The organism is Bacillus norwichensis (assembly GCF_014836955.1).
In the GTDB taxonomy this organism is placed as follows: Bacteria; Bacillota; Bacilli; order Bacillales; family Bacillaceae_C; genus Siminovitchia; species Siminovitchia norwichensis.
On the sequence record NZ_JACSPV010000023.1, the window covers coordinates 1 to 57671 of the forward strand.

53 protein-coding genes, 3 pseudogenes and 1 riboswitch (1 of these 57 running past the window's edge) are annotated in these 57671 nt (G+C 41.3%); of the genes and pseudogenes, 41 read left to right on the forward strand and 15 right to left on the reverse strand.

Going from position 1 to position 57671, the window contains the following annotated elements:
- Positions 1 to 140 precede the first annotated feature (140 nt).
- The 12 genes and pseudogenes from H9631_RS13280 to H9631_RS13330 form a co-directional block, all read left to right on the forward strand.
- Positions 141 to 299, forward strand: a pseudogene (locus H9631_RS13280) (pre-toxin TG domain-containing protein); the annotation flags it as partial.
- Positions 279 to 965: a polymorphic toxin type 17 domain-containing protein gene (locus H9631_RS22870; protein ID WP_404801744.1), complete on the forward strand. Its 687-nt coding sequence runs from the start codon at positions 279 to 281 to the stop codon at positions 963 to 965. The pseudogene H9631_RS13280 and the gene H9631_RS22870, both read left to right, overlap by 21 nt.
- Positions 966 to 975: 10 nt before the next feature.
- Complete coding sequence (locus H9631_RS13290) at positions 976 to 1308, forward strand: hypothetical protein (protein WP_191813559.1); 333 nt, start codon at positions 976 to 978, stop codon at positions 1306 to 1308.
- 166 nt (positions 1309 to 1474) lie between these two features.
- Positions 1475 to 1759: pseudogene (locus H9631_RS13295) on the forward strand (transposase); the annotation flags it as partial.
- A 148-nt stretch (positions 1760 to 1907) separates the two neighbouring features.
- Positions 1908 to 2333, forward strand: coding sequence for a polymorphic toxin type 50 domain-containing protein (locus H9631_RS13300; RefSeq protein ID WP_191813563.1), 426 nt, complete (start codon positions 1908 to 1910; stop codon positions 2331 to 2333).
- A 14-nt stretch (positions 2334 to 2347) separates the two neighbouring features.
- A complete protein-coding gene (locus H9631_RS13305; RefSeq protein WP_191813565.1) occupies positions 2348 to 2647 on the forward strand; it encodes a hypothetical protein in 300 nt (99 codons plus the stop codon).
- 257 nt (positions 2648 to 2904) lie between these two features.
- Positions 2905 to 3246 (forward strand): annotated as a pseudogene (locus H9631_RS22975) (IS5/IS1182 family transposase); the annotation flags it as partial.
- A gap of 325 nt (positions 3247 to 3571) precedes the next feature.
- The gene (locus H9631_RS13310; RefSeq protein WP_191813567.1) at positions 3572 to 4633 is read left to right on the forward strand and encodes a pre-toxin TG domain-containing protein; all 1062 of its coding nucleotides are present in this window, start codon (positions 3572 to 3574) and stop codon (positions 4631 to 4633) included.
- Positions 4634 to 4661: 28 nt separating this feature from the next.
- Positions 4662 to 5306, forward strand: a complete 645-nt coding sequence (locus tag H9631_RS13315) for a DUF3885 domain-containing protein (RefSeq protein ID WP_191813569.1) — start codon at positions 4662 to 4664, stop codon at positions 5304 to 5306.
- A gap of 98 nt (positions 5307 to 5404) precedes the next feature.
- Positions 5405 to 6352: an LPXTG cell wall anchor domain-containing protein gene (locus tag H9631_RS13320; RefSeq protein WP_191813570.1), complete on the forward strand. Its 948-nt coding sequence runs from the start codon at positions 5405 to 5407 to the stop codon at positions 6350 to 6352.
- Positions 6345 to 7928: a pre-toxin TG domain-containing protein gene (locus tag H9631_RS13325; protein WP_191813572.1), complete on the forward strand. Its 1584-nt coding sequence runs from the start codon at positions 6345 to 6347 to the stop codon at positions 7926 to 7928. The genes H9631_RS13320 and H9631_RS13325 overlap by 8 nt, the downstream gene beginning before the upstream one ends.
- An 8-nt stretch (positions 7929 to 7936) precedes the next feature.
- The gene (locus H9631_RS13330; protein ID WP_191813574.1) at positions 7937 to 8242 is read left to right on the forward strand and encodes a hypothetical protein; all 306 of its coding nucleotides are present in this window, start codon (positions 7937 to 7939) and stop codon (positions 8240 to 8242) included.
- A gap of 181 nt (positions 8243 to 8423) precedes the next feature.
- Here the strand turns inward: H9631_RS13330 and H9631_RS13335 are convergent, their stop codons facing one another.
- The 3 genes from H9631_RS13335 to H9631_RS13345 form a co-directional block, all read right to left on the reverse strand.
- Positions 8424 to 8966, reverse strand: a complete 543-nt coding sequence (locus tag H9631_RS13335; RefSeq protein ID WP_191813641.1) for a chromate transporter — start codon at positions 8964 to 8966, stop codon at positions 8424 to 8426.
- The gene (locus H9631_RS13340; RefSeq protein WP_191813576.1) at positions 8966 to 9577 is read right to left on the reverse strand and encodes a chromate transporter; all 612 of its coding nucleotides are present in this window, start codon (positions 9575 to 9577) and stop codon (positions 8966 to 8968) included. The genes H9631_RS13335 and H9631_RS13340 overlap by 1 nt, the downstream gene beginning before the upstream one ends.
- A 95-nt stretch (positions 9578 to 9672) precedes the next feature.
- Positions 9673 to 10164, reverse strand: coding sequence for an Lrp/AsnC family transcriptional regulator (locus tag H9631_RS13345; RefSeq protein ID WP_191813578.1), 492 nt, complete (start codon positions 10162 to 10164; stop codon positions 9673 to 9675).
- 437 nt (positions 10165 to 10601) lie between these two features.
- On the opposite strand from H9631_RS13345, the gene H9631_RS13350 reads away from it, so the two are divergent.
- Both H9631_RS13350 and H9631_RS22725 read left to right on the forward strand, forming a co-directional pair.
- Positions 10602 to 12155, forward strand: coding sequence for a gamma-glutamyltransferase family protein (locus H9631_RS13350; protein WP_191813643.1), 1554 nt, complete (start codon positions 10602 to 10604; stop codon positions 12153 to 12155).
- A gap of 380 nt (positions 12156 to 12535) precedes the next feature.
- Positions 12536 to 12832: a phosphatase PAP2 family protein gene (locus H9631_RS22725; protein WP_318246809.1), complete on the forward strand. Its 297-nt coding sequence runs from the start codon at positions 12536 to 12538 to the stop codon at positions 12830 to 12832.
- An 88-nt stretch (positions 12833 to 12920) separates the two neighbouring features.
- On the opposite strand, the gene H9631_RS13360 is transcribed toward H9631_RS22725, so the two are convergent.
- Positions 12921 to 13937 carry an LLM class flavin-dependent oxidoreductase gene (locus H9631_RS13360; RefSeq protein WP_191813580.1) on the reverse strand — a complete coding sequence of 339 codons (1017 nt, stop codon included), beginning with the start codon at positions 13935 to 13937 and terminating at the stop codon, positions 12921 to 12923.
- A gap of 338 nt (positions 13938 to 14275) precedes the next feature.
- Positions 14276 to 14384: riboswitch (TPP riboswitch) on the forward strand.
- Between the two features lie 78 nt (positions 14385 to 14462).
- Between H9631_RS13360 and H9631_RS13365 the strand changes: the two genes are divergently transcribed.
- The 5 genes from H9631_RS13365 (at position 14463) to H9631_RS13385 (ending at position 19354) form a co-directional block, all read left to right on the forward strand.
- A complete protein-coding gene (locus tag H9631_RS13365; RefSeq protein WP_191813582.1) occupies positions 14463 to 15080 on the forward strand; it encodes a thiamine phosphate synthase in 618 nt (205 codons plus the stop codon).
- A 5-nt stretch (positions 15081 to 15085) separates the two neighbouring features.
- Complete coding sequence (thiS, locus tag H9631_RS13370) at positions 15086 to 15286, forward strand: sulfur carrier protein ThiS (RefSeq protein ID WP_191813584.1); 201 nt, start codon at positions 15086 to 15088, stop codon at positions 15284 to 15286.
- Positions 15287 to 15289: 3 nt separating this feature from the next.
- Positions 15290 to 16057: a thiazole synthase gene (locus tag H9631_RS13375; RefSeq protein ID WP_191813586.1), complete on the forward strand. Its 768-nt coding sequence runs from the start codon at positions 15290 to 15292 to the stop codon at positions 16055 to 16057.
- Positions 16054 to 17067: a ThiF family adenylyltransferase gene (locus tag H9631_RS13380; RefSeq protein WP_191813588.1), complete on the forward strand. Its 1014-nt coding sequence runs from the start codon at positions 16054 to 16056 to the stop codon at positions 17065 to 17067. The genes H9631_RS13375 and H9631_RS13380 overlap by 4 nt, the downstream gene beginning before the upstream one ends.
- Before the next feature lie 664 nt (positions 17068 to 17731).
- Positions 17732 to 19354: a Na/Pi cotransporter family protein gene (locus tag H9631_RS13385; protein ID WP_160709278.1), complete on the forward strand. Its 1623-nt coding sequence runs from the start codon at positions 17732 to 17734 to the stop codon at positions 19352 to 19354.
- Positions 19355 to 19600: 246 nt separating this feature from the next.
- Here H9631_RS13385 and H9631_RS13390 read toward each other — a convergent pair whose 3' ends face one another.
- Together H9631_RS13390 and H9631_RS13395 are read right to left on the reverse strand one after the other, a co-directional pair.
- On the reverse strand, positions 19601 to 19771 hold the full coding sequence (locus H9631_RS13390; RefSeq protein ID WP_160709280.1) for a hypothetical protein: 171 nt from the start codon (positions 19769 to 19771) through the stop codon (positions 19601 to 19603).
- A gap of 47 nt (positions 19772 to 19818) precedes the next feature.
- Positions 19819 to 20442, reverse strand: coding sequence for a flavin reductase family protein (locus tag H9631_RS13395; RefSeq protein ID WP_160709282.1), 624 nt, complete (start codon positions 20440 to 20442; stop codon positions 19819 to 19821).
- Between the two features lie 153 nt (positions 20443 to 20595).
- Here H9631_RS13395 and H9631_RS13400 point away from each other — a divergent pair, with 153 nt between their 5' ends.
- Entirely contained in the window at positions 20596 to 21891 is a 1296-nt protein-coding gene (locus H9631_RS13400) for a Zn-dependent hydrolase (RefSeq protein ID WP_160709292.1), read from the forward strand.
- A 68-nt stretch (positions 21892 to 21959) separates the two neighbouring features.
- Here H9631_RS13400 and ytxJ read toward each other — a convergent pair whose 3' ends face one another.
- Positions 21960 to 22298, reverse strand: coding sequence for a bacillithiol system redox-active protein YtxJ (gene ytxJ, locus H9631_RS13405; protein ID WP_160709284.1), 339 nt, complete (start codon positions 22296 to 22298; stop codon positions 21960 to 21962).
- 293 nt (positions 22299 to 22591) lie between these two features.
- On the opposite strand from ytxJ, the gene H9631_RS13410 reads away from it, so the two are divergent.
- Complete coding sequence (locus tag H9631_RS13410; RefSeq protein ID WP_225221030.1) at positions 22592 to 25768, forward strand: DEAD/DEAH box helicase; 3177 nt, start codon at positions 22592 to 22594, stop codon at positions 25766 to 25768.
- A gap of 57 nt (positions 25769 to 25825) precedes the next feature.
- Here H9631_RS13410 and H9631_RS13415 read toward each other — a convergent pair whose 3' ends face one another.
- The gene (locus H9631_RS13415) at positions 25826 to 25987 is read right to left on the reverse strand and encodes a hypothetical protein (RefSeq protein ID WP_160709288.1); all 162 of its coding nucleotides are present in this window, start codon (positions 25985 to 25987) and stop codon (positions 25826 to 25828) included.
- A 246-nt stretch (positions 25988 to 26233) separates the two neighbouring features.
- Between H9631_RS13415 and katA the strand changes: the two genes are divergently transcribed.
- The 3 genes from katA (at position 26234) to H9631_RS13430 (ending at position 30544) form a co-directional block, all read left to right on the forward strand.
- Positions 26234 to 27700: a catalase KatA gene (katA, locus tag H9631_RS13420; RefSeq protein ID WP_404801743.1), complete on the forward strand. Its 1467-nt coding sequence runs from the start codon at positions 26234 to 26236 to the stop codon at positions 27698 to 27700.
- Positions 27701 to 28069: 369 nt separating this feature from the next.
- The gene (locus H9631_RS13425; RefSeq protein WP_191813590.1) at positions 28070 to 29299 is read left to right on the forward strand and encodes a threonine synthase; all 1230 of its coding nucleotides are present in this window, start codon (positions 28070 to 28072) and stop codon (positions 29297 to 29299) included.
- Positions 29300 to 29338: 39 nt separating this feature from the next.
- A complete protein-coding gene (locus H9631_RS13430; protein WP_160709367.1) occupies positions 29339 to 30544 on the forward strand; it encodes a dicarboxylate/amino acid:cation symporter in 1206 nt (401 codons plus the stop codon).
- A gap of 55 nt (positions 30545 to 30599) precedes the next feature.
- Here H9631_RS13430 and uraA read toward each other — a convergent pair whose 3' ends face one another.
- The 3 genes from uraA to H9631_RS13445 form a co-directional block, all read right to left on the reverse strand.
- Positions 30600 to 31880: a uracil permease gene (gene uraA, locus H9631_RS13435; RefSeq protein ID WP_160709369.1), complete on the reverse strand. Its 1281-nt coding sequence runs from the start codon at positions 31878 to 31880 to the stop codon at positions 30600 to 30602.
- 244 nt (positions 31881 to 32124) lie between these two features.
- Positions 32125 to 33369 carry a peptidase T gene (pepT, locus tag H9631_RS13440; RefSeq protein ID WP_191813592.1) on the reverse strand — a complete coding sequence of 415 codons (1245 nt, stop codon included), beginning with the start codon at positions 33367 to 33369 and terminating at the stop codon, positions 32125 to 32127.
- A 94-nt stretch (positions 33370 to 33463) separates the two neighbouring features.
- Entirely contained in the window at positions 33464 to 33781 is a 318-nt protein-coding gene (locus tag H9631_RS13445; protein ID WP_191813594.1) for a winged helix-turn-helix transcriptional regulator, read from the reverse strand.
- A 116-nt stretch (positions 33782 to 33897) separates the two neighbouring features.
- On the opposite strand from H9631_RS13445, the gene H9631_RS13450 reads away from it, so the two are divergent.
- The 7 genes from H9631_RS13450 (at position 33898) to H9631_RS13480 (ending at position 41048) form a co-directional block, all read left to right on the forward strand.
- Positions 33898 to 34743, forward strand: coding sequence for a VOC family protein (locus tag H9631_RS13450; RefSeq protein WP_318246810.1), 846 nt, complete (start codon positions 33898 to 33900; stop codon positions 34741 to 34743).
- 19 nt (positions 34744 to 34762) lie between these two features.
- Positions 34763 to 35371, forward strand: coding sequence for a nitroreductase family protein (locus tag H9631_RS13455; RefSeq protein WP_191813598.1), 609 nt, complete (start codon positions 34763 to 34765; stop codon positions 35369 to 35371).
- Between the two features lie 988 nt (positions 35372 to 36359).
- Positions 36360 to 36950, forward strand: coding sequence for a biotin transporter BioY (locus tag H9631_RS13460; protein WP_191813600.1), 591 nt, complete (start codon positions 36360 to 36362; stop codon positions 36948 to 36950).
- Between the two features lie 14 nt (positions 36951 to 36964).
- Positions 36965 to 37975: a biotin synthase BioB gene (bioB, locus tag H9631_RS13465; RefSeq protein ID WP_191813602.1), complete on the forward strand. Its 1011-nt coding sequence runs from the start codon at positions 36965 to 36967 to the stop codon at positions 37973 to 37975.
- Positions 37976 to 38384: 409 nt separating this feature from the next.
- Positions 38385 to 39146: a membrane protein insertase YidC gene (gene yidC / locus H9631_RS13470; protein ID WP_191813604.1), complete on the forward strand. Its 762-nt coding sequence runs from the start codon at positions 38385 to 38387 to the stop codon at positions 39144 to 39146.
- A gap of 80 nt (positions 39147 to 39226) precedes the next feature.
- On the forward strand, positions 39227 to 39427 hold the full coding sequence (locus tag H9631_RS22365) for a hypothetical protein (RefSeq protein ID WP_225221031.1): 201 nt from the start codon (positions 39227 to 39229) through the stop codon (positions 39425 to 39427).
- Between the two features lie 253 nt (positions 39428 to 39680).
- Positions 39681 to 41048 carry an FAD-binding oxidoreductase gene (locus H9631_RS13480; protein WP_191813606.1) on the forward strand — a complete coding sequence of 456 codons (1368 nt, stop codon included), beginning with the start codon at positions 39681 to 39683 and terminating at the stop codon, positions 41046 to 41048.
- A 58-nt stretch (positions 41049 to 41106) separates the two neighbouring features.
- On the opposite strand, the gene gdhA is transcribed toward H9631_RS13480, so the two are convergent.
- Positions 41107 to 42483 (reverse strand): NADP-specific glutamate dehydrogenase, encoded by a 1377-nt coding sequence (gdhA, locus tag H9631_RS13485; protein ID WP_404801745.1) that lies wholly within the window; start codon positions 42481 to 42483, stop codon positions 41107 to 41109.
- 327 nt (positions 42484 to 42810) lie between these two features.
- Between gdhA and H9631_RS13490 the strand changes: the two genes are divergently transcribed.
- The 6 genes from H9631_RS13490 to H9631_RS13515 all read left to right on the forward strand — a co-directional run bounded on the left by H9631_RS13490 (position 42811) and on the right by H9631_RS13515 (position 49705).
- Positions 42811 to 43713: a LysR family transcriptional regulator gene (locus H9631_RS13490; protein ID WP_191813610.1), complete on the forward strand. Its 903-nt coding sequence runs from the start codon at positions 42811 to 42813 to the stop codon at positions 43711 to 43713.
- A gap of 124 nt (positions 43714 to 43837) precedes the next feature.
- On the forward strand, positions 43838 to 44524 hold the full coding sequence (locus tag H9631_RS13495) for a phosphoribosylaminoimidazolesuccinocarboxamide synthase (RefSeq protein ID WP_191813612.1): 687 nt from the start codon (positions 43838 to 43840) through the stop codon (positions 44522 to 44524).
- A 756-nt stretch (positions 44525 to 45280) separates the two neighbouring features.
- Complete coding sequence (locus tag H9631_RS13500; protein WP_191813613.1) at positions 45281 to 46060, forward strand: cobalamin-binding protein; 780 nt, start codon at positions 45281 to 45283, stop codon at positions 46058 to 46060.
- Positions 46061 to 46333: 273 nt separating this feature from the next.
- Complete coding sequence (locus tag H9631_RS13505; RefSeq protein WP_191813615.1) at positions 46334 to 47371, forward strand: SepM family pheromone-processing serine protease; 1038 nt, start codon at positions 46334 to 46336, stop codon at positions 47369 to 47371.
- 13 nt (positions 47372 to 47384) lie between these two features.
- Entirely contained in the window at positions 47385 to 48290 is a 906-nt protein-coding gene (locus H9631_RS13510) for a DUF1002 domain-containing protein (RefSeq protein ID WP_191813617.1), read from the forward strand.
- Between the two features lie 32 nt (positions 48291 to 48322).
- Positions 48323 to 49705: a leucyl aminopeptidase family protein gene (locus H9631_RS13515; protein WP_225221032.1), complete on the forward strand. Its 1383-nt coding sequence runs from the start codon at positions 48323 to 48325 to the stop codon at positions 49703 to 49705.
- A gap of 35 nt (positions 49706 to 49740) precedes the next feature.
- Here H9631_RS13515 and H9631_RS13520 read toward each other — a convergent pair whose 3' ends face one another.
- Both H9631_RS13520 and H9631_RS13525 read right to left on the reverse strand, forming a co-directional pair.
- On the reverse strand, positions 49741 to 50760 hold the full coding sequence (locus H9631_RS13520) for a DUF1646 family protein (protein ID WP_191813619.1): 1020 nt from the start codon (positions 50758 to 50760) through the stop codon (positions 49741 to 49743).
- A gap of 649 nt (positions 50761 to 51409) precedes the next feature.
- Positions 51410 to 52165 carry an AAA family ATPase gene (locus tag H9631_RS13525; RefSeq protein WP_191813621.1) on the reverse strand — a complete coding sequence of 252 codons (756 nt, stop codon included), beginning with the start codon at positions 52163 to 52165 and terminating at the stop codon, positions 51410 to 51412.
- A gap of 162 nt (positions 52166 to 52327) precedes the next feature.
- Between H9631_RS13525 and H9631_RS13530 the strand changes: the two genes are divergently transcribed.
- Positions 52328 to 53263 (forward strand): S66 peptidase family protein, encoded by a 936-nt coding sequence (locus tag H9631_RS13530; RefSeq protein WP_191813623.1) that lies wholly within the window; start codon positions 52328 to 52330, stop codon positions 53261 to 53263.
- 95 nt (positions 53264 to 53358) lie between these two features.
- Entirely contained in the window at positions 53359 to 54948 is a 1590-nt protein-coding gene (locus H9631_RS13535) for a bifunctional metallophosphatase/5'-nucleotidase (RefSeq protein ID WP_191813625.1), read from the forward strand.
- Here H9631_RS13535 and H9631_RS13540 read toward each other — a convergent pair.
- The gene (locus H9631_RS13540; RefSeq protein ID WP_225221033.1) at positions 54929 to 55732 is read right to left on the reverse strand and encodes a YihY/virulence factor BrkB family protein; all 804 of its coding nucleotides are present in this window, start codon (positions 55730 to 55732) and stop codon (positions 54929 to 54931) included. The genes H9631_RS13535 and H9631_RS13540 overlap by 20 nt on opposite strands.
- 431 nt (positions 55733 to 56163) lie before the next feature.
- Between H9631_RS13540 and H9631_RS13545 the strand changes: the two genes are divergently transcribed.
- Both H9631_RS13545 and H9631_RS13550 read left to right on the forward strand, forming a co-directional pair.
- Positions 56164 to 57387, forward strand: coding sequence for a CynX/NimT family MFS transporter (locus tag H9631_RS13545; protein WP_191813629.1), 1224 nt, complete (start codon positions 56164 to 56166; stop codon positions 57385 to 57387).
- Between the two features lie 109 nt (positions 57388 to 57496).
- On the forward strand, positions 57497 to 57671 hold the 5' portion of the coding sequence (locus H9631_RS13550; RefSeq protein WP_191813631.1) for an SE1832 family protein. Its footprint extends 8 nt past the window's final position; only the first 175 of its 183 coding nucleotides appear in the window; its start codon is at positions 57497 to 57499; the stop codon falls past the right edge of the window.

Below are 57671 nucleotides of genomic sequence, written 5' to 3' on the forward strand. Positions count from 1 at the left end.
AGTACCAAGAAAAGCACATCTAAAAAGAAATCCACTGTGAAAAAGAAAAGTGCGAAGAAAGAGAAAAAAAGTAAGAAAGCAACAAGTAAAGGGAAGAAAAAAGGGCCAAGAAAAAGAAAGATTCAAAGTGGAAAAAAGGTGCGGTAGCGGTTGGCGATTTTGTTGGTGTGAACGATCTTTACACCGTGGCAACAGGAAAGGATATTGCGACAGGGAAAAAAGCTTCTCGAGCAAAAGCAGCAGGTTGGTTTGCGGCCGGATTGACGCCTGTTGGAAAAGTGGCAAAGGTTGCCAAAGGAGTAAAAGCTGTTTCGAAAGCGACAAAAAACGGGACGAAAGCAGGAAAATCGGTCAAATCGAAAGTAAAGCAAGCTAATCCTAAGAAGAAGTCCAAGAAAAAAGCCAAAAGCAGTTCCAAAAAAACCACTTCTAAAAAGAGCACAGCGAAGAAAACAACGAGCAAGAAAACCGCTAAGAAAGCCAAAGCGAAGACACCAGCCAAGAAAACTGCCAGTCCAGTTAAGGCAGGAAGCAAAGCTGGAAAACAAGTTAAGATGCTAAGATTGGATTTACAATTTTTTGCAAGCAGCCAAAAGAAATCAGCGAGCAAGAAAGCTGTCAGTCCAGTTAAAGCAGGAAGCAAAGCTGGAAAACAAGCTAAGGGTACGGGTAAATCTATACCAAGTATAAAATCAGTCTTAAAAGACGCTCAACTACCTAATAGTGGAAAGATAAGATATGTCCCACCAAGTAATTGGACACCATCTCAACCTTTACCTAAAATAAATGGTGGTTATAAAGATAAATTCGGAAATGTTTGGACTAAAGGACCATCTAGGACTAAAGGTCAATCTTTTGAATGGGATGTTCAACTTTCAAAAACAGGAAAAAATCAATTAGGACATCTTAGTAGGGATGGGTCACATTTAAATGTGTCATTAGATGGTAAAATAACTCATAAATAGGTGACTGGAAATGTTTATTAGGTTATATGTAAATGCAAAGAGTGAACCAGAAGCATGTTTAGTATTAGAAAAAGTTATTAAAATATTTCAACCTGTATTAAAGAGCAAAGAAATTCAAAAGGTAGAACCATATTGGAAGATAGATGGAGTATATGTTGTAGAAATTACAATGTTAATTTCGGAAGGTAAAACTGAGGCAGAAATAAATGAGATTTTGGAAAGCATTGCAGACAAGTGGACTAGATTTGGAAGTCCTATAACTGAGCTTTTAGCCTCTGATACAACTGAAAATTGTAATTTTTTATTAGATGGACTTAAAATGATAAATATTCATTTTGAGTAATGAAGAAGCCTTAGGAGATAATTCTCTTAAGGCTTTATATATAGCAGGGAAGGGAGTGCCGAATAAACGAGAATGTAAAAAGTTTTGTGTAATTCGTTAAACTTACCAATTAAGGAGATGATCAATTATGCAAAACAAACGATTTAGCGAAGGAATTAGCTAAGGATTGGAAGATATCCAGGAAAAATTTAAGGACACCATCCAGCAGGTCTTTGAAGCTGAGATCGATGAACATTTAGGTTATATAAAACATGATAATAACGGTGACCGTTCTGGAAACAGCTGCAATGGGTACAGTAAAAAGACAATGAAAACAAAGTTTGGCAAGGCTAAATTGAGAATTCCTAGGGATCGAAAAGGAGAATATGAGCCTCAAATTATCAAGAAATATGAAACAACTTCCAACGGATTGGAAGATCAAATTATCGGTCTTTTCTCCAAAGGAATGTCAAAAGCAAGAAAATGGGGAAATTGTGCCGATTCAAGATGGGAAACTCCCAGCTTTAGGTGAACGGTCTTAAGCGAAGACAACAGCCAAGAAGACTGTCAGTCCAGTTAAAGCAGGAGACAAAGCTGGAAAACAAGTTACGATGCTAAGATTGGATTTACAATTCTTTGCAAGCAGCCAAAAGAAATCAACGAGCAAGAAAGCTAAAGCGAAGACAACAGCTAAGAAAACTGTCAGTCCAGTTAAAGCAGGAACTAAAGCTGGAAAACAAGCTAAGGGTACGGGTAAAACAATAAATGGTTTTGAAGCTAAAGTTCATCCAGGAAAACAAGGAAAACATATCCCGGGTCATTCGAATTATCAAGAAGGTAAAAGTATTTTCACTGGTAATGCACAAAAATTGTTAGATAAATATGCTGGGAAAGGTGAGTGGATAGGTCAAAATAAAGAGAGGGTAGACTTTAAACAGGTTATAGGAAAATGGGTTGACCCAACTACCGGAAAAGCTTACGAGACTACCAAAGGTATTATTCATTACTCGAAAAACGGTGCACATATTGTACCTGCAAGACCTTAGAAGGAGGTGTAGCAATGGATGATTTTATTTCTGCATTAAATAGATATCCAAATGGAACAAGAGTTGTAGTTGCTTGGGGGAACAATTTAAAGGTTAAAGCAGAATTAGATACAATATATGAAACAGATAATGGATTAGAAATAGAAGAAGAAGGATATGAAGAATATTTTGCATGTACCTTAAAAATATTATCGATAGAAAAAAATGTTTCTAAGAAAATTGTCAGAGAAGGAGAGTTACTAGAACTCTCTAAACTAAACAAGCCTAGCAATATTTTCTTGGAGAATGGTGAACTTATTTGGAAGTGTAGTTAGACATTTTTCTCCCTGGGGTTTAATGCCACAGGGAGAATTTTTATATAGGACGGGTGCCGAATAAACCGTTTTTTATCAGAAACTAGAGATAGGGCTTGTAAGTTCAATACAATTTTTAATTGAAGTGCGTGAATGAACTTCGTAAATTTTAGCCCTAGAGCCTCAAGGTCTTTGAAGCACAGAAAAAGGAGTACCTCCCGAAATCTCGAATTAGTTAAGTACGACCAAAACTTAACGAGAATGGTGGTGACTCCTTTATGTCTATTATACGACAAGGAAGTTTTTTTGCCTGCAAGATTTATATGATTTAGATCTACCTGACGATTTGATGCCATCTTTTCAGCTATTGATATTGAACCAACCCTTGCCTTAGTACGAAGAAATCACGTGTAGGAAGAACCGTTGAATTTAACTATGCGGCCATGATTGACTCTCTGGTTGCGAGAATCTCGGAACGGATTCTTTTCATTAAAGTTCTAGTGAAAAGGCTAAATAACTATATGATTTTCCGCCTGGACTGGAGTTTTTTGGTATCTGACCATGTGCCTTCGGAAGCTGCTTTTTCCATATTGATTACCATCATCAGTGAATCCAATCTTCGAAGAAGAAGAAATCAAACGCTAAGCCAAAAAAGAAAGCCTCGTCGAAAGCGAAGAAGAAAGGCACCAAGAAAAAGAAGGCATCATCAAAGAAATCCACTGTGAAAAAGAAAAGTGCGAAGAAAGAGAAAAAAGTAAGAAAGCAACAAGTAAAGGGAAGAAAAAAGGGGCCAAGAAAAAGAAAGCTTCAAATTGGAAAAAAGGTGCGGTAGCGGTTGGCGATTTTGTTGGTGTGAACGATCTTTACACCGTGGCAACGTGAAAGGATATTACGCCAGGGAAAAAAGCTTCTCGAGCAAAAGCAGCAGGTTGGTTTGCCGCAGGATTGACGCCTGTTGGAAAAGTGGCAAAGGTAGCCAAAGGAGTAAAAGCAGTTTCGAAAGCGACAAAAAACGGGACGAAAGCAGGAAAATCGGTTAAATCAAAGGTTTCAAAGGCAAAGCCGAAAAAGAAAGCTTCATTGAAGAAATCCACTGTGAAAAAGAAAAGTGTGAAGAAAGAGAAAAAAAGTAAGAAAGCAACAAGTAAAGGGAAGAAAAAAGGGGCCAAGAAAAAGAAAGATCCAAAGTGGAAAAAAGGTGCGGTAGCAGTTGGCGATTTTGTTGGTGTGAACGATCTTTACACCGTGGCAACGGGAAAGGATATTGCGACAGGGAAAAAAGCTTCTCGAGCAAAAGCAGCAGGTTGGTTTGCGGTCGGATTGACGCCTGTTGGAAAAGTGGCAAAGGTTGCCAAAGGAGTAAAAGCAGTTTCGAAAGCGACAAAAAACGGGACGAAAGCTGGAAAAGCGGTCAAATCAAAGGTTTCAAAGGCAAAGCCGAAAAAGAAATCTACGAAGAAGTCCAAGAAAAAAGCCAAAAGCAGTTCCAAAAAAACCACTTCTAAAAAGAGCGCAGCGAAGAAAACAACGAGCAAGAAAACCGTTAAGAAAGCCAAAGCGAAGACAACAGCCAAGAAAACTGCCAGTCCAATTAAAGCAGGAAGCAAAGCTGGAAAACAAGTTAAGATGCTAAGATTGGATTTACAATTTTTTGCAAGCAGCGAAAGGAAAACTGCCAGTCCAGTAAAAGCAGGAACCAAAGCTGGAAAACAAGCTAAGGGTACGGGTAAAAGTACTAAAAACACTACAACTTTATGGGATATTAAGAAATTTTCTAAAGGTAAAATCTCATATAATTTTAATGGACAAAAAGTAACTGCTTATCAAGACGCTACTAAAAAAGGTTATTGGTGGGCTAAAGATACAACAGGTCATGGAGGCTCTGCGTTTAAAGTATTTGAAAAACGAGGAAACGAACTTCATTGGGTAGCGGACGCTGACAAATATGGTAATTTTATAACAGGAAAGCACAAAAGTAATACTGGAACTATAATAAAATTAAAATAATCTGAAGTTTAAAGAAGGATTGAGTTTTGTGGATAATATAGATAATTATATGAAAAAGCAATTTCCGAATATAGAGTTAAAAAGTCCGCTTTTTTATAACTCACCAATTGCAATCAGGTTTGATTTAGGGGGGGACTTTTTTCTTGAAAAAGAAAAAGTTGAGAAAGTACTGTATAGGTCATTGACACTATTCAATACTTTAAACAATAATATGGATGATATTTATGTTGTCACTTTTGTAGATTGCTGGGATGAAAATCCAATTTCATCTGTTGAGGAGGGGCTGATTAAAGCAATAAATAAAGTCATTAAAACTGATACCGAATATAAAATCAATAAAAAGGAACAAGAATATCGTTATAAAGATGACGATGACGATGAAGAAACAGTTACTTTTTGTTACTGGACTAAAATTAAAGTGATAAATTTAGATGTAGAAGAGCTTTTAAGAAGAAAAGTTTATAGTGCCATTAGTGAAGAAGAATATAAATCAATTGGAGATTTATTTATTATTAATTCTTCTAACAATACAATATATCACCTTTATGATGAGCGTGGCTTAGACATTGTTTCTCAAAAGAAGGAAACTATCATGAACTTGTATAAGAAATTTAATAAGTGGATTTTGGAATATGATAGAAAACGTATAAATGAAATTTTTAAAAACAATTGACCTTGAGGAAATTCCTCAAGGTTTTTTCTATATGTATCGAGTGGCGATTAAAATTCCCATTTATAATTAATTAAGTTCCTGTCACGAAAGACGATACTATGACGGTCGAAGTTAGTGGGATAGGTCAGGCCCTTATCACACGCAAAACTCCAACATACACCATGACCACCCAGATTCAACAAGGGAATTTTGACAATACGACGCACATTTATGCGGGGAACCAAGTTATTGAAGAACAACAGTATAGAGCCAATGGAGTGACAGGTATCATCCTTCACCAAGCCATTAAACAGTGGATCGATGGCAAATACCAAGTTGTGGCACAGAAAGTGGTGGATGAAGAAAAAGCGTTAACTGCTAATACAGCTAGTATAGACGCTCCTGCGACAGAATACCTGACTTTGTTAGATGGCGCCGAGGAAACGCAAGAAACCGAAGAACCAAAAGAAACAACAGCGAAGGTGACTTCAAAGCCCAAAAGTTTATGGCAGGATTTGTTTACCATCCCTATCGCTTATGCTGAAGAAGAACCGAACGTTACAGAGAATCTATCCGAAGATATAGATCAAGAAGATGTTATGGTGGAAAATGATGCGACCTTTTCGACAACCATCCTTGGTTCCGCGAGCCTTCCTCCGAACGAAGCTGCGGTTTTTGACGAACAGGATTCTGCGGGAGATTTAGAAGATGAAACTCATACCTATCAAGGTCTACTCAATGAATATGATGTTTCGGTATATGAAGATACAAATCTTCTTCAACAAGCTCGTATTCCAGAAGATGATATGTTAATGGTAGAACTTCCTGCGGCAGAAGAACGAGAAGAGCCTGTGACTTTAGCAGTTCAGCCACAAGCTGAAAACTTACAAACCGGACAAAAGAAAAAAGATGGGGAAATTGTGCCGATTCAAGATGGGAAACTCCCAGCTTTAGGTAAACGATCTTCTGTTCTTTATGTGGGAATTGGCTTGCTTTGCTTAGGCAGTGCACTGTTTTTCTTCATAAGAAGACGAAAGCAACGCCAAGGAGGAAAGCCGAATGCGTAAGCGATTAGCGGTACTCCTGCATGTTCTTGTCATTATCGCTTTATGTCTGAGTCTTGTGGAGATCCCTTCTGCCGAAGCAAAATCGAAAAAGTCACGCAGTAAAAGTGCGGGAACAGTGCATACTTATGGCTATAAGACGAAGAAAGCAAAAAGTAAGCAGTCGGCGAAAAAATCGAGTCAAAAGAGTGGAAAGAAATTTTCGAAGGCGAAGAAGAAATCAAACGTAAAACCGAAAAAGAAAACCTCGCCGAAAGCGAAGAAAAAAAGCACCAAGAAAAAGAAGGCATCATCGAAGAAATCCATCAAGGGTAAGTCAAAAGGAGCGGAAAAAAAGAAAAAGAGCAGTTTGAAGGCAAAAGAGAAAAAGAAATCTTCGAAGAAGAAATCAAACGCTAAGCCGAAAAAGAAAGCCTCGCCGAAAGCGAAGAAGAAAGATACTAAGAAAAAGAAGGCATCATCGAAGAAATCCACCAAGAGCAAGTCAAAAGGGTCGGAAAAGAAGAAAAAGAGCAGTTCGAAGGCAAAAGAGAAAAAGAAATCTTCGAAGAAGAAATCAAACGCTAAGCCGAAAAAGAAAGCCTCGTCGAAAGCGAAGAAGAAAGATACCAAGAAAAAGAAGGCATCATCAACGAAATCCACTGTGAAAAAGAAAAGTGCGAAGAAAGAGAAAAAAAGTAAGAAGGCAACAAGTAAAGGGAAGAAAAAAGGGGCCAAGAAAAAGAAAGATTCAAAGTGGAAAAAAGGTGCGGTAGTGGTTGGCGATATTGTTGGTGTGAACGACCTATACACCGTGGCAACGGGAAAGGATATTGCGACAGGGAAAAAAGCTTCTCGAGCAAAAGCAGCAGGGTGGTTTGTGGCCGGATTAACGCCAGTTGGAAAAGTGGCAAAGGTTGCTAAAGGAGTTAAAGCTGTTTCGAAAGCGACAAAAAACGGGACGAAAGCAGGAAAAGCGGTCAAATCAAAGGTTTCAAAGGCAAAGCCGAAAAAGAAATCTACGAAGAAGTCCAAGAAAAAAGCCAAAAGCAGTTCCAAAAAAAGCACTTCTAAAAAGAGCGCAGCGAAGAAAACAACGAGCAAGAAAACCGCTAAGAAAGCCAAAGCGAAGACACCAGCCAAGAAAATTGCCAAGAAAACTGCCAGTCCAGTTAAGGCAGGAAGCAAAGCTGGAAAACAAGCTAAGCCGAAGAAAACTCAAACAAGCACCCAAAAGAAAGCCAGTGGGGCTAAAGGTGATAAGGGTACGGGTGATGTTAATTACAAACATAGCTCGTATGATGGAAAACATATAGCTTCTAAAAATGTCCCATGGAAAAAGGTCGTAGAGTCTACCAAAAGTGGTCCTGCAAAATACAAACATGGTACAGATATAGTTGAACTTGAGAAAAAAGCTCTTAATAACGGTGTAGACGCAAATAATGGTAAACCATGGAAACTATATAAAGCTGATGAAACTGTTGGGGCAAAATCTGGGGTTGAAACTCCGTATATAAGAGTAGAAATTAGCCCAGATGGTACAATTCATAGTCACTCCATTACACCTCAAGAATATAAAAAACTAACCAAAAGAAAGTAGTGAGCCTTATGTTCGATAAAATAGATTTTTCACCTGGACAAATTACATTCAATGATTTTAACATTGACATATATAAACCTCTTGATTTAGACGATGATAATTTAAAAGAGGATATGTTTAAAGTATCTTATCCTAACAATTATATATTAGATATTGGATGGTATTCTGGAGTAGAGAAATTTATTGTTTTCATAATTAAAGATAGCAATTGGGATAACCCTATTAAAAAAGTTTTATGTAGTGACCTATTAGAATTAAATAATAGTGTAGAAATGTGTGCAGATTATCTAAGACAGAAATTAATAAAAGAATAGTAGACTGAACTAACCTTGATTGGCTTATGCCTTTCAAGGTTTTTATTTATGCAAATTTATGGTTAAAACAAACTATATAATAAGTTCCAGGGGTTTTTAGTTCTCCATATAATAGATAAGAATGAAAGAGGATGAAAAGCTGAATAACACAAATAGGGGCATTCATTGCCCCTATCGGTATTTAAGCCATTATTAACGGCAGTACAACTCCTCCATACACAAAAGCAGCCACGATCATGATGGCAGGGTGGATTTTCCACCAGACAATAGCGACCAACGAAATGACGCCGATAAAAATGGATTGCCATATGCCGATGGAGTCGAAGGAGACGGAACTGAATTGCCAAGTGAGTTGGATCATCATAACGGCAATCACAGGCTGCACTAGCATCGTCATTCCTTTTACAACAGATGATTGTTTAAAGTGATTCAATATCTTCAATAATATAATAATAGCAATAGCAGATGGGGCTACCGTGCCGATTGTTGCGACAATGAGTCCAAGCCAGCCAGCTTCCTGATAGCCGGCAAATGCAGCAATTTTTGTTGCTATGGGACCGGGAAGGGCATTGGCAACGGCTAACATATCAACGAACTCCGTATTAGTCATCCAACCGTAATGATCCACTACCTGCTGCTGCGTTAACGGTATGGTTGCGGGCCCGCCGCCGTAACCTAAAATATTGGCGACAAAAAAAGCCCAGAATAAATCCCAATAAATCATCATGATGATATTCCCCCGCTTTTTTCCCTCATACTATCCTTCTTGCCCCATTTCTTGTTAGCCCAATTGAATACTTTGATGTGGACAGTGCCATATGCGAGAAAGGCAATGATGACGATGGCCGGATGAACGTCTAATATGCCAAGAAGCAAGAAAGCAAAGATTCCAAAGCCCACACCGATTACTTTTCCAAGTCCTCCCCAAGTTTTTGCGCAAAATTCATAAGCGGTAATTCCGAGAAGGACAGCGATGACCGGTCTGACAGCTGCAATCATTCCTGCGACAATCACTGATTCTTTCATAGCATATAGGGCACCTAGTAAAGCGACCATCGCAATAGTTGTGGGTAAAATGTGGGCTAGGATGGCAACAACGGCTCCGACCGTTCCTTTTTGTTGGTAGCCGAGCTGTGCCGCTAGTTTTGTGGCGATCGGCCCCGGCAAAGCATTGGCGAATGCCAACAGTTCGCCAAATTCTTGATCTGTCATCCATTTATAGCGGGTTACGGCTTCATGGCGGAACAGAGGAATGACAGAGGGTCCCCCTCCATAACCGAATATTCCAGCCCGCAACATGGCGCCTGAGATTGCGGTGTATCCTTTGAGATCCATTTAATCCCTCCTGTTATTTCGTCTTAATTTTTCAGAGGTGCATTGACTCTATTCAACACAACAGCGTCTGCCTTTCTAGTTACAGACTGCTTTTCTTATAGTTTAAGCCCCATTCTGCTCTTATAGCGTTTTAAAAGCATCTGGGTATCTACGCGCATAATTCCCTTTGTGGAATATAACGTTTCAAGTAAAAATTCTTCCATTTCCTTCATGTTTTTAAAGACCCCATGCATATGCAGCGTGCTGGGTCCTGTCATATGGTAAAGACTCGTGACTGCTGGATGCAAAGCAAGTTTTTCGGCAATTTCATCCAGATATTTCGGTTCGACATCCACATTGAAAAAAGCTGAAACTTGAATCCCTACTTTAATCGGATTCACCACAGCCGTAAAACGCTCAATGACCCCGGCTTCAATCAGCGATTGGATACGGGACTGAACAGCCACTCTGGACAATCCGATTTCTTTGGCAAGGTCAGTGTATGAAATCCGGGCATTATCCAACAATATTTCAATAATCTTTTTATCTGTTTCGTTCAGTTTCATGGCGGGCATATTGTTTGCATCAAAATCATTATTCTTTTTCATTGACCACATTCCTTTTTCTAATGTAGGATTTACCTTCGAATAGTTGGTATTTCTGAAGAATATCTTTCGATATGACTAACTATAATCTATTTAACATTCAAAATCAATGTATAATGAATGTAGTGGTTTCGTAATAATTATAGTGATTGCTTTCGCAGACGTATTGAATTTTAACATGTTCTTACAACTAACGAAATGAAAGTATAAAAGATGATTTTTTTATTTAATGAAGGGATCAGAAGGTTATCATTTTCGATTTGTTTATCTCCGTATTGACAATATTTTTAAAATTACATAGAATAAAGTGGAATTTGGACTTTTTTGATAGTGCTTTAAAGATAGGAATCTTTTACATTTTATATAGAGGAGAGAGTCTATTGATCACATTCAATCATTTATCGCATCCTTATCCCATTACAAGGAACTCGGCTTATGCTATGAATGGCGTTGTTGCTACATCACAGCCGCTTGCGGCACAAGCAGGACTGGACATTTTACAGAAAGGTGGAAATGCCATTGATGCGGCGATTGCCACAGCTGCTTGTTTGACAGTTTGCGAGCCTACCTCAAATGGAATCGGCGGGGATGCTTTTGCTTTAGTGTGGACAAAAGGAAAGCTGCATGGTTTAAATGCCAGCGGACGGGCGCCAAAAAACATTTCGATTGATAAAGTGAAAGAACTGGGCCATGATGAGATGCCAAAATATGGATGGATTCCCGTCACAGTACCGGGTGCTCCTGGTGCATGGGCAGAATTGTCTAAGAGATTTGGGAAGTTGCCATTAAAAGAAGTACTGAAGCAAGCTATTACATATGCAGAAGAGGGTTATCCCGTTTCGCCTACTTTAAGCAGATATTGGCGCAAGGCGTTCTTGCAATTTTCCGATGAGCTGAAGGGTGGCGAGTTTAAGCACTGGTTTGAAATCTTTGCTCCAAATGGTTATGCTCCTTCTGTGGGAGAGGTCTGGAAATCCCAGGGACATGCTGATACATTACGATCAATTGCGGAGACAGACGGTGAATCTTTTTACCGAGGAGAAATTGCTGAAAAGATCGCAGCATTTGCGCGCGAGACCGGAGGCTTTATTACAGAAGCAGATTTAGCTGCGTATAAAGCAGAGTGGGTGGATCCGATCAGCGTCAATTACCGAGGGTATGATGTGTGGGAAATTCCTCCGAATGGGCAGGGGATTGTGGCTCTTCAGGCTTTGAACATCTTAAAAGGTTTTGAGTTTACGAGAAAAGAAGCGCTTGATACATACCACAAGCAGATTGAAGCGATGAAGCTTGCCTATGTTGATGGTTATAAGCATGTGACAGATCCGGAGCATATGAGATACACCGTGCAGGACATTTTGAGTGATGCGTACGCTGAGGAACGTCGCAAGCTAATTACGACAGAAGCATGTATGCCTGAACCGGGTGAGCCGTCCAGTGGTGGAACTGTTTATTTGGCAACTGCTGATAAGGAAGGAAATATGGTTTCCTTTATTCAAAGTAACTACCATGGATTCGGTTCGGGGCTGGTCGTTCCTGGCACAGGAATTGCTTTGCAAAACCGTGGAAACAACTTCAGTTTGGATCCGAGTCATGTGAATGCACTTGAAGGAGGAAAGAAGACATTCCATACGATTATCCCGGGATTCTTGACAAAAGGGGATCAAGCCGTTGGACCGTTTGGAGTCATGGGTGGGTTTATGCAACCTCAGGGACATGTCCAGGTTATCATGAACTCGATTGACTTCGGACTTCATCCGCAGGCTGCACTTGATGCGCCGCGCTGGCAGTGGATCAAAGGAAAGACGGTCGAAGTGGAGCATCGCTTCCCGCATCACTTCGCTGAAGCGCTGGCTTTCCAAGGACATGACATCCGTATTGCCGTTGAAACAAATAATTTTGGGCGTGGGCAGATTATATGGAGAAATCCGGATACTGGCGTAATGGTGGCTGGTACAGAATCAAGGACCGATGGTGCGATAGCGGCTTGGTAAAAATGAAGTGTATTCCTACTCATGTGGGAATACACTTTTTGCGTGCGATAAATCATACAAAAACTTAATAATTGGTTAATATCAGCAAAACAATCTCCTTTTATAATGAATATAAAAAGGAGGTAGGTTCCTAATATGAGCAGATTAGCCGTATGGTTCCATCAAAAAGATTTTGCATTGTTCAATTTTATTAACCATTCCTGTCATCATAAATATTTAGATCCATTTTTTCGCTTCTTTACTCATTTAGGTGGAGCAACATGTACGATTTCTATCGCGCTGTTACTCACTATGTCCACCCCTGCACCCTACTCACTTTGGGCAATTGACAGTTTAATCGCCCTCACGATCAGTCACATTATTGTCTCGATAATTAAAAAATGTATCAAAGAAATCGGCCGTATCTTACCTACCCAGAGACAAAAACGATTTCTAAACGGCTTACAGATCATTCGTTTCCTTCTGGACATACAACGGCTATTTTTTCAATCGTTACGCCCTTTATGTTTTTTATGCCATCGATAGCTGTTTACTTGTTTTGTCTTGCAAGTATTGTAGGTTTGTCGCGAATATATATAGGTCTGCATTACCCGTCAGACGTAGCAGCTGGTGCGTTTATCGGTGTAGGGGTTGGGGTAATCACGGTATATTTACATTCAATTGTGATGGCTGTATGAGTGGAGGTCCTCTCCAGACAGCCACCGGAACCCAGCTCTGTTAGTTCAGGAGAGGAATAGTTTTTAGTCAGATTTATTTAAGGCTGAGTCACTCCATCATGTCAGCCAATATTTCATAAGAACGCAGGCGATCTTCCTGGAAGAAGATTTGCGAATTGATAATGACTTCATCCGCTTTGGTTTTGTTAATAAACTCTTGGAGTTTCTGTTTGACTGTATCAGCAGTTCCAACAATCGTCGATCCTGAATCAAGGGTCTGTTCCACTGATGATTTTTCAAAAGCTGACCAGACCTTGTGGATGTCATCTATTGGCGGCTTTAGCTGAGAAGGCATATTTCGAACCAGGCTCAGGAATTGCTGCTGTTGGGATGTGGCAAGCCATTGGGCACGCTCTTCGCTGTCAGCTGCAATCACATTTACCCCCACCATGGCATAAGGCTTTTCCAGTGTATCTGAAGGAACGAAGTTATCGCGGTACTGCCTTAATGCAGGAATTGTGTATTGTGGCGCAAAGTGGCTTGCAAAAGAGAAAGGGAGACCTTTAGTAGCAGCAAGGTTTGCGCTGAAATCACTCGATCCGAGCAGCCAAATGGGAATATCCAGCCCTTTACCAGGGTATGCGCGAACAAGGCCAATTGGATTCTCACTGAAATAGTTTTGCAGTTCCTCTAATTGCTGAGGAAATTCCTCCGCTCCTCTGTTCAATGTTCTCCGCAGTGCAAAAGCAGTAGCTTGGTCACTTCCAGGGGCTCTTCCAAGCCCCAGATCAATCCGACCTGGATAAAGAGACTCTAATGTTCCGAACTGCTCAGCGATTACAAGTGTTGCATGGTTGGGCAACATGATACCGCCGGCTCCAACTCGTATGTCTTTTGTTGCTCCGGCTATATGGCCAATGATAACAGAGGTTGCTGAACTGGCGATTCCTGGCATGTTGTGGTGTTCCGCAAGCCAATAGCGGTTAAATCCCCATTTTTCAACATGTTGTGCGAGCTCAACGCTATTTTTAAATGATTCAGTGGCATTGCTGCCTTCGGTGATTGGCGCCAAATCCAAAACAGACAATGGGATTCCTTCAAATTTTTTATAGGACGGGGAATTCAAATGCAATCACTCCTTCAAGTTCTCTTAAGGGAAATGATAAATTGTTTAAAGGTGATTTTCCATTTATGTGACTTATTGGAGAGAAGTACTTTTTATAAAATTTGTTTGAGCTATTGACTCAGATGGAATCTAGCGGATGAAAAATGGATTGGTCGGAAATAAGTTTAGGAAGATAATTAGAGTGCCGTGGTTGAAGGAACTGGATTTAAGTTCTAGTTTTCATTTGATTTTCTCCATTTCTTTTTGTGAGAGTGTCAGACTTTTTCGGTATGAATATTTTGACCACTTCCATTATTTGCTTATCCATGTTACGATGTCACCAAGTACAATTTTATAGTGAGAAACACTAGGGGAATCCTTAAAAAGGACTGAGAGAAGAGTGGAACTCTGATACCCTTATGACCTGATCAGGTTCGTGCCTGCGTAGGGAAGTGCTATGTTTATTTGTCGTTCCAGCTTTTAACAAGCCGCTTTCCTAATAATAGGAAGGTGGCTTTTTTATTGTAAAGGAGGGGTGGGTTTGGATTGGAATTGATCGCAGTCACGAATGGTCGATACAGTGTCGACATGCTCTCTCGTATGATGGTTGAGGTTGAGCCGTTTGTCGATCACTTCATTATTAGAGAAAGGACGAAATCGGCCATTGAGTATGTAAAATTGATTGACCAGTTGAATACCGAAAATTTTAATAATGAAAAGTTGATGATAAATGATAGGGTGGATGTTGCAGTTGTGGCGGGTATTAACAAAGTACAGCTTCCAGCTCACGGTTTAAGGTTAGAGCAAGTACAATCTTTTTTTCCACATATACAGGCTGGAAGGTCGATTCATTCACTAGAGGAAGCTGTAGAAGCCCATCGTTCAGGAGCAAATTGGCTTTTATATGGACATGTATACGAAACGGATTGTAAAAAAGGTCAACCCGCACGCGGGGTTGAGGAGCTGAAAAAGATTGCGGAACAGGTTCCGTCCGATATTTATGTAATTGGCGGCATCAAGCCAAGACATGTTGAGGAACTAAGGAACATTCGCATAAAGGGGATTGCAGTCATGTCCTCTATATTCGATCATGCCGATCCAGCTAGGGCTGCAGAAGAATACCGTAACGCGTGTCGGTCTTATCATTCAGTTGAAAGGGATTGAGTGCAATGAATATTACGTTAAATGGAAACTCATTTGTACTCCCAAATGGTGTAACAAATGTTCAGCAGTTACTTGAACATCTTGAGCTTTCCGAGCGTATTGTGATCGTTGAAGTAAATAAGGAAATTGTTCCGAAAGAAAACTATGATCACTCAATTAGGGATCGAGATGAAGTGGAAATGATTCATTTTGTAGGAGGAGGATGAAGAATGTTAAAAATAGGAAATAAAACCTTTCAATCAAGACTTCTGCTGGGAACGGGAAAATATCCGTCTTTTGAGGTTCAAAAAGAAGCAGTTCAGGTTTCAGAAGCGGAGATTCTTACTTTTGCAGTGAGAAGGATGAATGTATTTGAACCTTCTCAGCCCAACTTTCTAGAAATGCTAGATCTATCTACATATACTCTGCTTCCGAATACAGCGGGGGCAAAAACAGCTGAGGAAGCTGTTCGAACGGCGAAGCTGGCCAAAGCTTCTGGGCTATGTGATATGGTGAAAGTAGAGGTCATTGGGTGTGACCGTTCATTGCTGCCAGATCCGGTTGAAACCTTGAAAGCTTCAGAAATGTTGTTGGAAGAAGGTTTTACTGTACTCACCTATACTTCAGATGATGTGGTTTTGGCGAAAAGGCTGGAGGAAATGGGTGTACATGCAATCATGCCGGGAGCATCGCCAATCGGATCAGGAAAAGGAATTTTAAATCCGCTACATTTGAAATTCATTATAGAACAGTCAAAAGTACCGGTGATCATTGATGCGGGAATTGGCTCGCCGAAGGACGCCGCGTATGCTATGGAGCTTGGTGCTGATGCAGTTCTGTTGAATACTGCTGTTTCGGGTGCGAAAGATCCTGTGAAAATGGCTGGAGCCATGAAGCTGGCAATCCAAGCTGGACGTCTTGGTTTTGAGGCAGGCAGAATCGATGAGCGGGATTACGCGGTGGCGAGCAGCCCGATGGAAGGGTTGCTGCCGACTTGAACGAACGATATTCGAGGCAAGAATTGTTTGAACCTATTGGGGAGGCAGGCCAAAAGAAGTTGGGCCAAGCTCATATTTTGATTATCGGGGCAGGGGCGCTAGGATCGGCAAGTGCAGAAATGCTAGCTCGCTCCGGTGTTGGGAAGCTAACAATTGTCGATCGGGACATTTTGGATTGGACAAACTTGCAAAGACAACAGCTTTACACTGAGCAGGATGTGAGGGATCAGCTACCAAAGGCAGTTGCGGCGAAACGTCGTTTAGGAAAAGTGAACAGTCTAGTCGAAGTTGAGACTTTTACAGCGGATGTAACGGTGGAAAATGCTGAAGAACTAGTTAAAGGGAAAACCTTGATCGTGGATGCGACTGATAATATTGAAACAAGACTTTTAATGAATGACGCGGCTTTAAAGGTTGGCATACCTTTTTTTATGGGGGCGGTTGTGGCCAGCTATGGTTTAACCTATGCTATTGGGGTAGGAGAACAACCATGTCTGCACTGTTTGCTAGACACGTTGCCGCCGCAAACGCTCACCTGTGATACAGCAGGGGTCATCAGTCCGATTGTCCAGGTAGTTGCTTCTCATCAGGTGACGAATGTTTTCAAATATGTTGTTGGAGAAAAGGTGGATTGTAGACTGAAGTCTTTTGATCTTTGGAAAGGGGATCAGGCGGCAATTGATGTAACATCTCTTCGCCGCCGTGATTGTCCTAGTTGCTCTGAGAGAGCAGAGTATCCATTTTTATCAAGAGAAAATCAAACAAAAACAGCCGTGCTATGCGGGCGGGACACCGTGCAGCTTACATTTCCGGGAAAACGGAGCGTGGAACTCAGATCAATTGCCAACTCTATCAGTCCGATTGTGAGTAACCTAATTTCCAATATTCATTTAGTCGCCTGTGAATATGAAGGGTATCGTATTGTTTTATTCCGAGATGGGCGGATGCTTGTGCATGGAACGAAAAACATTGATCAGGCTAAAATTATTGCGGCCCAACTCTTGGGCTGAAACTGGAGCATTCCGCTGAGGGATGCTCTTTTTGGTTTTAGGAAATTTTTGGAAGGAGAGGCGTCTTCCTGATAATTGTGCGAAATTCAAGATTATCGTGCGAAAATCAAAATAATGGTGCGAAGTCTCCATTTATCGTGCGAAAAAAGGGAAAATCGTGCGAATCCAGCAATTATCGTGCGAACAATGTTTTGTTCACCCCTAAGCAGCCGCCCTCCGCTTTTCTTGTTGTCTAGCTCCAGCGCTCAGCGACTAGCAGACTTCCTTCTCCTTCCTACGATAAGTCAACATCGGCTCCGACGGACAGGAAGTCCTAGTGCCACCGAAGCCACAGGATGTGGCGACTTGAGGCGGCCTTTGGCTTCGCCGTGTTTCCTTTATCTCGTCAGGAGTCGTCCAGTCTGTACGTCGCTAAACGAGCGCTTCCGCTTTTCTACTGTCCAGCTGCGGTCGGCAGGGGCTCGAGGTCGCTTCGGTCAAGCCAATGAAGTCAAAGGGCGACTTCACTGGCTTGACCTCCAGCGCTTGTCGCCCCTAAGCGGCCGCCCTCCGCTTTTCTTGTAACAAATTCTTTACATTGGGTTCTGTTTACTTTTTAATCCTTCTTCATTAGTATTGTTTAAGGATAAATAATGTTGAAATACGTGAAAAAAGGGCTGAAGAAATGGATTTGCAAACATTGCTTTTCATGTTTTTTGGAGGGCTGGGCATCTTTTTATATGGGATTAAGTCAATGGGTGACGGACTCCAAAAAGTCGCTGGTGACGGTCTTCGGGATTTGCTTGACCGTTTTACGACGAAGCCGATTATGGGAGTGCTGACAGGTATTATTGTCACTGTTCTCATCCAATCCAGCTCTGGAACGACAGTTTTGACTATCGGATTGGTGACGGCAGGGTTTATGACATTAAGACAGGCTATTGGGGTCATTATGGGTGCCAATATTGGGACAACAGTCACGGCTTTTATTATCGGGATTAATATTTCTGATTATGCTTTGCCAATTATTGCACTTGGTGCATTTTTGATTTTCTTTTTCAAAAACCATAGGGTCAACAATATTGGAACGGTCTTTTTTGGTTTTGGGGCACTGTTCTTTGGCTTGAGTCTTATGGGAGATGCGATGAAGCCGCTTCGCGGAGCGCAATTTTTTACTGATTTAACCGTAAGTCTGAGTGACCATCCATTACTTGGGGTGTTGGTCGGTGTCCTTTTTACTGTGATTGTTCAAAGTTCGTCGGCGTCTATTGCTCTTCTTCAAACGCTTTTTGATCAAGGGACTATTGCTTTGAATGCAGCCTTGCCCATTTTGTTTGGAGATAATATCGGAACGACGATTACAGCCATTTTGGCATCTATCGGTGCTTCTGTTGCAGCCAAAAGAGCTGCGCTGACTCATGTCATTTTTAACATTATCGGGACTATTCTTGTTTTAATTTTATTTATTCCATTTGTCCATTTAATTGAATATCTGCAAGCAACTCTGAGCTTGAATCCAAAGATGACGATTGCCTTTGCACATGGGACCTTCAATGTAACGAATACAATCATTCAATTTCCTTTCATTGCTGTTTTGGCCTGGATTGTGACGAGGCTTGTACCGGGCGAGGATAAGATGATTGAGCATAAACCTGTTCATTTGGGTGAAAAATTTATCCGGCAATCTCCGTCTGTTGCGCTTGGACAAGGAAAGAAGGAAGTTCTTCGCATGGGTGATCTGGCAGAGCAAGGGCTTAAAGAAGTGGTGGATTTTTATAAAACAAAAGGAAAGAAACACCGTGAGCTTCTTCCGCAAATCGAAGACGCTTTAAATAATTTAGATAAAGTGATTACGGACTATTTGGTCCAAATATCTTATCACTCTTTGTCCGATCAGGATTTAAAAACACATAGTTCACTTTTAAATACGGTGATGGACTTGGAGCGCATTGGTGATCATATCGAAAACATTATGGAACTGGTCGACAGTCAGATCAATAATAAGATAAAGTTTTCTGAATCGGCTGTTAATGATTTGGACAGGATGTTCGAGCTGACTTCCACTACTCTTCGTCAGGCGCTTGAAGCTTTGCAGGAGGATAATGAATCTAAAGCAGGGGCAGTACTTGCTAATGAAAGGCTGATTAATAAAATGGAGCGGGATCTGCGTAAAAAGCATATCCAGCGACTCAATGACAATCTTTGTACGGGTACGGCCGGAATCGTTTATGTGGATATCGTCAGTAACCTTGAACGGATTGGGGATCATGCTGTTAACATTGCGCAAGCTGTTATTGGAGATATTTAACTTCATTCAGCAGAAGTCACCCACTTTTGTAAGTGGTGAGATTCCATTCAGTGGGGTTCACCCCTCGGCGGATGTCACAGATTTTCAGAGGAATTTATTGAGCGAAGCTCTAAAATACGCCATATAATAAGCGGCAGTCAGGGGAGAGCCCAGTCTGCCGCTTAACTTTTCTTTCGCCGCCATCTGCGAATTCTTCGGAAATTTCCCGGTTTTCCTCATGGCATATTGTTGTTTGGTGCTGCTTCTTCATTCATGTTTAACCTCACAACTATAGTCCTCGGAATCCGCTTCTGTCTCCTCATGTGCAACGGCAGCTATAAATCCGTATCCAGTCGGACTCCATTCCAATACTTCCTCCTTGGAATTCCTCTTTAAGTTGAAAAGGCGAAGCTTCCGTTCATAATCATTTCTTTCCATTAAGGGACCCTCCTTCTAGAGTTATTGTCCCCATTGCAATGGAAAAATTATTCAGGCCGGATAAGGCTGTACATTTTTCCAAGCTCTGCATAGTTGCTTCCGGCAAGTCGAGCAACAGGACGCAATGTCTCAGTAAAAACATAGCCTTTCTCTGGATCATATACTGTTTCATCTATATGTATACAAACGATACGAGCCATAAGAAAATCGGTTACGATACCCCCCGCATCATTTCTGATTTCGTGATGCTGCTCAAGGCGGCACTCAAATCGTACCTTTGCCTCTAAAATTCCTGGGACGCTGACAATTGTGCTGTCTATTGTAGTAAGGCTTGTTAGTTCCAACTCACTTCGCGCTGCCGGAAGCAAGGCAGCCGTTTCATTGATATCTTCAATGAGGTTTTCTGTGCTGATATGGACGACAAGTTCACCGTTTGTTACGGCATTACGCGCAGTGTCCTTTATAGTGTTTCCTGCCCGCCTTCCAATAGATAGCGAAATGATTGGGGGTTCGCTGCTAACAATATTAAAAAAGCTGAATGGTGCTGCGTTAACCGTTCCATTTACAGTAGAAGTGGTGGTGACAAATGCTATCGGCCGTGGAACGATGGAGCCGGTTAACAGTTTGTACTTTTCTCTGCTCTGTAGTCCATTTGGATCTAGGGTAATCATGAAAACCCACCTTTCTTGAAATATTCCGACTAGTTTTCTTTTCAATTGTACACAAGCCCTCGAAAAAAGAGAATAGATATCTTTTGTCCAACTGCTTGGCATTCGCTATTCTTAATATATAAACACAGATCTCACTGAAAAGCGGTGTGGATGATGGAAACAGTTTTTTCAAGAAAACGATTGCTGAAAGGATTAAACAAATGCTCATCTTATGAAGGAATTGATCCGATTGAATTGGCAGAAAAGCTGAATGAGCTTGCGCAAATCGGTAAAACAGAGCAGGGAGGAGTCTCCCGTTTTCCTTATACAGATGAGGAAAGGAAGGCTAAGCAACTGTTCAACGGATGGATGGAAGAAATAGGTCTTACCATCAGAGAAGATGCGATTGGAAACTTGTTCGGACGGATTGAGGGAGAAGAACCGGCGCTTCCTGTGGTGTTGACGGGTTCCCATTTGGATAGCGTCCCTAATGGAGGCGTTTTTGATGGTCCGCTCGGGTGTGTAAGCAGCCTGCTGGCTATTGAGGCGCTTATCAAGTCCAACGTTCCATTGAAAAGGTCTATTGAGCTTGTTGCATTTGTTGACGAAGAGGGAGCAAGGTTCAATAACAGCTTGTTCGGGAGCAGAACGATGATGGGAGAAGTAAAAAAGGAAGACTTGAAGAGGTTCAAGGACAAAGCTGGAATAGTATTATATGAAGCGATGTTAGAAAGCGGTTTTACCCCTGAGCATATTTCTTCAGCTTTCCGGAGTCCGGATGAAATCTACGCTTTTTTGGAATTGCATATTGAGCAGGGCAAAAGGTTGGAAACAGAAGGGAAGAATATCGGGGTTGTAAATGGAATTGCTGGACCTGCTTGGATGTCTTTTACTTTTTATGGCGAAACAGATCATGCTGGAAACACACCGATGGAGTATCGGAAAGATACAGTGGCGGCGGCAGGCGAGTTCATCCTGGAAGTAGAAAAAATACCGCGAAAATATAGTGAAACGGCTGTTGCGACTGTCGGAAAAGTGCATGTTTTTCCCAACGGAACAAATGTAATCGCAGGTAAAACAAAATTGATGGTTGATACGAGAGATATCGATGAAAATGCTCGGGATCAAATACTGGAGGCTTTGAAGCGTTCGGCACATGAGATTTCCCAAAAGCGAGGGCTATCTGTTGAAATGAAAGAAGAAATCAAAATCCCACCGGTAATCGCGTCTGATTCAATTCAGAAGATAATTCGTTCCGCCGCTGAAAAGAATGGATTAACGACAACCACTATTCCAAGTGGTGCAGGACATGATGCGATGATTATGGGGAAATACGTTCCATCCGGCATGGTTTTCGTTCCGAGCCATAACGGAAAAAGTCATTCACCGGAAGAATGGACGTCCCTTTCGGATTGTGTCAATGGAGTTCAAATAATGAAAGAGGCGTTGAAAAGACTGGCTAATGATTAGAAGTTAGTATAAAAAAAGCGCGTGAAATCGAGGTTTTTACATCTGACTTCACGCGGTTTGTCTACATCTTATTTGATATGCTCTGTTAATGCTTCCTTGATATTTTTCCCAGTGATATTCCAATGAGAAGTGTTCCACGCAGCTTTTCCATCAATTAAAAGGAAAATTTGTGGCGACTCATGCTTTATGGCTAAATCTTCAGCTACTTGATTTGAAACTGGACGGCTTTCACTTACAGTCAAAAAATACTTGTCCAGATCCGTTTCGAATTCCTGATATTCCTTATAGGCATCTGCGCTGACATTACATGTTGTACTATGTTTAAACAAAAATACAGGTTTTTCGTTTGAACCCTCCAAAAGGCTTTTCCATTCTGATTCAGATGTAATTTGTTTTAATTCTGACATCATAACCATCCTTCCGTAATTGAAAATGAGAGTTGAAGCTTTGAGCGGGTGCTTCCACTTTTCTTATTATCCCAAAATTTTCTGCATCCATCATCTTTATTGCTTTCCGACTTGATTTTTAGTAATGGATATTTATCTCTTCTTTTACAAAAATAGAGATTTGTATCTGTAAAATTTCAAAGTGTGTTTTCAATTATGTATGAGTTTGAATATATGCTAAAATAGATAAGATGTACTTTTAACATAAAAGTTGTAAACAATCAATCCGGATAGAAAGAAGGGTTTATTGCGATTTGGCAATTTTACAGAAGAACCAAGTAGCAGAAATGTTTCATCCGACCGCCTATAGGCGGGGGAGGGAATATTATTTCCAGGGCCGGGTCGGAAAATTGACTTTTGATTATGAAAGTGGGATCTGCCGCACTTATGTGGAAGGGAATCATTCTTATCTGGTGGAAGTAAATCTAAGCGAGCTTCCGGAAAATGTTGCGGTATATTGCGATTGCCCAGCGTTTGAAGAATATTATGAGTGTAAACATATTGTAGCGGCTATGCTTGAAATTTGTGAAAAGCAAGACGAAATGATGCAAATAAAGGGAGCCTCATATGGGGGGAAATATCATGCGGCAGCGGATTTGCTCCAGTTGCTTGATGGCAGCGCCTCTGTTCAGCAAATTATTCCGTCTTTTGGGAGCGAACCGTTAAAAATTGAATATCACTGTGATTTTTCTAATCCACAGGCGTTTTTTGTAGAGTTGAAGGCAGGTGTAGATCATGCTTATGTTGTACGTGATGTGGGAGAGTTTATTGAAAATATAAAGGGCGGCCGTGAGCACCCTTTTACAAAAAAGTTCACTTACATCCCGGAAGAGCATGATATAGATCAGGCGGATAGGGCTATTTTGGATGAGCTGTATCAGATCATTGAAAACGAGAAGCTATATGCTGAAGGCATTAAATCCTACTATATGAACCCAGCCATTTATTCGACCTCAAGATCTGTAATGATCCCTCCATTGTTTGCCCGTTCATTACTAGAAAAATTGACGGAACGACAAATGATCGGAAAGTTAGGTTCCAAAAGTTTTGATAGAGTCAGAATCGTCGAGGAAGAATTTCCATTCCAGTATGAGCTGGGTAAAAACACTGAAAACGATCTTGAATTATTGCTTCCTGATATTGAGAATACAATATATATGGAACCGTATGAGCTCGTCTTTTTGAATGGAGACATTTATTTTCCACAGCCTGATCTTCTTCCTTTCATTGATAAAATTTTAAAAATAAGAATGAAAAACAATAAGATATCCATTGCTGCGGATCAAGCGGATGCCTTTGTGTCTGAAGTTCTACCTCGGCTTAAAAAGCTGGGCAATGTTCAAGTAGCTGAAAAGGTAAAAGAACAAATTATCCAAGTTCCGCTGACAGCAAAAGCTTATATTGATTTGGAAGAGGATACAATCAAGACAAAGCTCGAGTATGATTATGGCGGGATCATGGTTAACCCTTTTTATCAGCATGAAGAGTCAGGGAAAATTTTGATCAGGGATGTAGAAAAAGAGAAAGAAATCATGAATATCATCGAGAACGCCGGCATGAAATATAACGGAAAAGAGCTGCATCTCCAATTAGAGGAGGAGGAGCTTTATGAATTTCTGTTTTTCATTCTCCCGGCACTAGGAGAGCGGTGCGAATTATTTCTGACGGATGATATCCGTAGAATTATTTCCTTGGAACAGCCTGTTCCTAAAACGAGCATCAATACAGAGGAATCGGCAGGGTTGCTGGAAATCAGTTTTCAGCTTGATGGTATTGACGATGAAGAGATCATTGATATTATGAGAAACGCTATTGAGAAAAAGCGTTTTTACCGAATGAGGAACGGGACTTTTTTATCGCTTGAAACGGATGAATTCCAATCACTTCAGGAACTTTTTACAGATCTGCGTATTAGGAAAGAGGAGCTGGAACAGGGAACCGTCCAAGTTCCGATCTATCGTGGTGTTCAGGTTGACGAGGCGCTTCGGACTAAAAAGCATTATGACCCATCATTTAAAAAACTGTTGGATCACCTAAAAAAACCGGAAGAGCAAATCTTTCCGTTACCTGAAGGATTAAATGCTTCAATGAGGGAATACCAAAAAACTGGATACCAATGGTTCCGTTCTTTGTCCCACTATCATCTAGGCGGTATTTTGGCGGATGATATGGGGTTGGGTAAAACATTGCAAAGCATTGCCTATCTTTTATCAGAACAAGAAGAGGCCCAGCATTTGGTTGTTGCACCTGCTTCGTTAATCTATAACTGGCAGAGTGAGTGGAATAAGTTTGCTCCATCAATCAGGACAGCTGTTGTGGCTGGTACGAGGGAGGAGAGGGAAGAAATCCTGGAGGCGGGCTCCGCAGATGTTTACATTACGTCATATTCCACGCTCAGACAGGATATCGACCTTTATAAAAGCGAACAATTCCATACGCTTATTTTGGATGAAGCCCAGTTTATCAAAAATTACACGACAAAGTCTGCCGCCGCAGTCAGGAGCATCCGGGCAACGCGCAAATTCGCATTAAGCGGGACGCCAATTGAGAATTCAGTTGATGAATTATGGGGAATCTTCCAGGCGATCATGCCAGGGCTGTTTCCAGGTCTGAAGGATTTCAAAAAACTTGATCAGGGAAAAATAGCCCATATTATCAAGCCGTTCATTTTACGCAGGCTCAAAACGGATGTATTGAAGGAGCTTCCAGAAAAAATCGAATCCACGCATATCACCGAACTGTCTAAGGAGCAGAAAGAGCTGTATGTGGGCTATTTGCAGCGAATTCAGCAAGAAACGGCTGCATCGTTGCAGGGGGATGGGTTCCAAAAAAGCCGGATGAAAATCTTGGCAGGCATTACTCGTCTACGCCAGCTTTGCTGTCATCCAGCGCTCTTTCTCGAAAATTATGAAGGCAAGTCTGGTAAGCTGGAGCAGTTGATGGAGACAGTCAAGTCCTCCATTGAGAATGGGAAGAAGCTGTTAATTTTTTCACAGTTTACAAGCATGCTGGAGATTATTCAACAAGAACTGATTCAGGCTGGTTACCCGCACTTTTACTTGAGCGGACAGACACCTCCGCAGGAACGTCTGAGCATGAGCGAGCAGTTCAATAATGGAGAAAAGTCCATTTTTCTCATTTCATTGAAGGCGGGAGGCACCGGTTTGAATCTTACAGCAGCAGATACGGTCATACTTTATGATCTATGGTGGAATCCTGCTGTGGAGGACCAGGCTGCAGGAAGAGCTCACCGTTTCGGGCAAAAAAATGTCGTTCAGGTAATCCGACTGATTACAAAAGGAACGATTGAAGAAAAGATTTATCAATTACAGCAGAAGAAACGAGAATTAATCGAGCAGGTCATCCAGCCGGGAGAAACGATGCTTTCCAGTTTAACGGAAGATGATATAAAAGAAATATTGAGTATGTAAGTAAAGTGAATGTTTAACAGCTGTCATGAAAGACGGCTGTTTTTTTATGTATTGGAGCTACTTTTTCTTATTTTCAAGATTGCTGATTGCCAAACAAATTAAGCCAATAGATAGAAGAGTAATACCTACTTTAATTTCAAGTATTTCCATAATGTTTAGTACAAGTGCAGCGACTCCTACTCCCAATCCAACGGATTTTAAAATGATATTCTTATTCATGATTGCTTCACGCCCCCTCTCCTTAGGCCATTATAACCCTTTTTTGTGAGTTTTCGGAACTTTTTAATCCGAACAAAAGGAATATTAAGTCTTCGGGTTGAATATATTGCTAGAGTGTCTATTTCAGGTTCTTTCGAAAGAAAGCCTTGCTTTTACTAAATAATAATTATTTTAACTTGAAAATGATTATCGTGCATGGTATTATAAATCTAAATTAAAATTATTATAAATAAGGCGGGGATGAAATTGACAAACAGAGAAAACCGGTTAACGACAAGTTGGGGTGCTCCAGTAGGAGATAATCAAAATTCAATGACAGCTGGATCACGCGGTCCGGCACTTATTCAAGATGTTCACCTTTTGGAAAAGCTGGCGCATTTTAATAGGGAACGGGTTCCTGAACGGGTTGTTCATGCCAAAGGTGCGGGCGCACACGGTTACTTTGAAGTAACGAATGATTTGACCAAGTATACAAAGGCGAAATTTTTGTCTGACGTGGGCAAGCGTACTCCAACATTCGTACGGTTTTCTACCGTAGCGGGAGAATTGGGATCTTCAGATACAGTCAGAGATCCGCGCGGCTTCGCAGTGAAATTTTACACAGAAGATGGCAACTATGACTTGGTTGGAAATAACACTCCTGTTTTCTTTATTCGCGATGCAATTAAATTCCCGGATTTTATTCATACTCAAAAAAGAGATCCGCAAACACACTTGAAAAATCCGAATGCAGTGTGGGATTTCTGGTCGTTATCACCTGAATCACTTCATCAGGTAACTATTTTAATGTCCGACAGGGGGATTCCGGCAACCTTCCGTCACATGCATGGTTTCGGAAGCCACACATTCAAATGGACAAATGCGGAAGGTGAGAGTGTCTGGGTAAAATATCACTTTAAAACAGACCAAGGAATCAAAAACCTGGATGTGAATCTTGCAGCTAAACTGGCAGGGGAAAATCCTGATTATCATACGGAAGATTTGTTTAATGCAATTGAAAATGGCGATTACCCATCATGGACATTATCTGTTCAGATTATGCCTATTGAAGATGCTGATACGTACCGTTTTGACCCATTCGATGTTACTAAAGTATGGTCGCACAAAGACTATCCATTGATTGAGGTTGGACGTATGGTATTGAATCGCAATCCGGAAAACTATTTTGCAGAAGTGGAGCAGGCGACATTCTCACCTGGAACACTAGTACCGGGAATTGACGTTTCACCTGATAAAATGCTTCAAGGACGTTTGTTTGCTTATCATGATGCCCATCGTTATCGTGTTGGTACAAACCATCAAATGCTTCCAATCAACCGACCTCGGAATGAAGTGGATAATTATCAGCGTGACGGTGCGATGCGCTTTGATAACAATGGTGGAGGTTCTGTTTACTACGAGCCGAACAGCTATGGAGGACCGCTAGAATCTCCTTCAGATAAGCCTGCTGCATATTCGGTCTCAGGTGAAGCTGCAAGTGTGAGCTATGATCATAATGATCATTATACACAGGCGGGAGATCTGTACCGCTTAATGAGCAAAGAGGAGCGGGAGCGCCTTGTTGCTAACATTGTTTCTGCGATGAAGCCTGTTGAGAAAGACGAAATCAAGCTTCGCCAAATTAGCCACTTTTATAAAGCTGATCCGGAATACGGAACAAAGATTGCGGAAGGTTTGGGTTTGCAGGTACCTGCAGATGTAGTAAAATCTTAGTCTAAATCAAGGCCGTCCAGAAAGCCAGTTAAACAATGGCTTTCTGGACGTTTTGATTTTGACAGAGTAGGAGAGTATAAAGTTCGAATTAGGTTTTCTACGTTTGCTACGACGCACAGGATGTGCTGGAATTCGAAGAAATTGTCGGATTTATCGAGGTTACAACCCGTGAAAATACTTTCCTCTGCCCCGAAAGTGCCCCTCTCATACAAAATTTTATCTTGCTAAATACGCGCAGGAGTTCCACAATTTCAGGAAAACCAGTGGTTCAATTTGTCTAACACCTCCCTTAAAATTCATATATATAAATTCAGCGGCTGTCCTAAGCACATGAGTAAAGGCATAGGATGGAATGAGGGAGGAAACGTTATGACGCATAGTTACGCTACGCATCTATCCTGTTCCAAGTGTCCAGAGGTTTACCCTTCTGATAGAGTTCAACAGCTTTGTATGTGCGGTGCGCCACTGCTTGTAAATTATAATTTAAGGAAATTGGCAAAAGTTTTAAAGCCAGATGATCTGTTGAAAAGAAGTCATGATCTTTGGCGGTATCATGAACTACTACCTGTTCAAAGCGCTAAAAATATCATATCTCTGGGAGAAGGGATGACGCCTTTGCTTCCAATGAAGAAGCTAGGCTCAGATATGGACATTACCCACCTGTATATGAAGGATGAAGGAATGGCTCCTACAGGTACGTTTAAAGCGCGAGGAGCTGCGGTTGGAATCTCAAAAGCGAACGAATTAGGCGTCAGAGGATTGGTGATGCCGACGAATGGAAATGCAGGAGCCGCTTGGTCACTCTATGCTTGTAAAGCAGGCATTCAAGCTGTGATCATCATGCCAAGGGATGCGCCGGCCCTAATACGGTCAGAAGTAGCGTCGGCAGGTTCCCATTTGTTTATCGTTGATGGGTTGATCAGTGATGCAGGTAAAATGGCAGCGACGGCTGCTGTCGATTTTCATTTATATGATGTATCAACATTAAAAGAGCCGTACCGAATTGAAGGGAAGAAAACGATGGGCTTTGAAATTGCAGAACAGTTGAACTGGGAAACGCCTGATGTCATCCTATATCCAGCGGGTGGCGGTGTCGGACTTATCGCTATTTATAAGGCGTTTAAAGAACTGCAAAATCTTGGGTGGATTAACTCTAGGAAGATGCCTAGGTTTGTAGCTGTTCAGGCGGAAGGGTGTGCGCCGATTGTAAAAGCGTGGGAAGAGAAGAAAAAAGAATCCGAGTTTTGGCCTGATTCACGAACGCTGGCGTTCGGAATCAATGTTCCAAAAGCTTTGGGAGATTTTCTAGTTCTTCAAGCTATTTATGAAACAAATGGGTGCGCACTGGCAGTTAAAGATGAAGAAATTATAAAAGAACAGAAAAATATTATAAGAGAAGAAGGAGCCTTCGTATGTCCGGAAGGGGCTGCTGCATTTTTTGCGGCACGGAAGCTGCGAGAGTCCGGATGGATGAAAGAGGATGAGAGAGTGATTATCATCAATACCGGGATGGGCTTGAAGTATATGAACAAAGAGGAGATGGTTCAGCCTGTACTTCAGCCTGGTGATTCCATTAAAAGTCTCTCAGTATTGCCATAATGTTCTTCCCTCACGACAGCAATACGAGGAGGGCTCGATATGAAGCGAAACTTCATGTTTCAGATTTTGGCAGCTTTTGTTCTTGCTATTATTGTTGGAATCGCTTTTGGAGAAAGAGCGACGATTATCCAGCCGCTGGGTGATCTGTTTTTAAGGCTTATTAAGTTTATCATTGTTCCTTTGATTCTTTCGACAATCGTGGTGGGTGTGACGAATGCAGGAAGTATAAAAAAGCTCGGTAATTTAGGCGGAAAAGCAATAGGATATTTTCTTGTGACGAGTTTCATTGCCATTGCACTTGGCTTGTTTGCCGGATTTGTCTTTCAGCCGGGAGCTGGTGTAGAAATTGCTGTTCAGGGAGAAGCTGTGGATGCCCCTGAAACTGAGGGTGTTATTACAACATTATTAAATATTATTCCAACAAACCCAATTGAGGCATTAACTACAGGAGCAGTCCTGCAAATTATTTTCTTTGCTATCTTTCTTGGAATCGGTATTTCACTTGTAGGTGAAAAAGCACTTCCGGTTCAACGATTTTTTGAAGGATTATCTGAAGTGATGTATAAAATTACAAACATGGTTATGAAACTTGTTCCGCTTGGAATCTTTGGCTTGCTTGCACCGATTGTCGGGACATACGGACCTTCCGTCTTGATGCCGTTGATTAAAGTGATCATTGCCATGGTAGTTGCAGTTATCGTCCATGTGGCACTTGTATATTCCGCAGCGGTTAAGTCATTCGGAAAAATGAGTCCTTACTATTTTTTCAAAGGCATTTTCCCTGCAGCATCCGTTGCTTTTGCTACATGCAGCAGTTCGGGGACGCTTCCAGTTACGATGAAAAACACTCAGGAAAATTTGGGGGTCTCAAAAGGAACGAGTAGTTTCGTCCTTCCGCTCGGAGCGACAATCAATATGGATGGAACGGCTATTTATCAAGGGATTGCAGTCATGTTCATCGCGCAATATTTTGGGGTGGAATTAACAATGGCCCAGATCTTGATTGTTGCGTTGATGGGAACGCTGGCTTCCATTGGAGCAGCAGGGGTTCCGGGAGCAGGGCTGATTATGCTGACGATGGTGCTGACAGCTGTTAATCTGCCATTGGAAGGAATTGCGCTGATTGCAGGGATCGACCGAATTCTTGATATGTTAAGAACGTCAGTAAATATTATAGGAGATGCGTCGGCTTGTGTAGTAGTGGAGGGTGGAAAATCTGAGATGGTCGTTAAAAAAGGAGCCTAATAAAGGCAAAACATGCGCAGGGATTTCTGAGGCCCCGCGCATGTTTCGTTTTTGACTATTCATTTGATAGGTTTAATGCCTCTAATAATTTAAAGAAAAGGCTAAGGAGAATGGCAACTACAGTTGCTAGTCCCATTCCAGCCAGCGTGACAGGTCCGATGTGTAAGGAAGCTCCGCTTACACCAATTGCCAGGACTACACAGGTTAAAATCATATTATGAGAGTTACTATAATCAACTTTTGATTCAACTAGCATGCGAAGCCCGCTCACAGCGATGATTCCAAATAGAAGAAGCGAGATGCCTCCCATAACCGGTTGTGGTATGGAGGAAATCAAGGCAGCTAACTTCCCACAGAAAGAAAGGACGATGGCAATGACTCCGGCACCACCAATGATCCATGTGGAATAGACTCGCGTAATCGCTAATACCCCAATATTTTCACCGTATGTCGTATTTGGCGTTGAACCGACAAAGCTGGAAATGATTGTGGAAATCCCGTTACTCATTAAAGAGCGGTCGAGTCCCGGATCTTTTACCAGATCTTTTTTGACGATATTTCCGGTAACAACTAGGTGGCCGATATGTTCTGGTACCAGAACCAGCGCTGCGGGAAGAATGAGAAAGATATCCGCCCAATTGAATTTCATCGCGTAGTATGTGGGAGCGGAAATCCAAGCGGCATCATGAAACTGCTTTAAATCGACAATCCCTACAAAGAAAGCGATAATATAGCCTGAGACAATACCGATCAGGATAGGAATAATCTTTAAAAATCCACGCAGGGTGACCCAGCAGAGGATGGTGATCCCCAGTGTTAATAATGAAACCAACATAGTATCCGGATCTGGTTTCCATGTCTCCAGTGCACCTTCAGGTTTTACTAATCCAGCCATTTCACCAGCGACTGGGAGAAGCTCCAATCCAATGACAGCTACGATAGCCCCCATTGCTGCTGGAGGAAAAATGAAATCGATCCAGGCGGTACCAACAAGTTTGACAATCAATGAGATGATGACGAGGATCACACCGACAGCAAGAAAGCCTCCGAGTGCATAAGCATATCCTTCTCCACCTGTATATTTGGACAATACTGCAAAAACGGGTGAGATAAATGCAAAGCTTGATCCCAGATAAGCTGGGATTTTGCCTTTAGTAATAAAAATATAAAGCAGTGTGCCAAGACCGTTCATTAATAGGATGGTGGCAGGATCGACTTTAAATAAAAGTGGCACTAGGACAGTGGAACCGAACATGGCGAATAGATGCTGGAAGCTGAGCGGAAGGCTCTGCAGAATAGGCAAACGCTCATCCACTTGGATTTCTCTTTGGTTCATCTTTTTCTCTCCAATACAAGTTAGTTTGAACATGAAAAGCACCTTACCTGAAGGCAAGGTGCTTGGTTACATTTCCATAGCAAAATGAACGCGCAGCTTGACGTGCGCGCACCTTGTCAGCCTCACAGGACTGGTTTAAAGGTATTTTTAGATATAATTATCAAAAATATTATGTCAGCTGCCAAATTGAAAGTCAATCATTTTTGTCAAAAATATAAAATTGTTGTCAAAATATGGACGGATTTTATTGGAACTTTTCGGCGCGCTCTTCAAACAGCTTCACAATTTCCACAATCGTCTGCACTGATTTTTCCATTACATCGGCTGAGGCAAATTCGTATGGGCCGTGGAAGTTTTCTCCGCCGGTAAAAATATTCGGAGTGGGCAGTCCCATGAAGGAGAGTTGAGATCCGTCAGTTCCGCCGCGGATTGGCGAGATGTCCGGTTTGATGCCTAATTTTTTCATCGCGTCAGAAGCTATTTCGACAATTTCTTTCACGGGCTCGATTTTCTCTCGCATATTGTAATATTGGTCTTTCAACTCCAGCTGGATCCTATCTGTTCCATATTTTTCTCCCAGCTCTTCGGAAATCTGCTGCATAAATGCTTTCTTTTTCTCGAACTTTTTCCGGTCAAAATCACGGACGATATAATGAAGGATTGTTTCTTCCACATTGCCTTCAAACGAGAGAAGGTGGTAAAAACCTTCATATCCTTCAGTTAATTCGGGTACTTCATCAGCGGGAAGGCGGTTATGAAATTCAATGGCAATGCTTTGAGAGTTGACCATGATCCCTTTCGCTGTTCCAGGATGAATATTCGTCCCTTTAACAATTAGTTTGGCGCTTGCCGCATTAAAACTTTCATATTCAAGTTGGCCAATTTTACCACCGTCAACAGTATAGGCGAATGAAGCATTGAATACTTTGACGTCAAATCGATGGGGACCTCTTCCAATCTCCTCATCAGGGGTAAAAGCTACTCTTACTTTGCCATGCTTGATTTCAGGATGCTTCAACAAATAATCCATAGCCGTCATGATTTCTGCAATTCCCGCTTTGTTGTCTGCACCGAGAAGGGTTGTTCCATCTGTTGTAATAAGAGTATGTCCTTTGCAATCCAACAGGGACGGGAATTTCTCCGGAGACAAGACGATTTGCTTCTCTTCATGTAGTAAAATATCCTTGCCATCATAGCTTTCCACAATCTGAGGTTTGACGCTTTTGCCTGTAAAATCTGTCGCTGTATCAACATGCGCTAAAAATCCGATAGTTGGCACGTCTTTTTCCGTATTGGGCGGGAGGGTGGCCATAACATATCCATTTTCGTCGATAGTTACTTCTGCCATGCCGATGGATTCAAGCTCTTTCACCAACTGATTGGCTAATGCCAGTTGCCCAGATGTTGAAGGGCATGTGTCACTGTTCTCATTGGATTGTGTATCTACTTTTACATAAGATGTGAACCTATGAATGATTTCTTCCTTCACTTTACAAAAACCCCTTTCTCTATAATTATTTATATTAGTGGAGCATAATACTCAAAATAAAGATGCCGACTGACTCTTTTGGAGCAATCGGCATTTATTCATCAGGGTTTTCCACCCATTGTTCGGCCCATGAAGCAATTTCATTCATAATCGGTTCAAGTGCCATCCCTTTTTCGGTCAAAGAGTATTCGATTCTGACCGGAGTTTGAGGATATACCTGCCTTTTTACGATTCCTTCTTTTTCTAGGTCTTTTAGACGTTCAGACAGGACGCGAGCACTAATTGGCATAGCTGCTTCAACCGTACAAAAGCGCTGTGGGCCGTTTAAAAGATTGTAAATGATAAGCCCGGTCCAACGCTGTCCCAATAATCCCATGGCTTTCTCCAGTTTTGGACATGTGTTTCCGTTCATATAAGCTCACCTCGATAGTATAATTATATCACTAATTGTTTCTTCTTGACAGATAAAATAAACTAATATATAGTTACTTACATAAAGTAAGTTAATAAAAAAAGGAGGAGTGGCTTATCGATAAATCCGCCGATCCTGTCATTGGCACAGTAACATTAACAGTGCAAAACATCAAGCGGATGCTTGCATTTTATGTAGATATTCTTGGGTTTCAAGTGTATGAGCAGAGCCAAGAGAAAGTGTCACTTACAGCGAATGGAAAAACGGTTTTGTTAAAGCTTGAAGAAGATAAAGGGGCAAAACTCCGACACCCACATACGACGGGTCTATATCATATTGCTTTTTTACTCCCAGAGAGGGCTGATTTGGCGGATGTCATCAAGCATTTGGCCCAAAGTCGTTACCCGCTTCAGGGGGCGTCTGATCATGACGTTAGCGAGGCGCTGTATCTTGCAGATCCGGAAGGGAATGGCTTAGAAATCTATGCGGACAGAGACGCAGCTTTATGGGAATGGGAAAAGGACCAAGTTTTCATGACGACAAAACCGCTCAATATAGATAACTTGTTAATGGATGCCTCTGGAGCTGGCTGGAATGGAATGCCGTCTGGAACGGTGATTGGGCATATTCATTTGCAAGTATCCGATTTAGAGGATGCCAAGAGATTCTATTGTGATGGGATTAGCTTTGATCCGGTTCTGCGGTATGGAAACCAGGCATTGTTCATTTCATGGGACAAATATCACCACCATATTGGGCTTAATACTTGGGGTAGTGCGGGTGCAGGACCACCAGAGGAAAAAAGCACAGGCTTGAAGCACTTTACTATATTATTTTCTGATGAGGCTGAAAGAAGGAAGGCTGTCAGCCGCTTGGAAAAGTTAGATGCTTGGATTATAGAGGAAAATGGTGTAATACTAACGAAAGATCCATCAGGAATTTATCTGATTTTGGAAGCTTAAAGAAGAGGAGAATGTCAACATGATCAAAACAGAACAAGATTTTTATACTGCAGTAAAAGAAAGACGCTCAATTTATGGAATCAGCAAGGAATCACCGATTTCTGATGAGAAGATTGAAGAAGTCGTTGCACATGCTATCAAACATGCGCCAACTGCTTTTAACTCCCAGAGCGGCCGAGTAGTACTTCTTCTTGGCGAAAATCACGACAAGCTCTGGAACATAACTGAGTCTGCTTTAAGAGAATTAGTTCCAGAAGATCAATTTGAGCCGACTGCTCAAAAAATGGAGGCTTTCCGAAGCGGTTATGGTACAGTCCTCTTTTTCGAGGACACTAATGTTGTAAAAGGTTTGCAAGAGCAATTCCCGCCATACGCTGACAAATTCCCAGAGTACGCTCAGCAATCATCAGGAATGCTTCAATACATCGTTTGGACTGCACTAGAGCTTGAAGGATTTGGCGCTACTTTACAGCATTATCAGCCGTTAATTGATGAAGCTGTTCAAAAAATCTGGAATGTTCCTGAAAACTGGACTCTAATGGCTCAAATGCCATTTGGAAAGCCGATGGGTGCACCGGGAGAAAAACAATTCCAGAGCGTTGATGAACGGTTGAAGGTTTTTAAATAATCGTATCAAGGGACTGGATTAAACCGGGCACAGAAGAATAGCTGAGCCAAGTTAAAAGCTAATCGATTTTATACAAATCGTTAAAATAAAACCGCGTGAAATCAAGGTTTAGAAAATTGATTTCACGCGGCTTATTTATTTCAAGAAGATTGCTGGAAAAAATGCGAGCGTTTGAACTGCCAAATGCCCCTAGATACTGACGCAGTGGTTTTTCTATTTGAATGGCTTGATATCATTCGGTTTGATTTGCTCTCCTTTGGTAAAGGAGCCGGAATATTTCAATAGACAAATGGGTCTTAAGCCTCCAACCAGGCATGCGTTTCAGTCTGGAGCTATAACAATCTCCATTCATCACTCACCCTCATTTCTTTTTTTCACTGATTTTAGCTCGGTGAAATGTTACTCTGCAAAGTTTTCACTTTTACCTATAAATGGCTGATTTCCCTAAGGGATAGTCAGCATAGATCCGAAGGATCACAATCTTCTTATTAAAGGTGGCTCCAGCTTGATAATATGTGCAACCAGATCTCGGTTTCCTTCTTTTAAAATAATAAAACTCCTTTGGTGACGAAAGGGCAGGGGAGTTCTTCCATTCGAAACCTGTTCCGTCAGGCCGTGGTGTATTTTTTGAACGGAAATGTTTTTTCAATCTATTTTTAACAACGGAGAAAATCCATGTGCTTAATCTCCAGCGAATGATGGGAATCCCCTAACTGCTGCATAAAAATCTCCTTAGTCCAATTCTCAGTCAACGCTCTCGCACCTAGCTTTGTATAGTAAAAGGCGAAAACCTCTGAAAGTCACTATATTTTTTCTCAATCTCATTCATTAGGATCATCCCTAAATATCCCTTTGTTTCATTAATATTTAAATTGGTGTTGTTACAGAAAACGCTAAAAATAATTGTTAACTAAAATTATAGTTGTGTTGACAATTTAGTTTGATATCAAGTATCCTCTTAATATATTAAACAATAGAGGTGAGGAAAATGGGCAGTGAATTAGTAAAAACAAAAAGCAGACTAAAGACCTTGGATATGGTTTATATCAGCTTATTTTCTACCTTAATGATGATTGGGGCAAATATCACTTCTTTTGTTCCATTTATGGTCATTGGGGGAGTACCTATCACACTTCAGGCCTTCTTTGCCGTTTTGGCAGGAGCCTTTCTCGGGAGTCGTCTTGGGGCCATTTCAATGGCGGTTTATGCATTTATTGGACTTGCGGGAGCACCGGTATTTGCCCGGTTTCAGGGGGGGATTGGGCAGCTGCTCAGTCCTACGTTCGGATTTATCATTGCATTTATTTTTACGGCATATATTACAGGGAAAATCATTGAAAAAAACAGCAAGATCTATTCATATATCATCGCTGCTTTGCTGGGAACAGTTTTCAGCTATTTATTTGGAACGAACTGGATGTATGCTGCTTACAAGCTTTGGGCTGCTGCGCCAGATGCTTTTTCGTATAAGGTGGCATGGATGTGGATGGCAGTTCCGCTTCCTAAGGATATATTTCTTGCCATTTTAGCAGGGGTGTTTGCACATCGGATGCAGGGAATTGTAAAAAAATCTAGTTGACGGGAGAGAAAAATATGAATATATATGATGTGATTGCGGAAACTTCATTAGCAGGAAATGAGCTGACAGATGAACAAGCCATGGCAGTGCTTGACTGCCCAGATGACGAATTGCTGCTTCTATTGCATGCAGCGTACAAGGTAAGAAGAAATTTTTACGGGAATAAAGTGAAGCTGAATATGATCATCAATACAAAGTCAGGGCTTTGCCCAGAAAATTGCGGCTATTGTGCGCAGTCGATCGTATCACAGGCTCCAATTGAAAAATATTCAATGATGAAGAAGGATGAAATTGTTACAGGAGCAGCCCGGGCAGCGGAGCTAAACGCCGGAACATATTGTATTGTAGCGAGTGGAAGGGGACCTGCAAGCCGAGAGTTGGATATCGTTGTGGATGCGGTAAAAGAAATCAAAGACAAGCATAAAGGCATGACAGTTTGCGCCTGTCTCGGCATCTTGAAACCCGAACAGGCAGAGCGTTTGAAGGAAGCAGGGGTGGACCGCTACAACCATAATATCAACACATCAAGCAATCATCATCAAAATATCACAACATCCCATACATATGATGACCGAGTCAATACTGTAGAGATGGCAAAAGCATCTGGAATTTCTCCCTGTTCTGGCGTCATTGTCGGCATGAAAGAGTCGAAGGAAGATGTCGTTCATATGGCGCGCAGTTTGAAAGTGCTGGATGCAGACTCTATCCCGGTGAACTTTCTGCATGCAGTGGATGGGACTCCGCTTCAAGGGACTGACGAGTTGACTCCGCGTTATTGCTTGAAGGTGCTTTGCCTGTTCCGTTTTATCAACCCTACAAAGGAAATCCGGATTTCAGGTGGAAGAGAAGTCAATCTCCGCAGTCTTCAGCCGTTTGGCTTGTATCCGGCCAATTCCATTTTCATCGGCGATTATTTGACAACAGAAGGGCAAGAGGGATCGCAGGACTGGAAAATGCTTGAAGATATGGGCTTTGAAGTGGATTTAGAGCCTTTAAACCGTGAAACAGCAAAGGCTTTGACGTGAAATCAAACCGGGCAGTAATCTGTCCGGTTTGATTCATTTGAAATACCATTTCTATTTTTTCCTATTTATCGTTATACTAGAAGTAGCGAATAGAAATCGGGTGTTGCTAATGATCGAGATTCTTTTACAGGACTCATATGCAGAATGGTCTGTGCCGCTGACGATCCTCATTATCTGGATTTTCAGTTTGGTGATTATTTCGCTATTTCGTCTTGTGAATAGACAAAATCACTATCAAAATATCAAAAAAGAGAAGAATTTTCTTAATAGACAAGTTTACGATGAACCTTCAACCCCTCATTGCCTCCAGTTTATTAAAATGGTTAGGAGAAAACTATGTCCTGATGATGGAGATGAGCATGTTCACCTTCTATTTTAAATAAAAATTAAAATAGAAGGGTGAGTGCAATTGAAGAAAAAATTCTATCTTTTATTCATACTGATTATTACTTCCTCCTTGCTTGGAGGCTGTTCAGGAGTCACCAATCAGAGCGGATTCTTTTATGACTTCTTTGTGCGACCGTTTGTCTGGCTCATTCATGAGATTGGAACTGTTCTTGGCGGAAACTTCGGTTTGGCGCTAATTATCATCACATTATTGATTCGTTTAGTCTTGATGCCGTTTATGCTGAAAACGTACAAAAACCAGCAGTTGATGAAATTGAAAATGGATAAGCTCAAACCAGAGATGGAAGAAATTCAAAAGCGTTCTAAGGAGGCAAAAACATCAGAGGAGCAACAGAAAATCCAAATGGAAATGATGGAGCTTTATAAAAAGCATGAAGTGAATCCATTAAATATGGGATGTTTGCCTATCCTCATTCAAATGCCGATATTAATGGGGCTATATTATGCAATCCGCAGTTCACAGGAGATTGCTTCGCATACTTTCCTTTGGTTTAATTTGGGGCACTCTGATATAGTCATGACCATTTTTGCCGGTATGGTTTATTTTGCCCAAGCGCAGCTTTCGCTGGCAACTGTACCGGAAGCACAGAAAAAACAAATGAGATTATTTTCGTATATATCTCCGGTTATGATTTTTTTCATCTCTTTGAATGCCCCAGCAGCCCTGCCGCTATATTGGGCAGTTGGTGGAATATTTCTCATAATCCAGACTTACATTGGGCGAAAATACTATATGCAGCATCCAGAAAAAGCGGAAGAGTAATCGAAATGACCAAGGATTTTGCCTTGGTCATTTTTAGTAGAATCAACCAGACTTCTTAATATATTAAGGTGGTGGAGTCTATGAAAAATGTTTTAAAAGATTGTAAATTTGCGTTTGAAATTATTCAGCACGAAAAACCCCTGCTATCAGCAAAAGAAGGTGCCGATTATTTTGGGATTGAAATTGAACAAACGGCACCAACGCTGATAATAAAAACTGAGAGGGGGTTGCTTCAGGAAGTCGCAGAAAAGTTGACTTTGATCAGCTTGCCAATATTTTAGCTGTAGTGCGGTAAAGTTAGCCACTCCAAAGGAAGTTCGGAGTGTGACAGGTTTTGAGGTGGGGTCTGTTCCTATGGTGGCACGGGGCAACCATCCTCTACATTAAAGATTGAACCAAAAGCGTTAATCGAATTAAATCAAGCGACAGGTATATTTGAATAAACTGATCTTTTTAAAAAGGTATTTCCTCATACCGTTGAATAGTTATAATTATGATATTATTTATATAAAAGGCTAGGGGAGATGAATAGACATGGATATATACGCAGATTTGAGCACTTTGATTGGGGTAGAGAAGACGTCTGTCAATGAAACCATCATCACGAATCATAGTAAGGATGAGTCTGACCACAGAGCTGTTGATCCGGATGTCGTGGTATTTCCTGAATCCAGTGAAGATGTACAAAAAATTTTACGTTATGCCAATGAACATAAAATTCCTGTCGTTCCTTTTGGGGCTGGGTCCGGCTTGGAAGGCCAAGCAATCCCGATAAATAAGGGGATCTCCATTGACTTTGAAAGAATGAATAAAGTGATTGAAATGAGGCCCGATGATCTTGTTGTCATTGTACAGCCTGGTATTACACGCATTCAGTTGAATGAAGAGTTAAAGAAATATGGGTTATTTTTTCCGGTTGATCCTGGAGCGGATGCTACAATTGGTGGGATGGCTTCAACCAATGCGAGCGGAACCATGACTGTCCGCTATGGGGGAATGCGTGATCAAGTCTTGAACTTAAAAGTTGTGTTGGCGGACGGCAGGATAATCGAAACGGGGAGTCTAGCGAAAAAGTCTTCATCGGGATTTCATCTGAATGGTTTGTTTGTGGGATCAGAAGGAACTTTGGGCGTGTTTACAGAAATAGCCCTAAAATTGCACGGAATTCCCGAAGATACTGTTGCTGCCAGATGTTCATTCCCTTCTGCAAGCAGCTGTGTGGAAGCTGCTACGGCTATTTTGACTGCAGGAGTTCCAATGGCGCGGATGGAATTGGTCGACGCGCGAAGCATACGCCAGGCGAACGAGTACTCTGATACAGATTATCCAGTAGCCCCATCGCTATTTTTTGAATTTCATGGCAACAAAGGGGGAAACAAAGAGGATATCGAGTTTGTCCGGGCTATTGTAGAGGAAGTGGGCTGTCTTGAATTTTTATTTGAAACAGATTCGCTTAAGCGAGCGGCTCTGTGGAAGGCACGTCATGAACTGAACTATGCCTATAGACATGGAAACCCGCAATTGGCTAGCATGACAACAGACGTATGTGTCCCTATCTCAAAACTGGCTGAAAATGTTGAATTTGCAAGTGACAAGCTGGATGAATATGGATTCAAGGGAGGAGTTGTCGGACATGTAGGGGATGGCAACTTCCACACAATGATTTTGTATGACCCAGAAGTAGAAGGGGAGTTTGAAAGAGCTGTAAATTTGAATCATCAAATGGTCAGACTTGCTCTGAAATCAGGAGGTACATGCACTGGCGAGCATGGTGTAGGCTTGGGTAAAATCGATTTTCAACGAGAAGAGCACGGGGAAGCTCTGGATGTCATGAGAGCATTAAAGCATACATTGGACCCCAACCAAATTTTAAACCCCGGAAAAATTTTTCCTCGGGAGTAAAGAAAAAAGCGGTTCGATCAAATTTGATCGAACCGCTTTTTAATATATTCTACGGGGATTAAATGACCCCTTGGACAATCATAGCGTCAGCAACTTTTGTAAACCCAGCAATATTCGCGCCAGCAACAAAGTTACCGCTCAAGTCATAGCTTTCAGCAGCCTCTACGCTGCTTCGATAAATATTCACCATAATTTTCTTCAGTTCTGCGTCGACTTTTTCAAGCGGCCATGCAATCCGGGAGCTATTTTGAGCCATTTCAAGAGCTGAAACAGCTACACCGCCAGCATTGGAGGCTTTTCCTGGTGCATAGAGAACATCGTTTTGAAGAAACACTTCAGCCGCATTATGCGTTGTTGGCATGTTTGCCCCTTCTCCGACCGCTTTTACACCGTTAGCTACAAGCGTTTTTGCAGCTTTTTCGTTAAGCTCATTTTGTGTTGCACAAGGAAGTGCAATATCACATGGAATTGTCCAAATACCATCGCTTCCCTCAATGTATTTTGCATGAGGATGTTCGTTGACATATTCAGAAATCCGGCTTCTTTCCACTTCTTTCAAGTGTTTAAGTGTATCAAGGCAGATACCTTTTTCATCGTAGATGTATCCATTGGAATCGCTGCAGGCGACAACTTTGGCGCCATACTCTTGTGCTTTTTCAATCGCATAAATGGATACATTTCCAGATCCAGATACGATGACTGTTTTATCTTCGAAGCTCATACCTTTGTCTTTTAACATTTCGTCTACAAAATAAACGAGTCCGTATCCTGTTGCTTCGGTTCTACCAAGGCTTCCGCCATAGCCGATGCCTTTTCCGGTAAGAACCCCTGCATCGTAATGGCCTGCTACTTTTCTGTATTGACCAAACAAGTAGCCAATTTCCCTTGCGCCAACCCCGATATCACCAGCAGGGACATCAATGCCAGATCCGATATACTTGCTTAACTCTGTCATGAAGCTTTGTGTAAATCTCATGACTTCCCCTTCGGATTTTCCCTTCGGATCAAAATCGGCTCCACCTTTACCGCCGCCAATTGCTTGGCCTGTCAAGGCATTTTTAAACGTTTGTTCAAAACCCAAAAACTTGATAATACTTGCATTAACGGAAGGATGAAATCTAAGTCCGCCCTTGTAAGGTCCAAGAGTACCATTGAATTGTACGCGGAATCCGCGGTTAACTCTTACTTTCCCTTTATCGTCAACCCAAGGTACCCGGAATGAAATCATGCGTTCCGGTTCTACAATTCTTTCTAATATTCCGTTTTCCATATACTTTGGATTTTTAACTAATACGGGAAGAAGAGAGTGGAAGATTTCTTGGACAGCCTGGAGGAATTCAGGTTCGTTAGCATTCCGTTCTTTAACTGTATCATACACACTTTCGATATACTTTTTGGCTGTTTGGAATTTATGAGTTTCCATTTCCATAATCATTGCCATTTGTTATCACTCCCATTCACCTGTATTTGATTTTTTAAAAATTTCCACGTCCTGAAACTTGGTACAATTCATTCTATCCTTTACAATTAATCTATAGCAATACGGATTTGAGATAAATTTGATGCTTTTTTGAGATTAATCATGAGAAAAGTACAAAACGAATAGCGATGAGAAAGATTTCTAGCCACCACAATCATTTGGTTTGATCCTTCGCTGAAGGCCTCTGTGTGCAATAAAATATTACTCCAAAGGGCTTAGGGTTCAGTGGTTTAGGACATCCTGTTCGTTTGGAGCAAGACACTCGTAAAAAGGAGAATCAGGATGGAATTAAGGCAAATCCAGTATTTTATCGAAGTAGCTCATCGAGAACATATGACAGAAGCAGCAGAAGCCCTGCATGTTGCTCAATCTGCTGTCAGTCGACAGATTGTCAACTTGGAGGCAGAGATGGGAGTCGATCTGTTTATACGGGAAGGACGGAATATCCGCCTGACGCATGTTGGAAAAATGTTTTTAGAAAAAATGGAAACCGCTATGGACTTGATTTATGAGGCAAAAAGAGAGATTGAGGAACAACTGGATCCCGAACGTGGTACGGTTCGCATCGGATTTCCCAGCAGTCTTGCGGCATCGTTACTGCCAACGGTCATCTCGGCTTTTCGAAAAGAACACCCAACTGTTAATATTCAGCTTCATCAGGATTCATACCGCTATCTAGTAGAGAAGGTTGTACTAGGTGACATTGATTTGGCTTTGCTTGGACCAGTTCCTAAAAATGACCAAAGGGTGAAAAGTGAGATTTTATTTGTGGAGAAGCTAGTCGCCCTGCTGTACGCAAAGCACCCTCTGGCCACCAGAAAGTCCTTACAGTTGGATGAATTGCGAAATGATCCGTTCATTTTATCTCCTAAGGGATATATATTGCAAAATATCGTTGAAAATGCCTGTCGGCAATATGGGTTTGATCCGCAGGTTTCTTTTGAAGGAAAAGATATCGACGCTATCAAGGGGCTTGTGGCTGCTGGTCTAGGGGTCACGTTGCTTCCGGAAATCACTCTTGTGGACAGCTTGCCGCGTACAACTGTCAAAATCCCGCTTGCGGAACAGAATGTGACACGGACGGTTGGGATGATCATTCCGACAAATCGAAAGCTCATGCCGACGGAACTTCTTTTTCATAAATTCCTGAAAGAGTTTTTCCATACGCTGAGCGGTTTTCAATGAAATTCGGGACAGGATCATACCTCTCATAATATTGCAACATAATGCCCTATTTATCTTCAATGGATTTATAATATACTGTGGTATGATATGAACATAACGAAATTAACGCATGGGGGACAGCCGAATGAAATTGGTTTATGAAGGTAAAACAAAAACCGTATTTGAATTGGAAGATGGAAACTATCTATTAAAATTTAAAGATGATGTAACTGGAGAAGACGGAGTATTCGATCCAGGTGCCAATACAGTCGGTTTAACAATCGAAGGGGCAGGCAAAACAGGTCTTCGTCTTACTAAATATTTCTTTGAACTTTTAGAGCAAAAGGGAATTCCGACCCATTTCGTTAATGCAAGTATAGAGGACACAACGATGACAGTAAAGCCGGCGCAGATGTTCGGAAATGGTCTGGAAGTCATTTGCCGTTATCGCGCAGTAGGGAGCTTTCTGCGCAGATATGGTATGTATGCAGAAGAAGGCCAGGAACTGGATGGATTTGTCGAAGTGACTTTGAAGGATGATGTGCGTCAGGATCCGCCAATTAGCGAAGATGCATTGGCTATGCTTGGTATTTTGAGTCATGATGAATATCAAAGGCTGAAGGAACTGACACGGGAAATCGGTTCAATTATTAAAGCTGACCTTGAGAAAAAAGGCATTGACTTATATGATATTAAGCTCGAATTTGGAAGAGCAGGAGATAATAAAGAAATTACCTTGATTGACGAGATTTCCGGCGGCAATATGAGAGCTTACAAAAACGGAGATTACATTGAACCGTTAAAGCTTGGAGAATTAATTCTCAGCGAATAAAGAGTGTTTTAACTTCATTCAGTAGAAGTCTCCCATTTTCGTAAGTGGTGAGGTGAATGTGTATTGGTATTCTATTCAGTAGGGGTTCAAACTTTGGCTGAAAGAAGTTAAAGCCTCCGGCGGATACAACAGATTTTCAGAGGAAATATATCGAACGGAGCTCGATAAAACCTGGCCGCAAATACGCCAAGGCGCGTTTGATAAGTAAAACGTTACTGTTTAATGAAAAAATATTTGGCCCTTGTTCAGCATCACATCGCTAAACAGGGGCTTTCCTCTTTTCTGATGTTTTCCAGTTTTAACTTTATTCAGCAGAAGTCTCGGACTTGGTGAGATGGAATGTGTATTGGTATTCTATCCAGTGGGGGTCAAAACTCCGGTTGAAAGAAGGCGGATGCCATAGATTTTCAGAGGGAATTTAATCGAGCAAGCTCGATAAAACTCTGGATGCAAATACACAAGGCGAATTTGGAAAAATGGAAGAGCTGCACAATTGCGATGAATTCTACAAACAGGTCGTTGGCCTTAAAAAGATGAAAAATCATTTTTGGGGAAGGCATCAACTAATGTATTTGAAGTAAGATATAAAGAGGATACCGAACAGAATGGTACTGGAGCAGTTAAATACTTAAATTTACACTACTTAGCAGAAATTACTGCACAAGGCCGTTAGTCTATATTGTTGACAGCTGGATTTTAAGGATGTCCAATCCAAGAAAGAAACGAAGGGAATAGTTCGAAAGGAGCATCGTTGGCATGCGGATCGTTTCATTGTGTCCAAGCAATACGGAGGTTGTTGGCTATTTGGGGAAGGAAGACCTTCTGGTTGCCGTGGATGATTATTCTAATTGGCCTGAAAATATTAAAGGTTTACCAAGGATAGGTCCAGATCTTACGATTGATATGGATAAAGTCGAAGCAATGGAGCCTGACCTTGTCATTGCTTCTCTTAGCGTTCCAGGAATGGAAAAAAACATTTATGAACTGAGTAAGCGAAATCTCCCTTATATCGTTCTTAATCCTAATTCTCTAGAAGAAATTGCCTGTGATATAGAAAAGGTTGGCGAAGCCTGTGGTTTTTCTTCTTTGGGCAATGAGCGGGCGAACTATTTTAGGGAAGAAATCCGGAAAAGGAGGACTCTGGCCAAGACTAGGAAAGAAAAATTCACGATTTATTGGGAATGGTGGCCCAAACCTGTCTTTACTCCGGGAGGGCCAAATTGGCTGACGGAAATCAGTGAGCTTGCGGGAGGCCGGAATATTTTTGAATCCGAGCCTCAAGCAAATGTTCGAACGGATTGGGAGGAGGTTGCTAAAAGAAATCCTGACCATATATGCATGGTTTGGGTAGGGATTGAAGAAGACAAGGTTAGGCCGGAAATGTTAAAACAACGCCCAGGTTGGGAAAAGATGAATGCTGTTCAATACAATCGGATCCATGTTCTCGGCGATTCCCTATATTGTAGACCATCACCCAGACTATTATTAGGCTTGGATAAACTTATTGTTTCATTGTCGGGTCAATCTCCTTTATAGTAGAAATCTTTCTTGCAGGATGGCTATATTAGTAAAAGAACCATTCTCGCGGTTATGAACCGCAATTGTATGGCCCCGCAGGATATGAAGGCGGCTTAGCAATTCAACGAGGATTATCGTTAATTCCTCTGCCGCCTGGTTCGGCTCCGACAGCATGATCATCTAAATATGGACAAAAATGGCAATTCAAAAGTACAATATCAATAAATGGATGGGAATATTTAAGCATTGGGACCAACAAAAGCCGGAACGGAAAGGAACATGACATAATCCATGAAACATTATGTACAGATGACAAGAAGAAAAAGAATCATCATTATTATATGCTTAATATTCGCTGTCACCTTGTTTGTTCCTACGCCTTTTTATTTATTTCAGCCGGGTTCAGTAGAGGAACTGAGCTCGAAGGTAACGGTTGAAAAAGGGGAAAAGGTGGAGCAGGGCCATTTATATTTGACTACTGTCCTGTCAGTGAAGGCAAGTAATATTTACTATTTAGCATATGGCCTCCTTGCACCGCATACAGATATTCAGCGATCACATGCTGTTAAAGGGGACATGTCTGAAAAGGAATACAATCGTTGGCTTGCTTATTTAATGAAATCCTCTCAAGAAAATGCCATTATCGCTGGATTGACAGCGGCGGGTGAAGAAGTACAACTAATTCCCAAAGGGATGATTGTAAGGAATTTCAGCCAAAACTCAAAGGCGAAAGGAATCATTGAGACGGGAGATATTATTACGAAGGTTGACGGAAAAACAATTTATGCAACCGAAGATCTACTTGTTTATTTTAAAGGAAAAAAAGCAGGTGAAAGCATCACTGTTGTTTTTGACCGTGATGGGGAAATGAAAGAAGAGCAGGTGGAGCTGATCCTGCTTCCAGGAAAGAAGTCGCAGCCTGGGATTGGGGTTGGTTTTGAAGAATATGTTGAAGTCAAGACAGGCCGGAAGGTTAATATTCAGGCTGGAGATATAGGCGGACCTTCTGCAGGTCTAATGTTCTCCCTTGAAATATACAATCAAGCGACAGGTGAGGATATTACTAAAGGTTACGAAGTAGCTGGGACAGGTACAATTGACAAAGATGGAAATGTCGGGCAAATCGGTGGTATAACCGAGAAGATTGCAGCAGTTGATAAAGCAGGAATGGACATATTCTTTTGTCCTATGGATCTTCTTCCAGGGGATACAAATGAAAAAGAAGTAAAAGCGGAAGTTGAAAAATATGGATATGACGTTAAAATAGTACCGGTTAAAACATTGGATGAAGCAGTGAATTATTTAGATCAGCTTCATCCAAAGTCATAGGAGGGCATTCAACATGATAAAAAAAGCAAGCAAGCTGTTTTTGGCAGGCATCCTAAGTATCGGATTCATCTTTTTCGGACAGGGGCAGGCATTTGCAGAAAATGATGATGTGATTAATGAAAAGCTCGGCGTACCGATCGTTGTTTATGGTGAAACTCTTACAACTGAACAGAAAGAAGAAGTGAGAAGGCTTCTGAAAGTGGATAATCCGCAAAATGTTGATGAAATTACAGTCACGGCCAAGGATTTGGCTCGCTTAATTAATGGGAATCCAAATTCCAGAATGTTTTCGTCAGCAAAAATCACATTAAAAGATAAGGGAAACGGTTTGGTTGTAAAAATTGTAACCCCTGAAAATATTACTGAGGTTACAACTGAAATGTATGCGAACGCTCTATTAACAGCTGGGGTGGAAAATGCGAATGTTGATGTGGCGTCACCTGTTAAAGTGACAGGACACTCTGCTTTGGTTGGAATTTATAAGGCTTATGAAAGCAAGGGGGAAGTCCTTGATCAGGACCGCATGGAGGTTGCTAATGAAGAGTTGGAATTGGCAACAGAGTTGGCGGACAAAGAGGGGATGAGCGATGAGCAAGTAACGGAACTGCTGACTGAGATTAAAAAAATGATTGCAGAGCAAAACCCCGCAACGAGAGAAGATGTAGAGCAAATCGTTCAGGAGCAATTGAACAAAATGAATATTGAGCTTAGTGAGAAAGACCGTCAGTTGTTGATCGATCTTTTTGACAAAATGCGTGATTTGGATATTGATTTCGGGCAAGTGAAGCAGCAGCTTGAAGATATTTCTAAAGATATAAAAGGGAAGTTGGAAAAGGTTGTTGGCGATGAAGGATTTTGGGACGGTGTAGCGAACTTCTTCCAAAAACTATTTGATTCCATTCGCAATTTGTTTAAATAATGCTTATTTTTACAGAAGAGGAGTGAATGTGAATGAAAGCGGAGATTTTATTTTCCAACAGTAAAACAGTTCAACATGCGGCGAATATCACGGAATATATGGAAAACGGCAGTTCTCGCATCAATCCCGTATGGATTGATGGGAAGTTCTATCTGGTAATCAAGCCGTTAAATAAAAAGCAACAAACATATGAGGACATTCGCAATTTGGCTGGAGCGATCGCAAGAAATTTGAGCTCTCGGAAAGTGGATAAGGCTTATTTAAATGTGAGTGAACTATCAGATGAAGTACCTGGTCTAATAAAAGGTGAGACTGTCCGTGCTTTTGTAGAAGGATGGCATCTCGGTTCCTATCAATTTTTTACATATAAATCAAGCCAAACCCCGTTTCAAACCAAATTGGAATTGAGAGATTACGAGGGTGTTGAGCCCTTTATTCGTGAAGGGGAAATCAGGGCCGAAGCTGTGTCTTTTTCAAGAGATCTGATGAATGAGTTACCCAATGTCCTGAATCCTGAAACATTTCCAGAGGTGCTTCAGGAAGCTTTTGAGAACGAGAAAGTGAAAGTGAACATTTTCAGGAAGCCGCAATTGGAAGAAATGGAGATGCATGGGGTACTGGCTGTAAATCGGGGAAGTAAATATGACCCGTCGTTTGTTGAATTGGTTTATCGGGGAGACGAAAGTAAACCGCTTATTGCGCTTGTTGGTAAGGGAGTCACTTTTGATACGGGCGGAATCAGTTTGAAGCGTGGTCGGGATATAAGTGATATGAGGATGGACATGGGAGGAGCAGCAGCCGTTGCCGGGGCAATGAAATTATTGTCTTTGTCGGGAGCAAAAGTGAATGTAACAGCCTTGATTCCGATGGTGGAAAACATGCCAGGTAAAGAATCCCTCCTACCATCTGAAGTCGTTCGCTATAAAAACGGATTAACTGTTCAGGTGGGAAATACTGATGCAGAAGGACGGCTCATTTTGGCAGATGGTATAATTCGGGCGGGGGATCTAGGAGCGAAATACATCGTTGATATTGCAACATTAACAGGGGCGGTGGCCAATGCACTTGGTTCGAAAATTGCAGGTGTGTTTGGGGACGAAGAGCTTTCTGCTCGATTGAAGGAAATTGGTGAAAGTAACGGGGATCGAGTCTGGCCACTTCCATTAATGAACGACTATGCCCGATATCTTGACAGTGATTATGCGGATTTGTGCAACATCAGCTCAAAAGGTGAGGCTGGAGCGATTACAGCTGCACTGTTCCTGCGCCGTTTTGTATCTGAGTCAGTAAACTGGCTGCACGTCGATATGGCAGGAGTGATGGAAAGCGGCAGTGCAACTGGGTATTATCCAAAAACTGCGACAGGGTTTGGCGCCCGGCTCTTGGCAGATTTTACAGTGGAAATGTCAAAATGAAATAAAACTCCTGGAGCTTATCCAGGAGTTTTTTATTATACATAGAATATAAGAATGACGATAAAGTAAATAACCATTGCAATCAAGCCAACAGGGACCCCAAATCTTGCCCATTCCCGGCTTGTGATGTTTAATTTGCCCGCAGCAATAATGTTCGGGATATTTCCTGGGATAAGCATTCCTCCACTGATAAGCAGCCCAAGTAAAATAGAGATGAGAGTAGTATCACTCATTTGAGGACTGATTTCAGCAGCAGCCAATGTCGCATTATCCAAGATAGCGGAAATCATGTTGATCCAATATAAGATTTGAGGACTGAGTCCAAGCAAGTACTTTTCGATGAACGGTTCAAACCCCGCCCCGAGTAATGTAAGTCCCATGACGAACAGATACACTTTAAAAGCACGGATTAGAATCTCAGGATAGCTTTCGGCTTCAAGGCTAGCGGAGAGACCATCTTCTCTTCTGGCAGGATTGACAATGAACGCTGCTAGAATACCAAACAAAGTGACTGCCGGAATGACATCTGGGCCAATTAATTCAAGCAAGTAAAAGAAATCTTCATCCAGCTTGCTAACAGCAATCGTTGATAAAGGTTCACCAATCGGAGTTAAGGCAGCGCCTAGTCCGATAGAGAAACAGGCAAGAATGACAAGACGGATTTCTGATTTTCTTTCAAGACGCAATACGCTTACAATTACAACGAGAACAATTGCCGCAATAATAGCAGTAATTACACTGGAGATCAAACCGAGAACGATTACAACTAGCGCTATAAACAAACGTGATGGGATTGCACGACTCATTCCCAGAATTCCTTTTTCGATAGAGGATTGGAACCATTTAAATAACAAACCGGCAATGAGAACAGCTAGTGTAATATGTATCGGATCAACCAACGCTTTTGTAAAAAGCTCCCCGTCCAACACATGGCTGATCCAAGCAGCTAGGATACCCATAATAAATAAAAAGGCTTCCAAATTCTTTTCTACAGCACCGACAGTAAAAGGCAAGAATAAAACTAGAATTAATATAATAGTTAAACCAAGAATCATAACCCCATATCCTTTTCTATATAATTTCAACACTATTTATTATATATGAAAGGGGATAAAGAAGAAAGTAGGATAATTTTAACGATGGAGGGCTTAAAAGGAAGAAAGGAAGCTAAGTGTTTTTTGAAGAAGATAAAGGTGGAAGGCAGGTGCCCCCACTTTTCACATTTACTTGCTAGTAATCTATCAACTGGTAGAGGCCTTTCTTCGATAAGTTGACATCATCTGGCTGGAGGCGCACAGGGCGATCCCACTTTTCACTAAATGGCAATTCATTAGAAAAAACAGATCATTTTCATTCAACCCAAACGTAAAATAAATCAGGCGCATCTTATGGAATTCTATTTTAATATCTTTGCAGTAAGGTGGTGGGTAGCTTATAACTTCATTCAGCAGAAGTCTCCTATTTTTGTAAGTGGGGCGTATTGGTATTACATTCATTGGGAAGCAAACTTCGACTGAATAAAGTTAAAGCCTCTGGCTTATTCCATAGATTTTCAGAGGGGATTTATCGAGCGAGAGCTCAATGACATCTGGGCGCAAATACGCCAAGGTGAATTTGATTTTACATGTTTTTCCACATGCTTATATGAGTATATTTGCTACTTTCTTTCCTATCCTCCAACATTGGAAAAATGTATGACTACATTTATTGATTAAATAAATGAAAAAGCATACGTTCTTTATCATCGAAAAACTGCTTCATAATGCGAAAGTGTTCAGTGTTTTCAAGTGTCGTTTTTCTAATCCCATCTCTTGTGAACTCATACAATAAAGCATTAGGATACGCCATGATAATGGGAGAATGCGTGGCAATAATGAACTGGGAAGCTTGATCAACAAGTTCATTGATTCGAGACAGCATTGATAATTGTCTTAGAGGCGATAATGCAGCCTCAGGTTCATCCATAATATAAAGTCCATTCCCTTTAAAGCGATTTGTGAAAGCAGCAAAGAATGACTCTCCATGTGATTGTTCATGAAGGGAAACTCCTCCAAACTGATCAATGATACGTGGACCACACGGTTCACTGTCAAGTTCTTCAATATTTGTTGCCACATTATAGAACGATTCCGCCCGAAAGAAGAAACCGTCTTTTGGTTTTAGCACGCCTTTTATCAACCGAAGGTACTGCTCCAATTCTGAATGTGAATCGTGAGTTGAAAAATTGAAATTAAAAGAGCCGCCCTCAGGATTGAATCCAGCAGAGATGGCAATAGCTTCAATTAAAGTTGATTTTCCCATTCCATTTTCACCAACAATATAAGTTACTTGAGGATGCAGGGTAAGTTCTGTGAGTGATTCGATTGCTGGGAGGCAAAACGGATATTCAGTTTTTGATGGCATGTCATTATTCAATAACTTGATTCTCTTTATATATTGATTGGATTTATTCAACTTCATTATTATCCGCTCCAAAATCATTGTTTTTATCATCTTACCTTATACTCCATGAAAAGAAAAAATTTGATAGGAAAATTTCTTAAGATTATTTCCCTGGCAATAATCGACAACAAAAAGCTTATCAAGTCGAGAGAAATCGACATGTAGAATATTTTAATAGAGGTGAGGAAGCTGGAAATACAAAAGGTTAAGAAGCTTAGGAAAAATGATATCGTCGGATTGACCGCACCAGCAGGTCCAGTCAGTCAAGAAAAGTTGAAAAAGGCAATCGCAGCTGTGGAAGAATTGGGTTTTACTGTAATGGTAGGAGAAACATGCAGTTTGAATTATAAGGGATATTTAGCAGGAACACCTCAAAAACGTGCTTCAGAATTAAACGAAATGTTTTTTAATCAGGAGATAAAGGCAGTTTTTTGCTTGCGAGGTGGTTATGGAGCGCCCCAAATTTTGCCACTTCTTGATCGTGAATTAATTAAGAACAACCCAAAACTTTTTGTTGGATATAGTGATATCACTGCATTGCATAACTACCTTCAACAGCAATGTGGGATTCCAACAATTCATGGACCAATGCCCGCATCAGATTTAATTGATGCGGATTCTTTTACTAAAGAGAACCTTTATCAGATGTTAATCGGTCCTACTTCCATGAGGACAGTGTATAATCCCGCTGGTGAAAGGATGGAAGGAATTGTTTCTGGAAGGGCTAGCGGAATGCTCACAGGGGGAAATTTGACCCTTATCACTGCTTTAATGGGAACCCCTTATGAAATAGCTACAAAAGGAAAAATTTTATTTCTCGAAGAAATAAATGAGGAGCTCTATAAGCTGGATAGGATGATAACACAGCTTGCTTTAGGAGGGAAAATTTCCGAAGCGGAAGGAATTGTCTTAGGAACTTGGACTGGGTGCCATTTTGATTCACATTTTCTCATTAAAGACGTATTCAAAGAAATCCTCGAACCGTTCGGAAAGCCGGTATTGTTCAATTTAAGAGCAGGACATTGTAATCCAATGGTTTCCCTGCCGTTAGGTGCTTTTGTTGAAATTGATACTGACAGAGAAGAGTTTGTCATTAAAGAGGGAATTACACAGTAGGCAGAGTTCTTGCCATACGATATTTTCCAGTATAAGATATGGATAATTTCTTAATTTTCACTAATATCTTGATGGGTTAGGAGCAGGCAGGACCAATGACGACAACAAACTTGGTGATATTGCAGACAAGCGATGTTCATGGAAATATTTTTCCGATTCATTACGGAACCAATGCCTATACTGACGTTGGGTTAGGAAAGATTTCGACTCTTGTGAAAGAGGAACGGAGACAACATAATAATGTGCTACTAATTGATAATGGCGATCTCATTCAGGGAACGCCGCTGACTTATAATTATGTTCGGTCAGATGAGTATAAACATCTTCCGAACCCTATGGTGGCAGTATTAAACGAAATGAATTATGATGCCGGGGTGTTTGGGAACCATGAGTTCAATTATGGGTTGGAAAATTTAAAGGCTGCTGTAAAACAAGCAAGATACCCTTGGCTGTCAGCTAATATCATAAGCGAATCTGATCGGAAACCGTATTTTGGAAATCCCTATATGATAAAAAAATTTGCTGATGATCTGAAGGTTGCTGTATTAGGATTAACAACTCCTTATATCCCCTATTGGGAAAAACCAGAAAATATTGTGGGGTTGCAATTTGATGATCCTGTGAAAACAGCGAAAAAGTGGCTGCCGTTTTTAAAAGAAGAAGAGCAGGCTGATATTGTCGTTGTGTCATATCATGGTGGTTTTGAAAGGGATCTGGACACAGGCGAGCCAATTGAAAAAATTACCAGGGAAAATCAAGGCTATCGACTATGTATGGAGGTACCGGGGATTGATGTCCTTTTAACCGGCCATCAACACCGACAAATTTATGGGAAAGCGTTGAATGAAGTAATTGTCCTACAGTCGGGCAGTTCAGGTTCCTTTCTTGGGAAAGCTGTTTTGAACCTTGAAAAGGCTGGAGGGAAATGGAAGGTAATCAGCAGAAGTTCTGAGCTGTTATCTGTTAAAGGTGTGCCGGAGGATCTGTCTCTGCTAGATAAGGCAGAAATATACGAAAGGCATACACAGGCATGGCTGGATCAGCCAATTGGCAAAATAGAAGGGAATATGCTGGTGGAAGATGCGCAGCAAATCCGGATGAAAGATAATGCTCTTATCGAATTTATTAACAAGGTACAAATGGATGCTGCAGGAGTGGATATTTCAACCACAGCTTTGTTTGACAACGAATCTTCAGGCTTCCCAACTAATGTGACGATGCGTGATGTCGTTTCTAACTATATATATCCAAATACATTGAAAGTTGTCCGTATTTCGGGTGAAGATATAAGAGAAGCTTTAGAGAGATCTGCTTCTTATTTCATGCCATATAACGGGAAAGCAATAGAAGTGAGCCCGGCATTCACCACGCCAAAGCCCCAACATTATAATTATGATATGTGGGAAGGAATCGAGTATATTATCGATATTTCCAAGCCTGAAGGAGAAAGAGTGGTTAAACTTAAGTATCAAGGAGCACCTGTTCAGCCTGATCAATCATATGACGTGGTTATGAGCAATTACCGGGCAGGGGGCGGTGGGCAATATTTCATGTACCAAGGAAAACCTGTCTTAAAAGAAATACAAATTGATATGTCTGAGCTGATTTCCAATTATTTCCTCAGGGAAAAGACAGTAAAGGCGACGGTGAATGGCAATTGGAAAGTTATTTATGATTCGAACTGAAAAAAGAAGCATTGATCAATCCTCCAGTGAGGAGTACGGCCGCGGTCAAATAAAACCAGATCATCAGTACAATGATGCTGCCGAGTTGCCCATAGAGCTGGGAATAGTTGATATAAGACACATAATAAGAAAATCCAATTGAAGTGGCTTGCCAGCCGACTGTTGCAAAGACAGCTCCTGGAAGAACCGAGGAAAATGGGATTTTTCCACTGGGCACCAGCCTATAAACAAGAAGAAAGAAGAAAAATAAATAAATGGTGCCAATTCCCCATTTGATCAAGAACCAAGATTCATAAAAGACGGAAGGCATGTCTAGGTGAGTCGATAAAAAAACCTTTTCGACCTCTTCTCCAATTGGGACAAGAAGAGAAATACTCAGAGTACTCGTCAGGATAGCTGTTAAAAACAGATCTTTGCCCAACGCTAGGAAAAAACCTTCTTTTCTAATAATGCCATAGGCATCATTCATCGCTCGGACAAGTGATTGGACAGCCATGGATGAAATCCAGAAGGAAGCAATCAAACTGAAAGAGGCGAGCTTTGTCCTTTGTCGATCAAAGATAAGGATGACATTGTTCTCAATGAGTGCGAAGCTTCCTTTTGGCGCAAATTGCTCGATGGTGGACAGTATATCTGTGGAATGAATAGGAAAAAAGCTTAGTAAAGAAAGAACAAAGATGAGGAAAGGGAAGATGGATAACATAAAAAAGTAAGCCATTTGAGCAGATTGGTCATGGAACCGTTCTGCAAAGAAACGCTTAAAAATTTCTAAAATGAACCTCATTTCCATCCTCCCTTAAAGTAGCTACGTTCTACCTTATATTATTCCCGTACAATTAAAATTAATTTCAAATGTAGTGACAATGGTTCGTTCCACTTTTGTCAGGGCAGATTCTTTTCAAAAATTTAGAAGCCTAAGTGAACAAACTCCATTATCTATTTCTAAGCCTTGCGTTCTTACCAAATCTTCTCTAAGACCTTGTCTCTAAAATTATTCATGCGAAAGGATAATGACGCGATTTCCGAAAGAATTTGTTAAATTGTCGGCTCCACCTCTCTCTAATTTTCAGTTTAAGGGTATTTTTATAGACGACAATCGCTTTCCAGCTATTATATTTTCTTTCATATCCTCCATTTTTCATGTAAAATTGGTGCGTTACTGTCGTAATAAGTATTTTACTTTTAGAGATTTTAAAATAGATGGGATAGATTAGAATGGAATTCCAAGTGTCGTCCAAAAACTGGACAACGGCCCAAAAATTTTTTCTTATTGCTGGAATAGTATTTATTGCTTTTAATTTGCGCCCCGCCATCACTTCGGTTGGTCCGCTCGTCAGTCTGATCCGAAATGATTTGGAGCTTTCCAATGGACTGGCTGGTTTCCTAACGACTCTTCCGCTAATTGCTTTTGCGGTTTTATCTCCTTTTGCTCCAAAAATTGGACAGAGAATTGGAAACGAAATGACCATTCTTTTAGGAGTCGCTTTGATTGGCATTGGCATTGTCATCCGCTCCTCAGGAAGTGTTCCCCTTTTGTTTATTGGAACGGTTCTGGCCGGAGTCGGGATAGCGGTAGGAAATGTACTGCTCCCGGGAATTGTTAAGATGAAATTCCCTAATAGAGCAACCCTAATGACAGCAGTATACTCGACGTCGCTTGGTGTATCAGCGGCTATTGCATCAGGAATCAGCATTCCCTTAGTTGAAAACTTTGGATGGGGTTGGGAAGACTCCCTTATGACGTGGGCTTATCTGGCTTTAGTTGCATTTCTTATTTGGGCTCCACAGCTTAGAAAATCCAAAGTATCCGAAGGTAAAGTAAAGATTATTAAATACGGAAATTCTCTTCTGAAATCTCCACTTGCATGGCAAGTTGCATTTTTTATGGGATTGCAGTCTTTTATTTTTTACTGTTTGATCTCATGGCTGCCAGAAATTTTATATAGTCACGGATTTAGTCGATCTTTATCAGGCTGGCTGCTGTCCGTTGTACAGTTTGCTGGTCTGCCGGCTTCCTTCATCATTCCTGTTGTTGCAGGAAAAATGAACAATCAAAGGGGACTTGTATTGGGATTGGGAGCTGTCTACCTCATTTCTTTTACAGGATTACTATTTGGGAGTGGGCCCCTTATCTATTTATCAGTAGTTATGGTCGGGATAGCTCAAGGTGCCGGTTTCAGTCTGGCTTTGACGTTCCTCGTATTGAGGGCCAGAGATGTGATGGCTGCTTCCCGCTTGTCGGGAATGGCCCAATCTCTTGGGTATTTTCTGGCTGCTGTCGGCCCTACATTAATCGGTTACGAATTTGATCATACTCATTCATGGTTTCTGCCGATTTTGACCCTTATGATTGTTGCTATTTTTATGACTGTTTCAGGCTTTGGGGCAGGAAGAAACAAATATGTGCTAGAGGAGAAGAGTCAAAAAGCCACCAGCTAAGTGCGGAACTTCACCATGCTTTTATGCAATTTAGGTATGCAGCTGGGAGCTTCTTGTTTCTTGTTGGATAGTATTTGAAGGTGAATACGGTAAAAAAGGAGGTTTTAAAATGAAAAAGTCGGAAATCGCATATAAAATCGCGGATTTAAAAGCGGATTATGTCAGGCTTCAGCATGATTTGGAAAAGCTTGAATATGTAAAAGGAATATTACATCCTCTTGAAAAGCAGCTAATGGAAATTGAAGACGAGCTGAAAATCTTAAATAAAAAGCTTGATGAGATAA

What these genes read in the sequence shown, in the direction of transcription:
- H9631_RS13290 (WP_191813559.1), top strand. Translation starts at nt 976, where the DNA reads ATGTTTATTAGGTTATATGTAAATGCAAAGAGTGAACCAGAAGCATGT.
- H9631_RS13305 (WP_191813565.1), top strand. Translation starts at nt 2,348, where the DNA reads ATGGATGATTTTATTTCTGCATTAAATAGATATCCAAATGGAACAAGA.
- H9631_RS13320 (WP_191813570.1), top strand. Translation starts at nt 5,405, where the DNA reads ATGACGGTCGAAGTTAGTGGGATAGGTCAGGCCCTTATCACACGCAAA.
- H9631_RS13325 (WP_191813572.1), top strand. Translation starts at nt 6,345, where the DNA reads ATGCGTAAGCGATTAGCGGTACTCCTGCATGTTCTTGTCATTATCGCT.
- H9631_RS13330 (WP_191813574.1), top strand. Translation starts at nt 7,937, where the DNA reads ATGTTCGATAAAATAGATTTTTCACCTGGACAAATTACATTCAATGAT.
- H9631_RS13335 (WP_191813641.1), bottom strand. Translation starts at nt 8,966, where the DNA reads ATGATTTATTGGGATTTATTCTGGGCTTTTTTTGTCGCCAATATTTTA.
- H9631_RS13340 (WP_191813576.1), bottom strand. Translation starts at nt 9,577, where the DNA reads ATGGATCTCAAAGGATACACCGCAATCTCAGGCGCCATGTTGCGGGCT.
- H9631_RS13345 (WP_191813578.1), bottom strand. Translation starts at nt 10,164, where the DNA reads ATGAAAAAGAATAATGATTTTGATGCAAACAATATGCCCGCCATGAAA.
- H9631_RS13350 (WP_191813643.1), top strand. Translation starts at nt 10,602, where the DNA reads ATGAATGGCGTTGTTGCTACATCACAGCCGCTTGCGGCACAAGCAGGA.
- H9631_RS22725 (WP_318246809.1), top strand. Translation starts at nt 12,536, where the DNA reads ATGTATCAAAGAAATCGGCCGTATCTTACCTACCCAGAGACAAAAACG.
- thiS (WP_191813584.1), top strand. Translation starts at nt 15,086, where the DNA reads ATGAATATTACGTTAAATGGAAACTCATTTGTACTCCCAAATGGTGTA.
- H9631_RS13375 (WP_191813586.1), top strand. Translation starts at nt 15,290, where the DNA reads ATGTTAAAAATAGGAAATAAAACCTTTCAATCAAGACTTCTGCTGGGA.
- H9631_RS13385 (WP_160709278.1), top strand. Translation starts at nt 17,732, where the DNA reads ATGGATTTGCAAACATTGCTTTTCATGTTTTTTGGAGGGCTGGGCATC.
- H9631_RS13390 (WP_160709280.1), bottom strand. Translation starts at nt 19,771, where the DNA reads ATGGAAAGAAATGATTATGAACGGAAGCTTCGCCTTTTCAACTTAAAG.
- H9631_RS13395 (WP_160709282.1), bottom strand. Translation starts at nt 20,442, where the DNA reads ATGATTACCCTAGATCCAAATGGACTACAGAGCAGAGAAAAGTACAAA.
- H9631_RS13400 (WP_160709292.1), top strand. Translation starts at nt 20,596, where the DNA reads ATGGAAACAGTTTTTTCAAGAAAACGATTGCTGAAAGGATTAAACAAA.
- ytxJ (WP_160709284.1), bottom strand. Translation starts at nt 22,298, where the DNA reads ATGTCAGAATTAAAACAAATTACATCTGAATCAGAATGGAAAAGCCTT.
- H9631_RS13415 (WP_160709288.1), bottom strand. Translation starts at nt 25,987, where the DNA reads ATGAATAAGAATATCATTTTAAAATCCGTTGGATTGGGAGTAGGAGTC.
- H9631_RS13425 (WP_191813590.1), top strand. Translation starts at nt 28,070, where the DNA reads ATGACGCATAGTTACGCTACGCATCTATCCTGTTCCAAGTGTCCAGAG.
- H9631_RS13430 (WP_160709367.1), top strand. Translation starts at nt 29,339, where the DNA reads ATGAAGCGAAACTTCATGTTTCAGATTTTGGCAGCTTTTGTTCTTGCT.
- uraA (WP_160709369.1), bottom strand. Translation starts at nt 31,880, where the DNA reads ATGAACCAAAGAGAAATCCAAGTGGATGAGCGTTTGCCTATTCTGCAG.
- H9631_RS13445 (WP_191813594.1), bottom strand. Translation starts at nt 33,781, where the DNA reads ATGAACGGAAACACATGTCCAAAACTGGAGAAAGCCATGGGATTATTG.
- H9631_RS13455 (WP_191813598.1), top strand. Translation starts at nt 34,763, where the DNA reads ATGATCAAAACAGAACAAGATTTTTATACTGCAGTAAAAGAAAGACGC.
- H9631_RS13460 (WP_191813600.1), top strand. Translation starts at nt 36,360, where the DNA reads ATGGGCAGTGAATTAGTAAAAACAAAAAGCAGACTAAAGACCTTGGAT.
- bioB (WP_191813602.1), top strand. Translation starts at nt 36,965, where the DNA reads ATGAATATATATGATGTGATTGCGGAAACTTCATTAGCAGGAAATGAG.
- H9631_RS22365 (WP_225221031.1), top strand. Translation starts at nt 39,227, where the DNA reads ATGAAAAATGTTTTAAAAGATTGTAAATTTGCGTTTGAAATTATTCAG.
- H9631_RS13480 (WP_191813606.1), top strand. Translation starts at nt 39,681, where the DNA reads ATGGATATATACGCAGATTTGAGCACTTTGATTGGGGTAGAGAAGACG.
- gdhA (WP_404801745.1), bottom strand. Translation starts at nt 42,483, where the DNA reads ATGATTATGGAAATGGAAACTCATAAATTCCAAACAGCCAAAAAGTAT.
- H9631_RS13490 (WP_191813610.1), top strand. Translation starts at nt 42,811, where the DNA reads ATGGAATTAAGGCAAATCCAGTATTTTATCGAAGTAGCTCATCGAGAA.
- H9631_RS13495 (WP_191813612.1), top strand. Translation starts at nt 43,838, where the DNA reads ATGAAATTGGTTTATGAAGGTAAAACAAAAACCGTATTTGAATTGGAA.
- H9631_RS13500 (WP_191813613.1), top strand. Translation starts at nt 45,281, where the DNA reads ATGCGGATCGTTTCATTGTGTCCAAGCAATACGGAGGTTGTTGGCTAT.
- H9631_RS13505 (WP_191813615.1), top strand. Translation starts at nt 46,334, where the DNA reads ATGAAACATTATGTACAGATGACAAGAAGAAAAAGAATCATCATTATT.
- H9631_RS13510 (WP_191813617.1), top strand. Translation starts at nt 47,385, where the DNA reads ATGATAAAAAAAGCAAGCAAGCTGTTTTTGGCAGGCATCCTAAGTATC.
- H9631_RS13515 (WP_225221032.1), top strand. Translation starts at nt 48,323, where the DNA reads ATGAAAGCGGAGATTTTATTTTCCAACAGTAAAACAGTTCAACATGCG.
- H9631_RS13520 (WP_191813619.1), bottom strand. Translation starts at nt 50,760, where the DNA reads ATGATTCTTGGTTTAACTATTATATTAATTCTAGTTTTATTCTTGCCT.
- H9631_RS13525 (WP_191813621.1), bottom strand. Translation starts at nt 52,165, where the DNA reads ATGAAGTTGAATAAATCCAATCAATATATAAAGAGAATCAAGTTATTG.
- H9631_RS13535 (WP_191813625.1), top strand. Translation starts at nt 53,359, where the DNA reads ATGACGACAACAAACTTGGTGATATTGCAGACAAGCGATGTTCATGGA.
- H9631_RS13540 (WP_225221033.1), bottom strand. Translation starts at nt 55,732, where the DNA reads ATGAGGTTCATTTTAGAAATTTTTAAGCGTTTCTTTGCAGAACGGTTC.
- H9631_RS13545 (WP_191813629.1), top strand. Translation starts at nt 56,164, where the DNA reads ATGGAATTCCAAGTGTCGTCCAAAAACTGGACAACGGCCCAAAAATTT.